Raw genomic sequence first — 57,317 nt, forward strand, 5'->3', positions numbered from 1 at the left:
AGCGTGGGGGATTCCTCACTGGCTTGCTGCAGGGTGACGGCGTAGTGGCGGCGGTTCATGGTGTGGCGTCTTCGGGCGTGGAGTATGGGCAGTGCATTTGATTATCACGGACGCCAGACTGGCGCGCAGTCGGGCCATTCATTTGTCTGGCACGCGCCTGGTTCTGGTGAGCCTCGCTGTGTCACTGTGCCTGATGGTGGTTGCTGCGGGGCTGTACCACTGGGTATTTCTAAAAGGGGCGCGTGAAGGGTGGCCCGTCGTGGGCTCGCTGGTGCGCCTGGTGGTCAAGGACGAGTTTGCGGAGCGCGACCGTTTCATGCGTGCCAACCTCGACGCCATGGCCCGGCGAGTGGGCGAAATGCAGGCGCGCATGGTGCAGTTGGAGTCGCTGGGAGACCGTGTGCTGGGACTTGCGGGCATGGCACCCGCCGACATCCAGAAGCCGGATGCACGCGGTGGTGCCCTGGTGAGTGCCCGCAACCTGTCCATGGAAGAGTTGCAAACCACGCTGGATGAGCTGGAGCGACTGACCAACCAGCGTGTGGATCTGATGACGGTGCTGGAGTCCCGTCTGTTCGACCAGCACATCCGCAAGAAAATGATCCCTACCCATGCACCCGTCACAGGGCGTGTCGCGGGTTCGGGCTTTGGCTGGCGGGTCGATCCCATCACGGGGCAGTCGGCGTTGCACACGGGGCTGGATTTCCAGGCCGATACGGGCACTTCGATCCTGGCCGCCGCCGGGGGCGTGGTTGTGACCCAGGAATACCATCCCGCCTACGGCAACATGATTGAGGTAGACCACGGCAATCAGCTGGTGACGCGCTATGCCCATGCTTCGCGCGTCCTAGTCAAGCAGGGCGACATCGTGCGCCGCGGACAAAAGATTGCGGAGATTGGCACAACAGGGCGTTCAACGGGGCCGCATCTGCACTTTGAGGTATTGGTGCAGGGCGTTTTCCAGGACCCGCGGAAGTTCCTGAACGCGGGAGCCATGGCCACCGGCGCGCAGGTGGCAGCCGTTCAGCCCTCCGCATTGGCAGGACAGCGGTCCGCACCGGCACCAGGCAGGTAAAATCGTGGGTCCGGCGTTCTGTGCCTGGGTTGCAATGCTTGCAATCGCGGTCGCAGCACCCACCTGAACTCAATTCATCTTAGGGATTTCGGTCGCTTGGCGCGCTGATTGCAGCGGGACAGGCGGTCCTGTTCGCATGGCCACCAACTTCCTCACCAAAATATTCGGCAGCCGCAATGACCGGCTTCTCAAGCAGTACCGCAAGACGGTGACCCGCATCAATGCGATGGAGCCCGAGTACGAGAAGCTGTCGGACGAGCAGCTCCGGGCCAAGACGCAGGAGTTCAAGGACCGCGTGGCCAAGGGCGAGACGCTGGACAACATCCTGCCCGAAGCCTTTGCCGTGGTGCGCGAGGGCTCCAAACGCATCATGAAGATGCGGCACTTTGATGTGCAGCTGCTGGGTGGTATGGCGCTGCACTTTGGCAAGATCGCTGAAATGCGCACCGGCGAGGGCAAGACCCTGACCGCAACGCTGCCGGTGTACCTCAACGCTCTGTCGAGCAAGGGCGTGCACGTGGTGACGGTGAATGACTACCTCGCCAACCGCGACGCGCAGTGGATGGGGCGCCTGTACAACTTCCTGGGCCTCACGGTGGGCATCAACCTGCCCAACATGCCCCGTGAAGAAAAGCAGGCGGCGTACCGGGCCGACATCACCTACGGCACCAACAACGAATACGGCTTTGACTACCTGCGTGACAACATGGTCTACGAGGCGCAGGACCGCGTGCAACAGGGCCTGAACTTCGCCATCGTGGACGAGGTGGACTCCATCCTGATCGACGAGGCCCGCACACCGCTCATCATCAGCGGCCAGGCCGAAGACCACACGGCGATGTACATCGCTATGAACAAGGTGGTGCCCCTGCTGGTGCGCCAAGAGGGTGAAGCTGACCCCCGCACGGGTGAGGGCGTGACCAAGCCCGGCGATTTCACGCTGGACGAAAAAACCCATCAGGTGTTTCTGACGGAGCAGGGCCATGAAACTGCTGAACGCATTCTGGCCTCGCATGGCCTGATCGCCGAAGGCGCTTCTGTGTATGACCCGGCCAACATCACGCTGATGCACCACCTGTATGCGGCGCTGCGGGCCAACCACCTGTACCACCGCGATCAGCACTACGTGGTGCAAAACGGCGAGATCGTCATCGTGGACGAGTTCACCGGCCGCCTGATGTCGGGTCGCCGCTGGAGCGAAGGCCTGCACCAAGCCGTGGAAGCCAAGGAAGGCGTGAACATCCAGGCCGAGAACCAGACGCTGGCCTCCATCACCTTCCAGAACTACTTCCGCCTGTACAACAAGCTGGCAGGCATGACGGGTACGGCCGACACCGAGGCCTATGAGTTCCAGGAAATCTATGGCCTGGAAACCACGGTCATTCCGCCCAACCGCCCGAGCAAGCGCGACGACCAGCTGGACCGCGTGTACAAGACCACGCGCGAAAAATACGAGGCCGCGATCAAGGACATCCGCGAATGCCACGAGCGCGGCCAGCCCGTGCTGGTGGGCACGACGTCGATTGAGAACTCCGAAATCATCGACCAGTTGCTGAACAAGGAAGGCCTGCCGCACCAGGTGCTCAATGCCAAGCAGCACGCCCGCGAGGCTGATATCGTGGCCCAGGCGGGTCGCGAGGGCATGATCACCATCGCCACCAACATGGCTGGCCGTGGTACCGACATCGTGCTGGGCGGTAACATCGAGAAGGATGTGGCGGCCATCGAGGCCGACGAGTCCCTGTCCGAGTCCGACCGTGCTGCCAATGTGGCCGCGCTGCGCGAGCAGTGGAAGGTGGACCACGAGAAGGTCAAGGCGCTGGGCGGCCTGCGCATCATCGCCACCGAGCGCCATGAGTCGCGCCGCATCGACAACCAGTTGCGTGGCCGTTCGGGCCGCCAGGGCGACCCCGGTTCTTCACGCTTCTACCTGAGCCTGGATGACTCGCTGATGCGCATCTTCGCGGGCGACCGCGTCAAGGCGATCATGGACCGCCTGAAGATGCCCGATGGCGAAGCCATTGAAGCGGGCATCGTGACCCGCAGCATCGAGTCGGCCCAACGCAAGGTCGAGGCCCGCAACTTCGACATCCGCAAGCAATTGCTGGAGTACGACGATGTGGCCAACGACCAGCGCAAGGTGATCTACCAGCAGCGCAACGACATCCTGGATGCTTCGGACCTGTCGGACGTGATCGCCGCCATGCGCGAAGACTGCATGACCGATCTGGTTCGCCAATACGTGCCTGCCGAATCGGTGGAAGAGCAGTGGGATCTGGCTGCGCTGGAAAAGGCGCTTGCAGAAGAATGGCAGGTATCGATTGCGCTGCAGCAGGAAGTGCAAGGCGCCAATGCGATCACCGACGACGAAATCCTGGACAAGGTCCTGCAGGCTGCGCATGCCGCCTTCGACGCCAAGGTCGAGCAGGTCGGCCGCGACAACTTCACGCAGTTTGAGCGCGTGGTGCTGCTGCAGAACTTTGACTCCAACTGGCGCGATCACCTGAGCGCACTTGACTATCTGCGCCAGGGCATCCACCTGCGCGGCTATGCGCAAAAGCAGCCCAAGCAGGAGTACAAGCGCGAAGCCTTCGAGCTGTTCCGTCAGCTCATCGACCAGGTCAAGAACGAGGTCACCAAGATCCTCATGACCGTGCAGGTGCAGTCGCAGGCGCAACTCGACCAGGCTGCGCAGGACATGGAGCAGCGCGCCGAAAGCATTGCCAACGTGACCTACACCGCACCCACCGAAACCGGCGAGGTGGAGACCACAGTGGATGCACAGACCGTGGCCCAGCAAACTCTGCCTGACGGTATGCGCGTGGGCCGCAATGACCCCTGCCCCTGTGGCAGTGGCAAGAAGTACAAGCAGTGCCACGGCAAGCTGGCTTGATTTCCTGATCCATACAACACGGGCTTCGGCCCGTGTTTTCATTGGCGCGCCACGGTTTTCCGGATAATCGGCCGCAGTTTTTTGAGAAAGACCTCCATGCCCGTCAATCTAGTCGCCCCCGTTGCTGCCGATCTGCACCCCATCGCTGGCGTGCGCATCGGTGTTGCTGAAGCCGGTGTCCGCAAGGCCCACCGCAAGGACCTCACCGTGTTCCTGCTGGACGAGGGTGCCAGCGTGGCGGGCGTGTTCACGCAGAACCGCTTTTGCGCAGCGCCGGTGCAGATCAGCCGTGAGCACCTGGGCAGCGGTCAACCCATCCGCGCCATGGTCATCAACACCGGCAACGCCAATGCGGGCACAGGGGCTGACGGTTTGGCGCGTGCACGCTCCACCTGCATTGCGCTCGCACGCCAGCTGAGCGTGGCGCCCGAGCAGATTCTGCCGTTCTCGACCGGCGTGATCATGGAGCCTCTGCCCAACGACCGCATCGAAGCGGGACTGCCCGCCGCCATCGCCGACGCACAGCCGGGCCACTGGGCGCGGGCCGCCGAGGGCATCATGACCACCGACACACTGCCCAAGGCATTCTCTGCGCAGGTGCAGATCGGGGGTGCCATGGTGTCCATCACGGGCATCAGCAAGGGCGCGGGCATGATCCGCCCCAACATGGCCACCATGCTCGGCTTCCTGGCCACGGACGCTTGCGTGGCCCCCGCCGTCATGCAGCAACTGGCGCGTGAACTGGCGGACGGCTCCTTCAACCGCGTCACCATCGACGGCGACACATCGACGAATGACTCCTTCGTGGTCGTTGCCACCAACAAGGCAGCGCATGCGCCCGTGACCTCGCTGGACAGCGCGGACGGCCAGGCCCTCAAGGCGGCGATGCTTTCGGTGTCGCAAAAGCTGGCGCAGGCCATCGTGCGCGACGGCGAGGGGGCGACCAAGTTCATCACGGTGCGGGTTGAGGGCGGCAAGACCGGTGAGGAGTGCCGCAAGGTGGCCTACGCCATTGCCCATTCGCCGCTGGTCAAGACGGCCTTTTTTGCCAGCGACCCGAACCTAGGCCGCATCCTGGCGGCCGTGGGCTACGCCGGCATTGACGACCTGGACCAGACCGGCATCGACCTGTATCTGGACGATGTGCATGTGGCGCTGCAAGGGGGGCGAAACCCAGCCTATCGTGAAGAAGACGGCCAGCGCGTGATGAAGCAGAGCGAGATCACCGTCAGGGTACTGCTGGGACGTGGCACTGCCGCAGACACGGTGTGGACCTGCGACTTCAGCCACGAGTACGTGACCATCAACGCCGACTACCGCTCGTGAGTTGGTTTTTGCTATCTTTGTGATAGCTGTTGAGGCATATTCCACTAGCGCATGTCGCCACAATGAACGAAAAATTTGAACGCTTGGTCGAGCGTGCCGAGCAGCTCATCGCACGTATCGAATCTGTATTGCCCCAGCCGCTGGGGGCCCCCGACTGGTCCGCCTCCATTGCCTGGCGCTACCGCAAGCGCAGCAGTGGGCATGGCGCGCTGGAGCCCGTGCGCCACGTGGGCGCGATGCGGCTGGCGGACCTCAAGGAAATCGATCCGCAAAAAGAAAAGATTGAGCGCAACACCCAGCAGTTTGTGCAGGGCAAGCCCGCCAACAATGTGCTGCTGACCGGTGCGCGTGGCACCGGCAAGTCGTCGCTCATCAAGGCCTGCCTGAACGCCTATGCGGCCGAAGGCCTGCGCCTGATCGAGGTGGACAAGGCCGACCTGACCGATCTGCCGGACATCGTGGATGTGGTGTCTGACCGGCCCGAGAAATTCATCGTCTTCTGCGACGACCTGAGCTTTGAGGACGGCGAGCCAGGCTACAAGGCGCTCAAGTCGATTCTGGACGGCTCGGTGGCGGCGGCCACACCCAACGTGCTGATCTACGCCACGAGCAACCGGCGCCACTTGCTGCCGGAGTACATGGCCGACAACCTTACGTACACCCATACCGAAGACGGCGAGGTGCACCCGGGCGAGGTGGTGGAGGAGAAGATCTCTCTGTCGGAACGGTTTGGCCTGTGGGTCAGCTTCTACCCGTTCAGCCAGCAAGAGTATCTGACCATCGTGGGGCAGTGGCTGTCGTCGTTCGGTGTGCCCGCGCAGGCCATTGAGGAGGCGCGGCCTGAAGCGCTGGTCTGGGCGCTGGAGCGTGGCTCGCGCAGCGGCCGTGTGGCGTACCAGTTTGCGCGCGACTATGCGGGGCGCCATGGTGGCTGAAAATCTCGCCCCCAATGGCACGCCAGCCGGTACCGAACGCAAACACACCGAAGTGGCTGTGGGCATCCTGCTGCGCGCTGACGGCGCGATGCTGTTGTCCACCCGCCCGCCGGGCAAGCCCTACGCCGGGTACTGGGAGTTTCCGGGCGGCAAGCTCGAAGCGGGTGAGACGGTGGAGCAGGCCCTGCGCCGCGAACTGATCGAGGAGCTGGGCGTGACCATCGGCCCGGCCAGCATCTGGAAAGTGACCGAACACGATTATCCCCACGCGCTGGTTCGCCTGCACTGGTGCAAGGTCTGGGCATGGACCGGTGAGTTCGAGATGCGTGAAGGTCAGGCCATGGCCTGGCAGCAAATGCCGATCACGGTGTCTCCCGTGCTGCCGGGTGCCTATCCGGTGCTGCAATGGCTGGCCGAGGAACGGGGTTTGCAGTCTGCGGTGGAGTGAGATTCCCGTCTGTGTGGGACTGATTTGCTATTGAATTAGTAGCTTCTCAGGCATGTGCTACTAGCGCTACCGCTGGTTTTGGATGAAATGGCTCCTGAATGGAGCCTGTGACCTCTGTCAATGCTGCTGGCGCGGGTCGCCATGGGGGGCGTCGTCTGGCGGTGCTTCGGTAGGCATGCGAAAGCTTTCGCTGGCCCATGCACCCAGGTCGATCTGCTTGCAGCGCTCACTGCAGAAAGGGCGGTACTCATTCGCGGGGCTGTACACGCTATCGCCGCCGCAGCTGGGGCAGGTGACGATGCGCGCCTGCGAGGAGGGGGTTGGGGAGTGGGGCATCCTGGGGTGAACCTCTTGCTCAAATCGGCCGGCCTGATCTTCTGCGGGCCTCGGCGCTATGCAGTCTCTGGGCTAGGGCTAGGGCTTGCTAAGGCCTATGCGCACAGGGTCAGTTCAAACGCTGCGTCTTCGTTGCAGGCGTGCAAACGCCCATCAGCTTCCAACCGCATGAGCCGCACCGAGACTATCAGACGGTTGCCACTGATTTCCGGGATCAGGTTCAGCGCCGGGTCGATGCGAAGCCGCAGCAGCTGGAAGGTACGGCCTTGGGGAAGGTTTTGCTGAAATTGCCCTCGTTCGGCAGCCACCTTTTGGGGAACGCCTGAATCGCGCAGCAGCTTGAGCAATACATAGATCGACTCGGCAAGGGGAGCCAGAGTAGAAGCCCATTCTTCCAGCGCCTGCTGACGCACTGCGGGAGTATGGTGCTGCCACGCGTAGTAGGCGGGCAGATCAAAGCCACAGGTCCCACCCGGAATACCGATACGGCTGCGAATGCTCATCAGCCAGTCGTTCTCGGTGAGCGCGTGGCCCGACTTGCCGCTTTGGGTGTTGAGTGCCACGAAGCAGCGATCCAACTGGCTGATGACCGCGTCGAGCGCTGCTTCAGAGATGGAGGGGTTGCCCCGGTATGCGTCGAGCTGGTGCTTGTGCCTTTCGATGTCCTTGAGCACATCCGACTTCAGATCGGCCCGGGCGGCCACGTCCATGATCTCGAAAATCGTGACCAGGGCGAAATGGTGATCCAGCGCGTGGGGCCGGGGGATCAATTCCCCCAAGCGGCGGAACAGCTGCTCCAGCCGCAGGTAGGTTCTGAGACGCTCGTTAAAGGGGTATTCGTAAAGGATCACGCTGGCGGGTTCCTGGAGGCTCAGGCAGTATTCTGACGCCGGTGGCGCACGGCATGGGGTGAAAGCACAAACGGTTTCGTACGCATCATAGCCCGAACAGTGTGGCCACTTGCCGTACCTCGGCCTGCAACTGCTCCAGTGTGCAGTGTGCTTCGTTGGCAATCACCACATCGGCCACCGCCCTGCGCGCTGAGCGCGTGGCTTGTGAGGCAATGATTCCCTGTACGGCTTCAGCGGACAGACCGCTGCGCTGCATAACCCGCGTGATCTGGGTCTGTTCTGTGCAGTCCACCACAATCACGGCGTCAAGCTGGCGAGCCCAGCGCCCGGACTCGGCGAGCAGAGGAATGTCGTGCACGATCAGTCGGGCGCCAGCCTGCAAGGCCTGCTGAATCCGTTGCTGGCTGTGCAAGGCTACCAGGGGGTGCACGATGGCCTCCAGCTGGCTGCGGGCCTCGGGTTGGCTGAAGGCCAATTGCCGCATGCGCGCGCGGTCCAGGGCACCCGATGCATCGACATAGGCATCACCAAAGGTACTTTGGATGGCTGGCACGGCCGCGCCCCCAGATCCGGTCATTTCCCGGGAAATCTGGTCAGCGTCGATCAGGGCTGCGCCGAGGAACGCCAGCATCTGACCTACCGTGCTCTTGCCGCTGCCAATGCCCCCGGTCAGGCCTAGGCGCAAGGGCTGTCGGTCAGTTGTCATGAGCGCACGTCAGAGTCCCAGGAGCCCGAGCACCGTGCCCAGAATGGCATTGGGGCCAAACACCATCGCAGTGAACCCGGCACCTACCAGGAAGGGTCCGAACGGGATGTAGCCACCTTCGCGCAAGCTGCTGAAAATCTTCATGGCGATCCCGATGATGGCGCCAATCACGGAAGACATCAAAATGATGGGCACCAGCGCTTGCCAGCCAAACCATGCGCCTAACGCGGCAAACAGCTTGAAGTCACCGTACCCCATGCCTTCCTTGCCAGTCGCCAGCTTGAACCCCCAGTACACCAACCAGAGCGAAAGGTACCCAGCCGCGGCGCCCATGACAGAGGCATACAACGGCACGTTAGTCCACTGCATGGCCGATGCCAGCAACCCTGCCCACAGCAGAGGCAAGGTGATGTCATCGGGTAAAAGCGTGGTGTCCCAGTCGATGAATGCAAGGGCCACCAGCGCTGCCGAAAAGCCGCACCATGCCAACCCCGCAGGGGTTAAGCCCCAGCGATGGAGGCAGAAAAAAAACAGTGCACCCGTTGCCAGCTCGACCAACGGGTAACGGGGGCTGATGCGTGTTTTGCAGGACGAACAACGCCCACGCAAAAACAGGTAACTCAAAACCGGGATGTTCTCATGCCACCGCACCAGGTGCCCGCAAGCAGGGCAGCGGGACCGAGGCGTCATGAGATTGAAAGTCAGCTGCGTGTCCTCGGGCGGCTCTTTGCCTTGGTTGGATGCCTCGACTTGCGCCAACTCTGCAGCCCACTGCCTTTCCATCATTTTGGGAAGGCGGTAGATCACCACATTCAGAAAACTGCCGACAAGCAACCCAATCACGCCGCCGATAGCGGCATCCAACCATGCTTCCAGCACCATTACACAACCTGACCGAGCTTGAAGATGGGGAGGTACATCGAGACCACGATACCGCCGATGAGCGTGCCAAGAAACACGATGATGATGGGTTCCATCAGGCTGGATAGGCCTGCGACCATGTCGTCTACTTCAGCCTCATAGAAGTCCGCGGCCTTGCCGAGCATGTGGTCGATGGAGCCAGACTCTTCGCCAATCGCGCACATCTGGAGCACCATGGAGGGAAAGATATTGGCGTTGCCCATAGCAGCCGTCAGGCTGGTGCCTGTAGAGACTTCCTGTTGGATCTTGTCGGTGGCCAGGGAGTACACCGAATTGCCAGCGGCCCCGCCCACCGAGTCGAGCGCCTCCACGAGAGGCACGCCAGCAGCGAACATCGTGGAAAGCGTTCGGGTCCAGCGAGCGACACATGATTTGTCAATCAACGCGCCAAAAACCGGAAGCCGCAACAGGAGCCGGTCCATGAACATCTGGACCTTTTCACTGCGGCGCCATGCCTGCATGAAAAAGTAGAAGCCACCGCCAATGACACCAAAAATTAGCCACCACCATTTGACGAACACCTCGCTGATCGCCATTACCAGCAAAGTTGGAGCTGGCAGGTCGGCACCGAATGAAGTGAAAACCTCCTTGAACGCTGGAATCACGAAAATCATGATGACAGTGACCACCACAAAAGCCACGATCACTACGGAAATGGGGTACATCAAGGCTGATTTGATCTTCGATTTGATCGCCTCGGTTTTTTCCATGTAGGTGGCTAGTCGATCCAGCAAGGCTTCCAAAATACCGGCCGCCTCACCTGCTTCCACCAGGTTGCAGTAGAGACTGTCGAAATACATCGGGTACTTTCTGAATGCCCCGTTGAGCGATGTCCCGGTCTCGATATCGGCCCGAACATCGTTGAGCAATTTGGTAACGCTGGCATTCGTGTTGCCACGACCCACAATGTCGAAAGCCTGCAGCAGAGGCACGCCGGCTTTCATCATGGTTGCCAACTGGCGTGTGAACAACGCAATATCCTTGGGCTTGATTTTCTTGCCCGAGCGCATGCGGCGCTTCTTGATTTTGGTGGGAAACACTCCCTGGCGACGCAGGGTCGCCTGTACCTGGTTTTCTCCACCCGCACGCACTTCACCCCGGACGATCTTGCCGTTGCGGTCCTTGCCCTCCCACTCGAAGACAAAATCCTTAATATCTTTGGTTGATGCTGCGGTCGCCATGGTGCCCTCGTCCGTGGATGCTATTCGTTGGTAACGGCCAGCACTTCCTCAAGGGAAGTGAGGCCCAATTTGGCTTTGTAGAGTCCGGATTCGCGCAGCGAACGAACACCCTCGGCGCGCGCCTGCTCTGCAATCTCCAGCGCGCTCCCATCGCGCAGGATGATGCGCTGGATTTCCTCGGAAATGGCCATCACCTGATAGATACCAAGCCGACCTTTGTAGCCGTTGTTGCAGGCCGAGCACCCTACGGGCCGGTAAGTCACCCAAGAGCCGTCAATTTCGTGCTCCTCGTATCCCGCGTCCACCAAGGCCTCATGGGGAATATCGGCCGGCACCTTGCACACGGGGCACAGCCGACGTGCCAATCGCTGCGCCGTGATCAAGATCACACTGGATGCGATATTGAACGGCGCGATCCCCATATTGCGCATCCGCGTGAGGGTGGTCGGAGCATCGTTGGTATGCAGAGTCGACAGCACCAAGTGACCTGTCTGTGCCGCTTTGATGGAAATGTCCGCAGTCTCCAGATCCCGGATTTCACCCACCATGATGATGTCCGGATCCTGCCGCAGAAACGACTTCAGTGCCACTGCAAAGGTCAAACCAGCTTTTTCATTGACGTTCACCTGATTGACGCCGGGCAAGTTGATTTCAGACGGGTCTTCGGCCGTAGCAATATTGACCCCAGGCTTGTTCAGCAGATTCAAGCAGGTATACAAAGATACCGTCTTGCCGGAGCCCGTGGGGCCCGTCACCAGAATCATTCCGTAGGGACGGCCAATTGCCTGGAGCAATCGCTCCTTCTCCACAGGCTCGTAGCCGAGCGCGTCGATTCCAAGCTTGGCGCTGCTCGGATCGAGAATACGAATCACGATTTTCTCGCCGAACAGCGTGGGCAGGGTGCTCACCCGAAAATCGATGACGCGCTCAGGCCCGACTTTCAATTTCATCCGACCGTCTTGAGGCACGCGCTTTTCCGAAATATCTAGGCGTGAAATCACCTTGATGCGTGAAGCAAGCTTGTCCTTGATGGCGATCGGCGGGGAGGCAATTTCGCGAAGCTCTCCGTCAATCCGGAACCGAACACGATATTGGTGTTCGTAGGGCTCAAAATGCAAATCCGATGCGCGCATGTTGAATGCATCGAGCAGCATTTTGTGCAAAAACTTGACGATGGGAGCATCTTCAACTTCCGTCGTCCCGGTATCTGCCTCTTCAGGCGCATCCTCGATGGCTACGTCATCAAAGGCGAAGTCTCCCCCCCCGCTCACCAGCGTTTCCATGGATTCGCTGGCTGACTTGGTAGTGGCTTCTACCAAACGGCTGAGTTTGTCATATTCCGCAATAATCCAATCCACCCCCATTTGGGTTGTGAATTTGATTTTCTCAGCAGCTTCCTGGTCGGTAGGATCGGCCGTTGCCACAATCAGCCGGTTGTTGCGTTTGCTCAGGACCACCACGCGATACGCCTGGCATATCTTGTTGTCGAGCAGCTCCTTGGGCAGGCGCAAAGGGTCGATGGCGTCCAGGTCGAGCAGGGGCGCCCCAAAAACCGCTGACACTGTGTGCGCCAAATCGGCCGCAGAAACAGCCCCCGAACCTGTCAATTCGGCAATGAAACTGGTCCGGCTGATTTGTGATTTTTTGTAAATGTCTTCGGCTGACTTCTGCGTGAGCTTGCCAGCGGACATCAGGGCACGGCCAAGCCCGGGCAGGGCAACTGCAGAGGCTTCTTTGAGGGCAGTATCAACAGCGGCCATGTAACCGAGAATGTGTTAGGTGTGGAAAAGAAACCATCCTATCATCCCCGATCAACCATGGACTGTACAGCGGCGCATATTGGCAACGGCGCTACAAAACGGATTGCATGAAGGGGCAACCACCCGGTGATGTGATACATGGTCGGGGTGAGAGGATTCGAACCTCCGGCCTCTACGTCCCGAACGTAGCGCTCTACCAGGCTAAGCTACACCCCGCAGCTTGCAATAGTAATCAAGTATGAATCTAATGCGATTGTCAATTCCGCCGCGCTAACAACTGTGCGGCTAATTCTAGCAAACCCTCAGAGTACGCATTTGCAGGCAATAGTTCTGCAGCAGCCATGGCGCGGCGGGCTTCAGCAAAAGCTGCGGCGCGGGTAATGTCCAAGGCGCCGGTCGCGCGGACGATATTGACAATTTCTGTGAGCTGCTCGGTCGAACCCTGCTCGATGGCTTGGCGAACGATGTGCGCTTGACTGGGACTTCCTCGCTCCATGGCGGCGATCAGAGGGAGTGTGGATTTGCCTTCGCGCAAATCATCCCCGAGGTTTTTGCCCATCTCGGCAGCGTCGCCGTCGTAATCCAGCACATCGTCAATGATCTGGAAGGCGGTGCCCAGGGCCTGTCCATAAGTCGCGCATGCCTCTTCCACTTCGGTTGGACTGCCCGCCAGGACGGCTCCCAACCGAGCGCTGGCTTCAAACAGTTTGGCCGTCTTGGAGCGGATAACGCGCAAGTAGCCTGCCTCGTCCAGCGATGCGTCGTGCATGTTCATGAGCTGGAGCACTTCACCTTCCGCGATCACATTCGTGGCCTCGGAGAGGATTTCCATGATGCGCATGCTTCCGGCCTCCACCATCATCTGGAATGACCGCGTGTGAAGGAAATCCCCCACCAAGACGCTGGCGGGGTTGCCAAAGGTTTCATTGGCCGTGGGGCGTCCGCGACGCAAGGTGGATGCGTCCACTACGTCATCATGCAGCAGTGTCGCGGTGTGGATGAGCTCAACCACCGCGGCCAAGCTGTGTCGGTGCGTGCCGCGGTAACCCAGAGCCCCACACACCATCAGCAGCAACGCAGGGCGCAGGCGTTTGCCTCCGGCTGCAATGATGTATTGCGAGATTTGGGCCACCAGGGGAACGCTGGATGTCAGGCGCTGACCGATGACCTTGTCAACCTCGTGCATGTCTTGTGCGACGAGCGCGAGGGGGGAAGCTGCGGGGGCGGTATGGTCAGTCAAGATGGTGGTCACAGAAAGTGCACGAATTATAGGAAGGCTGACCGCAGGACCGATGAGGACGGTGGCGTGCTGGTTACGTCGGATCGACGGATGATGGAGGGGCTGGCGGAGCAGCAAAAGATGCGCTATACTCGCGGGCTCTGCGGAAATTCGTCTGCAGAACTCATATCAAGAGGTCAACATGTACGCGGTCATAAAAACCGGCGGCAAGCAGTATCGCGTTGCTTCCGGCGAAAAAATTAAAGTAGAACAGATTGCTGCGGACGTAGGCCAGGAAATTGTGATCGACCAAGTTCTGGCTGTCGGCAACGGCGCTGAACTGAAGGTTGGTACGCCCCTGGTGTCCGGCGCAACCGTGAAAGCCACTGTCGTGGCCCACGGCAAGCACGACAAAGTGCACATCTTCAAGATGCGCCGTCGCAAGCACTATCAAAAACGCCAAGGCCATCGCCAGCAGTTCACTGAACTGCAAATCGGTGCGATTGCTGCTTAATCGAAGGAGCTAGTCATGGCACAGAAAAAAGGCGGCGGCTCTACGCGAAACGGGCGTGATTCCAAGCCAAAGATGCTGGGTGTCAAGGCCTTCGGTGGTGAACTGATCAGCGCTGGCTCGATCATCGTGCGTCAACGTGGTACACGTTTTCATCCCGGCACCAATGTCGGCGTGGGCAAGGACCACACCTTGTTCGCCTTGGTGGACGGCCACGTGTCGTTCGGCACCAAGGGCGCATTGTCCAAGTCCACGGTCAATGTGACTCCCGCCTGAGGATCTCTCCTCTGGCAACCATCGAAGCCCCGCTTTGCCGGGGCTTTGTTGTTTGGTCTGTACGCGTCGCTGATGCGCTGCGGGTCTTTGGCGCTTGGAATGCGTTCTGCTATTCCGCCACAATCGATCACCAGCCACGGTACGGCCCCTTTTGTAAACTGGATACCCCATGAAGTTCGTCGATGAAGCCTTTATTGACATTGCCGCTGGTGATGGTGGCAATGGCTGCGTGTCGTTCCGGCACGAAAAATACAAGGAGTTCGGCGGCCCTAATGGGGGAGACGGGGGGCGTGGGGGGCATGTGTTCGCCGTGGCCGACCCCAACCTCAACACGCTGGTGGACTATCGCTACTCGCGCCGCCACGAGGCCAAACGGGGTGAGCACGGCATGGGCTCGGACATGTTTGGCGCTGCGGGCACGGACATCACACTCAAGATGCCGGTCGGGACCATCATTACCGACGCGGAGACGGGCGAGGTTCTGTACGAGCTGCTCAATCCGGGTGAGGTCATCACCATCGCCAAAGGCGGTGACGGTGGCTTTGGCAATATGCGTTTCAAAAGCGCGATCAACCGTGCTCCACGCCAGAAAACCCCAGGCTGGCCCGGTGAGAAGAAGAACCTGAAGCTGGAGCTGAAGGTGCTGGCCGATGTAGGCCTGCTGGGCATGCCCAATGCAGGCAAGTCCACCTTTATCACCGCAGTGTCCAATGCGCGTCCAAAGATTGCGGACTACCCGTTTACCACACTGCACCCCAATCTGGGTGTTGTGCGGGTGGGGCCTGAGCAGAGCTTCGTGGTGGCCGACATTCCCGGCTTGATCGAGGGGGCCTCTGAAGGCGCGGGATTGGGTCATCAGTTTCTGCGCCATCTGCAGCGCACGCGCCTGCTGTTGCACATCGTGGATCTGGCGCCGTTTGACGACGCCGTGGACCCGGTGGCGCAGGCCAAGGCCATCGTGAACGAGCTCAAGAAATACGATCAGCAGCTGTACAACAAGCCGCGCTGGCTGGTGTTGAACAAGCTGGACATGGTGCCCGCCGACGAGCGTGAGGCGCGTGTGAAGGATTTTGTGAAGCGTTTCAAGTGGAAGGGGCCGGTGTTTGAGATCTCTGCCCTCACTCGGGAGGGCTGCGAGCCACTGATCCATGCCATCTTCCGCCATGTGCAGTCCGAGCAGCGCACGGAGAACGAGCCGGTGGAGGTGGACCCTCGCTTTGCTGGCGGCGCGCCGGTTTGACGCGCCAGTGGTCGGAGTTCAAGAATTGCTATTTTTTTGGTAGCTACTCGGGCATAAAGCAGTAGCGCTACCGGCATCAAAGATATCAAAAATGGTTTCCAGCGTATTGAGAGATGCCCGCCGCATCGTGGTGAAGGTGGGCTCCAGCCTTGTGACCAACGAAGGGCGGGGACTGGATGAAACTGCCATCGGCGAGTGGAGTCGTCAGCTGGCCGCCCTGGTGCGCGGCGATGGGGGTGCGCCGCGCGAGGTGGTGATGGTGTCCAGTGGCGCCATTGCAGAAGGCATGAAGCGACTGGGCTGGACCATGCGGCCCCAGGAAATCCACGAGCTGCAAGCGGCCGCTGCAGTAGGGCAGATGGGGCTGGCGCAGATGTACGAAACCAAGCTGCGTGAGCAGGGCATGGGCAGCGCGCAGGTGCTGCTGACTCATGCCGATCTGGCGGACCGTGAGCGCTATCTCAATGCGCGCTCCACTTTGCTCACGCTCCTGCGTCTGGGCGTGGTGCCGGTGATCAACGAAAACGACACCGTGGTCAATGACGAGATCAAGTTTGGCGACAACGACACGCTGGGCGCGCTGGTGGCCAACCTCGTGGAGGCCGATGCCCTGATCATCCTCACGGACCAGAAGGGGCTCTACACCGCCGACCCGCGCCGTGATCCATCGGCTCAATTTGTGCACGAAGCCAAGGCGGGTGATCTGGCGCTGGAGGCGATGGCGGGTGGTGCGGGCTCCAGCATTGGCAAGGGCGGCATGATCACCAAGATCCTGGCTGCCAAGCGTGCGGCGGGCTCCGGCGCATCGACCGTGATCGCCTGGGGGCGCGAACCCGATGTGCTGGTTCGCTTGGTGGGCGGCGAGTCGTTGGGTACCTTGCTGGTGGCCCAGACGCAGAAAAAGCAGGCCCGCAAGCAGTGGATGGCTGATCACCTGCAGCTGCGCGGCTCCGTGGTGGTCGATGCCGGGGCTGCTGCCAAGGTGCGCGACGAAGGCAAGAGTCTGTTGCCCATCGGCATGACTTCGGTTGAAGGGGACTTTTCGCGTGGTGACGTGATTGCCGTGCGCGACGGGTCGGGAGTCGAAATTGCACGTGGCTTGGCCAACTATGCCGCCGCCGAAGCGCGCCTGCTGTGTCGCAAGCCCTCTACGGAGTTTGAGAAACTGCTGGGCTATATGGCGGAGCCGGAGATGGTCCACCGCGATAATCTCGTGCTGGCGCAGGGCGCGTAGAGATTGACGGAGCGCATCGATAAGACCGCGTCTTTGCCGCCCATGTGCTGAGCGGTCCGTCCATGAAAACAAAACGCCTGCAGATGCAGGCGTTTTTCATGGTGGGGTCTCCAAGTCAGCGCGGTGTGTCTGATACCGATGGCATACCGTCGAGCTCTCCCGGCACGCTGTTTTGCGGGTCGGGATCAAAACTGGCGCCAGGAGGGAGCTCCATGCCGGGGTTGACGAGCATGGAGCCTGTGCGAAACATATTGGCAGCGCCCGTATGTTCGCCCTCGCGGGTACGCAAGCCGCTGCGCAAATAGCGGTTGCGCTGCTCGTTGCGTGGCAGAAAACGCGCCAGCTCGGTCAGCGCCATTTCATACACACCGCGTTTGAACTCCACCACCACATCGAGCGGAACCCAGTAATCGTTCCACCGCCAAGCGTCGAATTCCGGGTGGTTGGTCGCACGCAGGTTCAAATCCCAGTCGTGCCCCATCAATTGCAGCAGATACCAGATCTGCTTCTGGCCCTTGTAATGGCCGCGAGCGTCGCGGCGGATGTACCGGTCAGGCACCTCATAGCGCAACCAGTCCCGGGTGCGGGCCACCACGCGCACGTGGTTGGGCAATAATCCCACCTCCTCATGCAGTTCCCGGAACATGGCCTGCTCAGGGGTTTCGCCCCGGTCAATGCCACCCTGTGGAAACTGCCAGCTGTGGGTGCGTATGCGCTTGCCCCAGAACACCTGGTTTTTCTGGTTGAGCAGGATGATGCCGACGTTCGGCCGAAAGCCGTCCCGGTCAAGCATAATCAAACCCCAAATTTTTAAACTGTGTCCATTATGCACGGCGCCTAGCGCGCAGCAAGTGGACCGCCCCGTTCTGCCTGCAATCGATTTCCGATGAAAGCCTCCCAATTCTTTATTTCCACCCTCAAGGAAGCTCCGGCGGACGCCGAAGTGGTCAGCCACAAACTCATGACGCGGGCGGGGCTGATCAAGAAGCTGGGCGCTGGCATCTATAACTACATGCCGCTGGGGCTGCGGGTGATCCGCAAGGTGGAAGCCATTGTGCGCGAGGAGATGAACCGCGCAGGCGCAGTGGAGCTGACCATGCCGGTGGTCCAGCCTGCAGAGCTGTGGCAGGAAACCGGGCGCTTTGACAAAATGGGCCCCGAGCTGTTGCGTATCCAGGATCGCCATGGGCGCGACTTCGTGGTGCAGCCCACCAGCGAAGAAGTGATCACTGACATCGCGCGTCAGGAGCTCAAGAGCTACAAGCAGCTGCCGAAGAACTTCTATCAGATCCAGACCAAGTTCCGCGACGAGCGCCGCCCCCGTTTTGGCCTCATGCGGGGACGCGAGTTCATCATGAAGGATGCCTACAGCTTTGACCGCGACCAGGCGGCCGCCAAGGCCAGCTACCAGGTGATGGCGGCAGCCTACCGCCGCATCTTTGACCGCTTTGGTCTTACCTATCGCGCCGTGGCGGCCGACAGCGGCGCCATCGGGGGCGACCTTTCGGAAGAATTCCAGGTGATTGCCGCCACGGGAGAGGACGCCATCGTCTATTGCCCGCAAAGCGACTACGCCGCCAACATGGAAAAGGCCGAAGCGCTGGCGCCCGCCGGCCCTCGCGGCGGCGCCACCCAGCCACTGGCGAAAACGGCCACGCCGGGCAAGAGCACCTGTGCCGATGTGGCAGAACTCCTGGGCGTGCCCCTGAACACCACTGTGAAGTCGCTGGTGCTGGCCACGGACGAAACCAACGAAGAGGGTGAGATCGTCAAGACCCGGGTCTGGCTGCTGCTGCTGCGCGGCGACCATGACATGAACGAGATCAAGGTGGGCAAGGTGCCCGGGCTGGCGGGCTTCCGCTTTGCGACGCTCGGCGAAATCGAAGACCACTTTGGCTGCAAGCCCGGTTACCTGGGCCCCATCGGCCTGAAGAAGCCGCTGAAGCTTGTGGTGGACCGCGAAGTCGCGCTGATGGCTGACTGGATCTGCGGCGCCAACGAAGTGGACTTTCACATCACCGGTGTCAACTGGGGCCGCGACCTGCCCGAGCCCGACATGGTGGCCGACCTGCGCAACGTCGTGGCGGGCGACCGATCCCCGGACGGCAAGGGTGAGCTGGCGATTGAGCGTGGCATCGAAGTGGGCCATGTGTTCTACCTGGGCACCAAGTACAGCAAGGGCATGAACGCGACCTTCCTCGGCGACGATGGCAAGCCGGCGTTCTTCGAGATGGGTTGCTACGGCATCGGCGTGACGCGCCTGCCCGCCGCCGCCATTGAACAAAACCACGATGAGCGTGGCATCATCTGGCCGGATGCGATTGCGCCGTTCACGGTGGTGGTTTGCCCCGTGGGCATGGACCGCAGCGAAGCCGTCAAGGCCACGGCCGAGCAGCTGTATGCTGACCTGCTGGCCGCAGGCGTGGACGTGATCCTGGATGACCGTGGCGAGCGCCCTGGTGCGATGTTTGCCGACTGGGAGCTGATCGGTGTGCCCCACCGCGTGACCATTGGCGACAAGAGCCTGAAGGAAGGTGTGGTCGAGTACCAGCACCGCCGTGACCCTGCCGCCACCAAGGTGGGCGTTGCCGACATCCTGGCCCATGTAAAAGGCCGCATGGTTGTATGAGTACGCGCGGCACCTCCTCCATCGCTCCGTCGGCTGTGACTGCGGGTGCCCCTGCGGGGCTGTCGCGGCGTGGCTGCCTGGTGTCGCTGGCTTCGCTGACCGCGCCCGCCGCCTGGCTGGGCGCTCCGCAGGTGGCGCATGCCGGCGGGCAGCTGGAGGAGCCCCTGATGGACTCAGTGCGCACCGCGCTCAGCTCTGCGATTGCCAACCAGGCACCGCCCGAGCCCGAGTTTTTCACCACCGAGGCGCGCCTGCATTACCTGCGCTGGCTGGGCACGCAAAGCGATCGCCTGCGCCCACGCAAGCCGGACCTGGAGGTGCGCCGCGACTTCCTTCAGACCGTCTGGTACGAGTCCAAGCGCGCCGGGCTGGATGTGTCCCTCGTCCTCGGGCTGGTCCAGGTGGAGAGCGGATTCCGCAAGTTTGCGGTGTCCAGCGTGGGGGCGCGGGGCTACATGCAGGTCATGCCTTTCTGGACCCGCGTGATTGGCGATGGCGACCCGGGCAAGCTGTTTCACATGCAGACCAACCTGCGTTTTGGCTGCGTCATCCTGCGCCACTACATTGATCGTGAGCAGGGCGATCTGTTCATGGCACTGGGCCGGTACAACGGCAGCCGGGGCCGGCCACAGTACCCGGACGCCGTGTTTGGCGCCCAGCGCAAGTGGCTGTTTGCCGACCGGCCGCTGTCTCCGGCCGCATAGAGCGATCTGCGCCTGTGCCGCGGGGCGCTAGGCCCGGTCACTGCACCGTGGTTCCGGCTGGTGCTGGCGCGTTCACAGCGGTGCTCCCAGAGGCTCCTCCCAGCCGGGAAACCATGACCTGGTCGATGCGGTAGCTGTCCACATCGAGCACCTCGAACTTGTAGCCGCCCCAGCTCACACTGTCCGTGCGACGGGGCACGCGGCGCAGCATCACCATCAGGAACCCGGCCAGGGTTTCGTATTCACCGGTGTGGGGCAGTTCGTCCAGCGACAGCGCGTGCAGCACATCCTCGATGGGCGTCACACCGTCGATGAGCCACGAGTTCTCATCGCGCCGCACGATCTGCTCTTCGTCCGCTGGGCCGACCAGATCGCCCATCACGGTGCTCATCACGTCGTTCAGTGTGACCACGCCCACCACCAGGCTGTATTCGTTCACGATGACCGCAAAGTCCTCGTGCACCTGGCGGAACTGCTCCAGCACCTCCGACAGGGTCAGCCGGTCGGGCACGATCAGCACCTTGCGCACCAGGCTGTCGTCGGCCAGCGAAATGGGCTGGTTGTTCAGCACTCGCTGGAACAGGTCCTTGGCATCCACATAGCCCACCACGTGGTCGATGTCGCCCTCGCACACCGGGTAGGTTGAAAACGGCTCGGCCGCAATGCGCAGGCGGATGACCGAGTCGGGCTCGTCGCGCAGGAAGAATGCAATCCGGTCGCGCGGCGACATGGCGCTGGACACCGTGCGGGTATCCAGTTCAAACACATTGGTGATGACCTGCTGCTCGCGCGCCGCCAGCACCCCGGCGCGGGCGCCTGCTTCCATCATGGCCAGGATGTCGTCCGACGTGATGCGGTCATCGCGCAGCGATGACAAGCCCAGCAAGCGGAACAGCGCATCGGCCCCCCGGCTGTAAAACCACACCAGCGGCCGCAGCAGTGTCATGCACCAGGCCATGGGCTGAGCCAGCCGCACCACCAGTCGCTCGGGCTCTGCCATGCCCAGGCGTTTGGGGAACAGGTCGGCGAACAGGATGAACAGCGAGGTGATGATGAGGAAGGACGCCAGGAACCCCGCCCGCTCGGCCGTGGGCCCCGACACCCACAGCGCGAACAGTTCGCTGAAATGCGGGCTCAACGCCCCCTCGCCCACGATACCGCCCAGGATGGCCACGGCGTTTTGCCCCACCTGCACCACCGTGAAATAGTCTCCTGGCTGCTCCTGCATGCGCAGCACCCGGTCCGCACGCGCGTCGCCTTCGTCGGCCATCTGGCGCAGGCGCAGGCGGCGGGCGGCTGCGAGCGAAATCTCGGCCATGGAGAAAAAGGCGCTGGCTGCAATCAGCAGCCCGATCACGAAGAGGCTTTGGGACAGGGTCATGGGACGAGGGTGGGCCCGGGTGCACGGTGTGTGTGCCACGGGCCACCAAGTGTATCTGCGCACCTTGTGCGCTGGCCTGCTGTTGCCGCCTGGGCGGGAGGTGCCGACCCCGCAACTGGCCCTTGCCTGCTGCGGCGGGCGGGTGGCAGCCAGTGGGCGACCGCGCTACTTACTGCACAAAGCCGATGCGGCTGCGCCCGGTCGCGGCCTTGGGCAGGTCGGCAATCTCCACGGTAGACCGACGGTCCAGCCGCGCGTTGCCAAAGCCCGTCATCAGGGCCCGCCGCATCTCGCGCGGGGGCATCTGGGCGAGGTGGTCCAGCACGTCATCCAGCGGTTCCGGGTCCAGCAGACGGCCCCAGTCGTGCCCAGCACGGATGCCCTGGTACAGGTTGCGGGCGATGGTGCGGGCCTGATCCAGCGTGGGCGCCTCCACCTCGAATACGTTCATGCGGTTCAGGATGGGGTCGGGAATGCCGCGCGTGTCGTTGGCCGTGGTGATCCAGATCACCTGGCTTGCGTCGATGGCCACTTCGGCAAACTCGTCGGTAAAGCTCTGGGCGGTGTCGTACTCCAGCAAGCTGTACAGCGCGCCCAGCGGGTCGTATTGCGCATCGCTGCTGGCCTTGTCGATCTCGTCCACCACGATCACAGGGTTGGCGTATTCACCCTCCACCAGCGCCTCGAACACCTTGCCGGGGCGCGCGCCCTTCCACTGGGCCGACGAGCCCGACAGCAGCCAGCCCGCGGTCATGGAACTCATCGGCAGCAGGTTCATGCCCGTGCCCAGCAGCTCGGCCAAGTGGCGGGCAAAGTGGGTCTTGCCGATGCCGGGCGGGCCCAGCAGCAGCATGGGCGTGACTTCCAGCCCATCGCTGCTGTCCTGCGCCAGCGCCACGTGGCGTTTCACATCGTCCAGCACCTCGGTGAAGTTGGGCAGTTGCTCGTACAGGCTGGCCATGTCGGGGATGCCCGAGGGCTTGACCTGAAAGCGCTCCGGGCCGCGCTCCAGCATGCGTTCGTAGACGGTGCGCAAGGTTTCGTATTCGCGCTGGTTGCCGGACTCCTGCAGCCGTGCGAGCTTGCGCTCGACATCGCCGGGGTGGAACACGTTGCGCATCTGGGCCACCGGAAGGTGCAGGGCCGGCGGCTGGGGAACAAGGCTATGGCTGGTCATTGCATGCTCCTGTGAGGGTTACGTCACGCAATCATTCAAGCACACAACATGCCCGCTGCTCCATCGGAAAAGCCCCTGATTGGTGCCTCTGTTGCGGACAAACAAAAAGGCCGCCCGAAGGCGGCCTGATGGGAGGCGGGGAGGACTCTGCCGATCAGCCTTCGGTGCCCAGCACCTGCTTGAGTTCGCCCGACTCGTACATCTCCATCATGATGTCCGAGCCGCCAATGAATTCGCCCTTCACGTACAGCTGCGGAATGGTGGGCCACTGGCTGTAGTCCTTGATGCCTTGGCGGATTTCGTCGTCTTCCAGCACGTTGACGGTGACCACGCTCTTGGGGTCCACGCCGCAGGCCTTGAGGATCTGGATCGCGCGGCCGGAGAAGCCGCACATGGGGAAGCTGGCGCTGCCCTTCATGAACAGCAGGATGTCGCTGGATTTGACGAGGGCGTCGATGCGTTGCTGGGTGTCGCTCATGGGAAAACTCCTGGTAAGGGGCAGCGGGCAGAGGGTGGGTAGGAGCCCGCGATAGGGGGGATTATTTCACTGTCTGTGCCAGAGGCCACTGTCCGCCCGTGCAACGCGCAATGCCAGCGAGGTCATTGCGACTTTGCACCTGGACAAAGCCCCGGGTGGTGAGCAGCGCTTGCACGGCGTCTGCCTGGTCGTGGCCATGCTCCAGCAGCAGCCACCCGCCCGGCTGCAGGTGCGCTGGCGCCTGGGCGATGATGGTACGAATGTCTTCGAGGCCATCTGCCCCGCTGGTCAGGGCTTGCAGGGGCTCATGCGTGAGCGCGGCAAGGTGCGGATCGGCGCTGGGGATGTAGGGGGGGTTGGAGACGATGGCATCAAACCGACCGTCAACCCCTGCCAGCCAGTTGGCTTGCTGGAACTGAACAGCCAGCCCCAGCCGTTCTGCGTTGGCCTGGGCCACGGCCAGTGCGTCGGCACTGGCATCCACCGCCAATACCTGGGCGTCGGCGCGCTGGCTGCACAGGGCCAGCGCAATGGCGCCGCTCCCAGTGCCCAGGTCCACCACGCGAGGGGCGTGGGCATTCAGGTACGGTGGGGCGATCACCTCCAGCGCCCAGTCCACCAGCGTTTCGGTGTCGGGGCGCGGGTCCAGCACGCGTGCGTCCACCTGCAGCGGCAGGCCGTAGAACTCCTTGCGTCCGGTGAGGTAAGCCACGGGCTCGCCCGCCAAGCGGCGCTGGCACAGGGCGATGAACCGGGCGTGCGCTGCATCGTCCATCGCGTCTGTGTCGTGCGCCAGCAGCCAGGCACGGCCTGCATCGGGGCGGCCTACGGTGTGCAGCAGCAGCAGTTGCGCGTCGATGCGTGCCAGGCCCAAGGTATGGGCCTGCGCCAAGGCCTGGGCCAGGGTGGGGGAGGCAGAGTTATTCACTATTTTTTTGATAGCTGCAAGGGTATATGAATCAGGTGCTAGAAGCCAATCGAGTTCATATTCTGGTCTTGCTCAACCGGTGGTGCCCATCTCCAGCTCTTCGAGCTGCTCGGCCTCGCGGGCGTGGGCCAGGGCCTGCAGCACATCGCCCAGGTCGCCTTCCATCACGTACAGCAGTTTGTACAGCGTGAGGTTGATGCGGTGGTCCGTCAGCCGTCCCTGTGGGAAGTTGTAGGTGCGGATGCGGTCGCTGCGGTCGCCGCTGCCGATCAGGCCCTTGCGCAGCGCGGCTTCCTTGGCGGCGCGCTCGCTGCGCTCTTTCTCCTGGATGCGTGCCTGCAGCACCTGCAACGCCTTGGCCTTGTTGGCGTGCTGGCTTCGGCCGTCCTGGCATTCGGCCACGATGCCGGTGGGCAAGTGCACCACGCGCACGGCCGAGTCGGTCTTGTTGATGTGCTGGCCGCCCGCGCCGCTGGCGCGGAAGGTGTCGATGCGCAGGTCTGCCGGGTTCAGCGTGATGGCCTGGTGCTCGTCGGGCTCGGGCATCACGGCCACGGTGCAGGCGCTGGTGTGGATGCGGCCCTGCGTCTCGGTGGCGGGCACGCGCTGCACGCGGTGGCCGCCGGACTCGAACTTGAGGGCACCGTACACACCGCTCCCGGAGGGCCCCGTGCCGGGCTGACCCTCAATGCGCAGCACGATTTCCTTGTAGCCACCCAGCTCGGCGGCGTTCTCGCTCACCACCTCGACCTTCCAGCCCACGTTGGCGGCATAGCGGGTGTACATGCGAGTGAGGTCGCCCGCGAACAGGGCCGACTCGTCGCCGCCCGTGCCCGCGCGGATTTCGACGAACGCATTGCGTGCGTCGTCGGGGTCCTTGGGCAGCAGCAGGCGTTGCAGTTCATCTTCGAGCTGCAGCAGTTCGGCCTCGGCACTGGTGATTTCTTCCTGCGCCATCTCGGCCATGTCGGGGTCGGCCAGCATCTCGCGAGCCCCGGCCAGGTCGGCCTCGCGCTGCTGGTAGCGGGCGTAGCGGCCTGCGACCTGCGTGACTTCGGCATGCTCTACGGAGATGCGCCGGTACTGCGCCATGTCGCTCATGATGTCTTCGCGCGACAGCAGAAAGTCGAGTTCGCCCAGGCGCTGTGCGTAGCGCTCCAGCTGGCTTCGGAGGAAGGGTTTCATGAATATCTGGAAAATGGTTTGCTACGAATTTGGTAGCTATTGGCGCATATAAATCAAGCGCCTGGGGCCGATTTGGTATCAAATCGGGGAGGGGCGGAGCGGGCGAGCGCCGCTACAGCCCGTTGTTGTTCGCAGTCTTGCTTTGTGAGCGCAGGAACAGGCGCGAGACGGTCTGGGCCGTCTGGGCGCGCATCTCGGCGTCGCCCGCGCGCAGCTCGGCCAGGGTGCCGTGCAGCATCTTTTGTGTGAGGCCGCGCGACAGCGCTTCGAGCACCGCGTCCACGTCCTCGCCCTTGGCCAGCAGCTTCTTGGCGCGGGCGATTTCCAGCGCGCGCCACTCGTCGGTCTGGGCATTGAGCTGCTGGATCAGCGGCACCACGCCGCCGGCCTCGCCCAGTGGGCTGCGCAACTCCATCCAGTGCATGAAGCTCTGCACGCCCGCGTCGATGATGGCCTCGGCCTGGGCCACGGCGGCCTGGCGATTGGCCTGGGCCGTCTGCACCACGGTGGCCAGGTCGTCCACGGTGTACAGGTACACGTCGCCCAGGGCTTTCACCTCGGGCTCGATGTCGCGCGGCACGGCCAAATCCACCATGAAGATGGGGCGGTGGCGGCGCTTCTTGAGCGCCCGCTCCACAGCACCCAGGCCGATGATGGGCAGGCTGCTCGCAGTGCAGCTGATCACGGCGTCGAACTCGTGCAGGCGCTCGGGCAGGTCGGCCAGACGCATCACCTCACCACCAAAACGGGCGGCGAGTTTTTCGCCGCGCTCCAGCGTGCGGTTGGCAATGGCGATCTGCTTGGGGTTCTTGGCAGCAAAGTGCGTGGCGCACAGCTCGATCATCTCGCCCGCGCCGACGAACAGCACGCGGATCTTGGTGAGGTCTTCAAACAGCTGGCTGGCTAGGCGCACGGCCGCGGCGGCCATGCTGATGCTGTGCGCACCGATCTCGGTGCTGGTGCGCACTTCCTTGGCCACGGCAAAGCTGCGCTGGAAAAGCTGGTTGAGCGTGGTACCCAGGGCGCCGGCGGTTTCGGCCGCGCGCACAGCGTCCTTCATCTGGCCCAGGATCTGGGCTTCGCCCAGCACCATCGAATCGAGCCCGCTGGCCACGCGGAACGCATGGCGCGCCACCAGGCTGTCTTCGAGGGTATAGGAATGCGAGCGCAGCAGCGCGGGGCTTACGCCACCGCTTTGGGCCAGCCAGCCCAGCGTGTGGTCCACGGCGGGCTGGTCGCCAGCGCAGTAAATTTCGGTGCGGTTGCAGGTGGAGATAATGGCCGTTTCCACGCCCGGGTGGCGGCTGTTGGTGCCCAGCGACTGGCGCAAACCCTGCAACGTAGGGGCGATCTGGTCGAGCGCGAACGCAAACCTGCCGCGCAGATCGAGCGGCGCGGTGGTGTGGTTGATGCCGAGGGCCCAGACTGCCATAGTCACGGATTATAAAATTGTTGGCCCGAACAGGCGGCGTTGCTTGTTCATGCCTTGATTTGGGTCAATTCCATGGGTCCGCTGGACGTCATCAACCACCTCCTCAACTTTGTTGCGCCCGCTGCCGCCATGGCTCTGGTGCTGGTGCTTTCAGGCCGCCTCGTGGGCTCCCGAAGCGCCTCGCCGATGGCGGGTTGGCTGCGCTGGATGGTGTTGTTTGCCGTGGGTGTCGCGGTACTGGCCGGGGGGCTGGTGCTCTGGGGGCGTGACGGCAAGATGCTGACCTACGCCGCGCTGGTTGTGGCCTGCGCCACCTGCCAGTGGGTGCTGGTGCGGGGCTGGAAGGCTTGAGGATGTCCTGCATGACTCCCTGCGGCCTGTGATAGCGCGGCCTCGGGCAGTCCGCTGCGTTGCTTTTTTTGCCAATAGCCGGGCTATTGGCAAAAAAAGGCGCCTTGCGGTCTCTCCCGATCCGCGCTACCACCGACACGCGAGGGTTATGCAGGACATCCTTGAAGCTTTCAGCAAGCCGTCACGTGTTTTGAGGGTTTGCGAGAGGTGATGTTGAGGGCTGTCGCGCCCTGGTGTCTGATAGCCTCTTTGCATCTTCCAACGCGGCCGCCACAGCCCACGCCGACGGAAGCGGCATACCCCCACACACCGACAACCATTGCTGGAGACAACCCCATGAAGCTGCTGCGTACCTGCGTCACCCTGGCCGCGGGCCTGGCCTTGTCTGCTGCCGTGCTGGCGCAGGCGTTTCCGTCCAAGCCTGTTCGTATCGTGGTGGGCTTCCCGGCCGGTGGGCCTTTGGACCAGCATGCGCGTTTGCTGTCCGACAAGCTGCAGACCGTGCTGGGCCAGCCCGTGGTGATGGACTACAAGGCGGGTGCGGGCGGCACAGTGGGTGCTCAGGACGTGATGAAAGCGCCCCCGGACGGCCACACCATCATGCTGGCCAATACCGGGGTGATGGTGATCAACCCGGCGCTGTACAGCCGGCTGCCCTATGCCACCCTCAAGGACTTTGTGCCGGTGGCGCGCACGGCCATGCAGCCGCTGGCCCTGCTGGTCAACACCAGCGTGCCCGCCAAGAACCTGCAGGAGTTCATGGCCTATGCCAAGTCGCGGCCGGGGCAGGTCAACTTTGGCTCGGCGGGCAATGGCGGCATCAGCCATCTGGTGCCCGAGATGTTCAAGGCGGCCACGGGCCTGTTCATGGTGCACATCCCCTACCGGGGCAGCGCGCCCGCGTTCACCGACCTCATGGGCGGGCAGGTGCAGTTCATGGCCGAGAGCATTCCGCAGGCTGCTTCGTACCACAAGCAAGGCAAGGTGCGCGCCCTGGCCGTGACCAGCAAGGAGCGCAACCCCGCGCTGCCCGAGGTGCCCACGGTGATCGAGAGCGGCATCAAGGGCTTTGAGGTGGTGGGTTTCTACGGCTTTCTGGCGCCCGCTGGTACGCCCAAGGACGTGGTCAACAAGCTCAGTGACGCCTTTGGCCAGGTGCTGCAGATGCCCGATGTGCGCAATCGCATGGTGAGCCAGGGGGCCGATCCGGCGTTTCTGGGCGCGGACGACTTTGCGAAGTTCCTGGCCTCAGAGATGCCCCGCTGGGCCGACGCCGTCAAGAAGTCCGGCGCGAAGCTGGATTGACCCCCTGAGGCGCTGCGCGCCTTCCTCTGGAAGGGACTTCAACCGCAGCCCGTACTGGACTGTGGTTGAGCGGTCAGAGTGTGGCTGGCGAAAACAGGTCCACCCGGTCGGTGATGATGCCGTCCGTGCCCAGCGCGATGAGGCGCTGCGCCGCCCAGTCGTCATTCACCGTGTAGCTGAGCGTGCGCATGCCCAGGCCGTGGACTTGGGCCACCAGGGCCTGGTCCCACAGCGCGTGGTTGCACACGATGGCTACGCAGTCGAGCGCCTGGGCCTTGTCAAAACATCCGTCCCACAGCGCGTCGATCAGCAGCGCGCGGGGTATGTGGGGGGCGGTGGCCATGGCACCGGCCAGTGCCTCGGGCTTGAACGACGAAAACAGGGGCGGCACAGCTTGGCCTTGCCACAGCCGCGCGGCGTATTCACCCACCACGCGGCCGGTCACTTCTTCCTGCCCCGGCGTGGGCTTGATCTCGATGTTCAGGAAAAAACCGTTGGCGATGCAGTAGCGCGCCAGGTTCTCCATGGTGGGCAGGGGCTCGCCCGCGTAGCTGCGCGAGTGCCAGCCACCAGCATCCAGCTGAGCGAGCTGGGTCCAGGGCAGGTCGCCGCCTGTGCCGCGGCCGTTGGTCGTGCGCTCCAGCGTAGCGTCGTGCATCAGAAACGGCACGCCGTCGGCACTCAGTTTGACGTCGCACTCGAACATGCGGTAGCCGTACTGGGCGCCCAGCCGGAACGCGGCCAGCGTGTTCTCGGGGGCCAGCTTGCCTGCGCCACGGTGGGCGACCCAGCGGGGGTAGGGCCAGGGGGCGAGCAGGGCGGCACTCATGGGGCGATGCGTTGACCGGTGGTGGCGTCGAACGCGTGCAGGCGGTCGGGGCGGGGGAGCACGTGGATCACCGCGTCGGGCAGCGGCGCGTGGGTGCCTTCTTCCACCCGCACGATGATCTGCTCGCCGTTGATGCGGCCGTAGATGAGGCGCTCAGCCCCCAGCAGCTCGACCGTTTCGACCGTGACAGCCCAGCCTTCGCTGCCCACGTCAAGATGCTCGGGGCGGATGCCCAGGATGGTGCCCGACTTGGCGCCAGGTGCGTTCTTGAGCAGGTTCATCGGCGGCGAGCCGATGAAGCTGGCCACGAAGGTGGTGGCGGGCGTGTGGTAGACCTCTTCAGGGGTGCCGAACTGCTCCATGTTGCCCGCGTTCATCACGATCATGCGTTGGGCCAGCGTCATGGCCTCGACCTGGTCGTGGGTGACGAACAGGCTGGTGATGCCCAGTTCGCGGTGCAGCTTCTGGATCTCCAGGCGGGTTTGCGCGCGCAGCTTGGCGTCGAGGTTGGACAAGGGCTCGTCGAACAGGAACACCTGCGGTTGGCGCACGATGGCGCGGCCCATGGCCACGCGCTGGCGCTGCCCGCCGGACAGCTCGCGTGGCTTGCGCTCCAGCAGGTGCGAGAGTTCGAGGATCTTGGCGGCCTTGTCCACGCGGCGCTGGATTTCTTCCTTGGGTACCTTGGCGATCTTCAGGCCATAGGCCATGTTCTCGAAGTTCGTCATGTGCGGGTAGAGCGCGTAGTTCTGGAACACCATCGCGATATCGCGCTGGGCGGGCTCCAGGTTGTTGACCACTCGGTCGCCAATGCGCAGCTCACCGCCGGAGATTTCCTCCAGGCCCGCCACCATGCGCAGCAGGGTGGACTTGCCGCAGCCGGAGGGGCCCACGATGACGACGAATTCGCCGTCCTTGACCTCGGCATTCACGCCATGGATGACCTGGTTGGCCTTGGGGCCGACGCCGTAGCGCTTGACGATGTTGCGAAGAGAGAGGGATGCCATATTTGCAATGAATTTGATAGCTACAGAGGCTTATTGAGAAAGCACTTGCAGGGGTTTTTGTCTTATTTTTCGGTATCCACCAGGCCCTTGACGAACCAGCGCTGCATGACCACCACCACGAAGGCTGGGGGCAGCATGGCTAGCAGGGCCGTGGCCATCACGATGTTCCACTCGTTGCCCGCGTCGCCGCCGGCCAGCATGCGCTTGATGCCGATCACCACGGGGTACATGTCTTCGGACGTGGTCACCAGCAGGGGCCAGAGGTACTGGTTCCAGCCGTAGATGAACTGGATCACAAACAGCGCGGCAATCGAGGTGCGCGACAGTGGCACCAGGATGTCCTTGAAGAAGCGCATGGGGCCGGCGCCGTCAACGCGCGCGGCCTCTACCAGCTCATCGGGCACCGTGAGGAAGAACTGCCGGAACAGGAAGGTGGCGGTGGCCGAGGCGATCAGTGGCACTGTCAAGCCCGCGTAGGTGTTGAGCATGCCCAGGTTGGAGACGACCTGATAGGTAGGCCCGATGCGCACTTCCACGGGCAGCATCAGCGTGATGAAGATCAGCCAGAAGCAGATGCCCTTGAAGGGGAAGCGGAAGTACACGATAGCGAACGCCGACAGCAGCGAGATGGCGATCTTGCCCACCGTGATGACCATGGCGGTGACAAAACTCACCCACATCATGCGGGCCACAGGCGCTGTGGAGCCCGCACCCGCGCCGCCGCCAAACAGCGCGTCGTGGTAGGTCTGCCAGAAGTTGCTGCCGGGCACCATGGGCATGGGCACCTGCACGATGTCCTGCGCCGTGTGGGTGGAGGCCACAAAGGCCAGGTACAGCGGAAAGCCGACGATGATCACGCCCAGCACCATGATGAGGTGCGAGAACGCGGTGAGGTAAGGACTACGTTCAACCATTGGAATCTTTCAGGATCGAAGCATGGCCCGCAGCGCCCGCAAAGGGCACGATGCAGGCGAGGGCCGCCGAGCAAGAGCCGCCCCGCAGTGAGGGCGGCGTCCCCCTGGAGGGGGAAGGCGCGAAGCGACTCAGGGGGTGCTTCATATTCAGTACTGCACTTTCTTCTCGACGTAGCGGAATTGGATGACCGTCAGCACAACCACGATGGCCATCAGCACCACCGACTGCGCAGCCGAGCCGCCCATGTCCATGGCCTTGAAACCATCGTGGTAGACCTTGTAGACCAGGATGGAGGTGTCGCGCCCGGGGCCGCCCTGGGTGGTCGAGTCCACGATGGCAAAGGTGTCGAAGAACGCGTACACGACGTTGATCACCAGCAGGAAGAACGTGGTGGGCGACAGCAGCGGAAACTGGATGCTCCAGAACCGGCGCCAGGGGCCGGCGCCGTCGATAGCGGCGGCTTCGATCAGCGACTTGGGGATGGACTGCAACCCTGCCAGGAAGAACAGGAAGTTGTAGGAAATCTGCTTCCACACCGCTGCAATCACGATCAGTGCCATGGCGTGGTCGGAGTTGAGCATGTGGTTCCAGTCAAAGCCCGACTGGCGCAGCATGTAGGCTACCACCCCCAGCGAGGGCGAGAACATGAACATCCACAGCACGCCTGCCACCGCAGGGGCCACGGCGTAGGGCAGCAGCAGGGCAGTCTTGTAAACGATGGCGCCCTTGACGATGCGGTCGGCAAAGATCGCGAGGATGAGCGACAGACCAATGCCCACCACCGCCACCAGGATCGAGAAGAAAGCCGTGGTCTTGAAGGACGCCAGGTAGCCCGGGTCTTCAAACAGGGTCTTGAAGTTGTCCAGCCCCACCCATTCGGTGGACATGCCAAAGCTGTCCTGCATCTGGAACGACTGCACCAGGGCCTGGCCTGCGGGCCAGAAGAAGAACACGCTGATGATGACCAGCTGAGGCGCCAGCAGCACCCAGGGCAGCCATGCGGAGCGGAAAAGTACGCGTTTTTCCATGACGAAACTCTCAAAAAGAAAACCCCACCGCCCCGTGAACCAAGATGGTTGACGGGGCGGCGGGCTTTCGATGCAACCCGCCAGGTGGCGGGCGGCATCGACAGATGGTGGGACCGTACTTACTTGTTGGCGCGTGCGAAGCGGGCCAGCTGTTCGTTGCCACGGGTCACGGCGGTGTCCAGGGCTTCCTTGGGCGACTTCTTGCCCGACCAGATCTGTTCGGTTTCCTCGTCGATGATCGTGCGGATCTGCACGAAGTTGCCCAGGCGGATACCGCGCGACTTGTCGGTGGCCTTGCGGATCATCTGCGTCACGGCCACGTCGGTGCCGGGGTTCTTGTCATAGAAGCCCGATGCTTCGGTCAGCTTGTACGCGCCCATGGTCACTGGCAGATAGCCGGTGCGTTGGTGGCTGGCGGCCTGCACCTTGGTGTCGTTCAGGAAGTTCAGGAAGCTGGCCACGCCCTTGTATTCCTCCGTCTTCTTGCCGGCCATCACCCACAGGCTGGCACCGCCGATGGCGGTGTTCTGTGGGGCGCCCTTCACGTCGGGGTAGTAGGGCAGGGTGGAAATGCCGTAGGCAAACTTGGCTTCCTTGGCCACGCGGGCATACAGACCCGACGAGCCGGTGATCATGGCGCACTCACCCGAGGGGAAGGACGCATCCGCCGTGTTGTTGCGGCCCTTGTAGACGAAGCTGCCTTCCTTGGAGGCCTTGGCCAGGTTCTCGAAGTGGCGCACGTGCAGCGGGGTATTGATCTGCAGCTGGGCGTCGTTGCCGTCAAAGCCGTTGTTCTTGGAAGCGAACAGGGTGTTGTGCCACAGCGAGAAGCTTTCCAGCTGCGTCCAGCTCACCCAGCTGGTGGTGAACGGGCAGCTGTGGCCGCTGGCCTTTAGCTTGGAGGCAGCAGCGAACACTTCGGGCCAGGTCTTGGGCGGCTTGTCGGCGTCCAGGCCGGCCTTCTTGAAGGCGTCCTTGTTGTAATAGAAGATGGTGGTGGAGCTGTTGAGCGGGTAGCTCAGCATCTGGCCGTTGGGGGCGGTGTAGTAACCGGCCACGGCAGAGACGTACTGCGTGGGGTCGAACTTGAAGCCGGCGTCGTTCAGCACCTTGGCCGCAGGCACGATGGCGCCCTTGCTGGCCATCATGGTGGCGGTGCCTACCTCGAACACTTGCAGGATGTGGGGGGCATTGCCGGCGCGGAAAGCGGCGATGGCACCGGTCATCGATTCGTCATACTGGCCCTTGTAGGTGGGCACGATCTTGTACTGGGTCTGGCTGGCGTTGTATTGCTTGGCCAGGTCGTTGACCCAGTCGCCCAGCGCTGCACTCATCGAGTGCCACCATTGGATCTCAATGGGTGCCTGTGCTTGCGCAGGTGCGCAGACCGACATGGCAACAGCAGCGCAGACCGCCAGAAGCTTCGTTTTCATGAATATTTCCTCCGAGGATGACGAAAAGCACAAGGGCCGGATGCTATGCAGCCTCTGTGACATTGATATGTCGTTGTCGCATGAGCCCGCGCCCTGCAACAACCGGGGAAACCCCTTGGGGTACCCGTGAGGGGAGCGATTGTGACCTTTTTGTGACAATGTGTGGTGCATTTGCCGAGGCTTGCAAGGTTTTGTGCAATGCACCATGCTGGGGGCTGTTCGCACACCGGTGCAGCACCGTTTCGTTCGCGCCGTCGCGCGCCGCTGCCTTCTTCCATCCCTTCTTCATCCTCATCGCCATGGCTACCAACTCGCTGGACAAGAACAAAATCAAGTTTCTGCTGCTCGAAGGCATCCATTCTTCTGCGGTGGACGTGATCCTTGCGGCGGGCTATACCCAGATCGAGACGGTGTCCGGCGCACTGCCCGACGAAGAGCTCAAGCGCAAGATCGCTGATGTGCACTTTGTGGGCATCCGCTCGCGCACCCAGCTCACCGAGGAGGTGTTTTCGCACGCACACAAGCTGGTGGCCGTGGGCTGCTTTTGTATTGGCACCAACCAGGTGGACCTGAATGCGGCGCGTGAGCGGGGCATTGCGGTGTTCAATGCGCCGTACTCCAACACCCGCTCGGTGGCTGAGCTGGTTCTGGCCGAAGCCATCCTGCTGCTGCGCGGCGTGCCCGAGAAGAACGCGGTGGCGCACCGGGGAGGCTGGCTCAAGTCGGCCGACAACGCGTACGAGATCCGGGGCAAGACCCTGGGCATCGTCGGCTATGGCTCCATCGGCACCCAGCTGTCGGTGCTGGCTGAGGCCATGGGCATGCACGTGGCGTTCTTTGATGTGGTCAACAAGCTGCCCCTGGGCAACGCCCGCCAGGTGCAGCACCTGCACGACCTGCTGGGCCAGAGCGACATCGTGAGCCTGCACGTGCCCGAGTTGCCGTCCACCGAAGGCATGATCGGTGCCGCCGAAATCGCCGCCATGAAGCCGGGCGGCATCCTCATCAACGCTGCGCGGGGCACGGTGGTGGATATTGAAGCGCTGGGGGGCGCGCTCAAGGCCAAGAAGCTGCTGGGTGCAGCCATCGACGTGTTCCCGGTCGAGCCACGTACCAACAAGGATGAGTTCCAGTCGCCCCTGCGCGGCCTGGACAACGTGATCCTCACCCCCCACATCGGCGGCTCCACTATGGAGGCGCAGGCCAACATCGGCCTGGAAGTGGCTGAAAAGCTGGTGAAGTACAGCGACAACGGCACCAGCACCTCGTCGGTCAACTTCCCCGAGGTGGCGCTGCCGGCCCACCCCGGCAAGCACCGCTTGCTGCACATCCACCGCAACGTGCCAGGGGTGCTGTCCGAGATCAACCGCATCTTCTCGGACAACCAGATCAATATCTCCGCCCAGTACCTGCAAACGAACGAGAAGATCGGCTACGTGGTCATCGACATCGATGCCGCCTCGTCGGACCTGGCGCTGGACAAGCTGGCGCAGGTCAGTGGCACGCTGCGCAGCCGCGTGCTGTTCTGACACTGGCTGTTCTGACACTATTGCAAGGCCGCGCACGGCCTTGCACGTTCTTTTTGCGCCCGGCCACCCGCCCCGATCTGCGGCGAGCGCTTTCCGCCAGATGCGTGCAGGGGGCCCCTGGCCCGGCAAGGCACAGGCCGGTGGCTTAAAATCGCGCCCCCACCCCAGGTAGACCCCCATGAATGTACCGATCGCGTTGGCGGCCTTGCAGACGCAGGCCGCCGAGCCTGCCCGACTGCGAGAAATTCCCTATAACTACACCTCGTTCTCCGACCGGGAGATCGTGATCCGGCTGCTGGGCTCCGCCTCCTGGGAGGTCCTGGACCAGCTGCGCAAGGAGCGCCGCACCGGCCGCTCCGCCCGCATGCTGTATGAGGTGCTGGGCGATATCTGGGTGGTGCAACGCAACCCCTACCTGCAGGACGACCTGCTGGACAACCCGGGCCGCCGCAAGCTGCTGGTCGATGCACTGAACCACCGGCTGGCCGAGATCGAGAAACGCCGCACCCCCGCCGACGACGCCGACCGCGACCGCCTCGTGGGCGAGCTGGTCGTCGCCGCGCGCCGCGCGGTGGCCGAGTTCAACGCCACCTTCGAGCAGGCCGCGCAGCTGCGCCGCCAGATCCAGAAGACCCTGGGCCGTCTCACGGCCAAGGACAACATCAAGTTCGACGGCCTCTCGCGCGTGTCCCACGTGACCGATGCGACCGACTGGCGTGTCGAGTACCCGTTCGTGGTGCTCACCCCCGACACCGAGGTCGAGATGGCGGGGCTGGTCAAGGGCTGTATCGAGCTGGGCCTGACCATCATTCCCCGTGGGGGCGGCACCGGCTACACCGGCGGCGCGATCCCGCTGACATGGAAGAGCGCGGTCATCAACACCGAAAAGCTCGAAGCCATGACCGAGGTGGAGATGCGTCGCCTGCCGGGCCTGGACCGCGAGGTGGGCACGGTGTGGACCGAGGCCGGTGTGGTCACCCAGCGTGTGGCCGACGCGGCAGAGCGCGCAGGCTTTGTGTTTGCCGTGGACCCGACCAGTGCCGAGGCATCGTGCATTGGCGGCAACATCGCCATGAACGCGGGCGGCAAGAAGGCCGTGCTGTGGGGCACCGCGCTCGACAACCTGGCCAGCTGGCGCATGGTCACGCCCGACGCCCAGTGGCTGGAGGTGACCCGCCTGGACCACAACATGGGCAAGATCCATGACGTGGAGGTCGCCACCTTCGAGCTGCAGTATTTCGAGGCCGACGGCAAGACGCCCGTGCGCACCGAGCGCCTGAGCATTCCGGGCAAGACGTTCCGCAAGGAAGGCCTGGGCAAGGACGTGACGGACAAGTTCCTGGCGGGTCTACCCGGCATCCAGAAGGAAGGCTGCGACGGCCTCATCACCAGCGCGCGCTGGGTGGTGCACCGTATGCCCGAGCACACACGTACCGTGTGCCTGGAGTTCTTTGGCAACGCCAAGGACGCCGTGCCTTCGATTGTGGAAATCAAGGACTTCATGTTCGCCGAGCAAAAGCGCAGTGGCGTGCTGCTGGCCGGCCTGGAGCACCTGGACGACCGCTACCTAAAGGCTGTGGGCTACGCCACCAAAAGCAAGAAGGGCAATGGCGGTCTGCCCAAGATGGTGCTGATTGGCGACATTGCCGGCGACAACGCCGACGACGTGGCCCGCGTCACCAGCGAGGTCGTGCGCCTGGCCAACACCCGCAGCGGTGAAGGTTTTGTGGCCATCACGGCCGATGCGCGCAAGAAGTTCTGGGCCGACCGCAAGAAGACGGCGGCCATCAGCCGTCACACCAACGCCTTCAAGATCAACGAAGACGTGGTGATCCCGCTGCCGCGCATGGCCGAGTACACCGACGGCATCGAGCGCATCAACATTGAACTGAGCCTGCGCAACAAGCTCAAGCTGTGCGATGCGCTGACCGAGTTCTTCGAGCGTGGCAACCTGCCCCTGGGCAAGCACGACGCCGACGACGAAGTGCCCTCGCCCGAACTGCTGCAAGAGCGCGTGGCCCAAGCCATCGCCCTGGTGGACGAGGTGCGCGGCCTGTGGCAAGGGTGGCTGCACGATGTGGAGACACTGTTCCCGCAATTGCAGGACCACACGCTGCGTGCCAGCTGGAAGACCCAGCTGCGCGCGCCGCTGCAAGGGATCTTCACCGGTGCTGCGTTCAAGCCCATCCTGGACGAGGCTGTGGCCATTCACAAGCGTGTGCTCAAGGGCCGCGTGTGGGTGGCGCTGCACATGCACGCGGGCGACGGCAATGTGCACACCAACATACCCGTCAACAGCGACGACTACGAGATGCTGCAGACCGCCCACGAGGCCGTGGCGCGAATCATGGTGCTGGCGCGCAGCCTCAATGGCGTGATATCGGGCGAGCACGGCATTGGCATCACCAAGCTGGAGTTTCTGACCGAAGACGAACTGCGCCCGTTTGCCGAGTACAAGCGCAAGGTGGACCCGGAGGGCCGCTTCAATAAGGGCAAATTGCTCCGAAATCAGGAGCAATCTGGGCATGTTTCACCGGCGCTTGGTGCCGATTCGGCCTCAAAACCTGCGCTGCATGCCGACTTGACCAATGCCTACACGCCGAGCTTCGGCCTGATGGGACACGAGTCGCTGATCATGCAGCAGAGCGACATCGGCGCCATTGCCGATTCAGTCAAGGACTGCCTGCGCTGCGGCAAGTGCAAGCCCGTGTGCTCCACGCACGTGCCGCGCGCCAACCTGCTGTACAGCCCGCGCAACAAGATCCTGGCAACGTCGCTGCTGGTCGAGGCGTTTTTGTACGAAGAGCAGACCCGCCGGGGCGTGAGCATCAAGCACTGGCAGGAGTTCGAGGATGTGGCAGACCACTGCACGGTGTGCCACAAGTGCGAGAGCCCTTGCCCGGTGAAGATCGACTTCGGCGATGTCACCATGAACATGCGCAACCTGCTGCGCAAGATGGGCAAGAAGAGCTTCCGGCCCGGCAACGCGCTGGCCATGACCATGCTCAACGCCACCAACCCCGACACCATCAAGCTGCTGCGCACGGCCATGGTGGGCGTGGGCTTCAAGGCCCAGCGCATGGCGGTGGACCTGCTGCGCAAGGTGTCCCGCAAGCAGACGGCCAAGCCGCCTGCCACGGTGGGCACGGCGCCGATCAAGGAACAGGTGATCCACTTCGTCAACAAGAAGCTGCCGGGTGGCCTGCCCAAGAAAACCGCGCGCGCGTTGCTGGACATTGAGGACAAGGACTACGTGCCCATCATCCGCAACCCGCAGGCCACCACGGCCGAGACGGAGGCGGTGTTCTACTTCCCCGGGTGCGGGTCGGAGCGCTTGTTCTCGCAGGTCGGCTTGGCGACCCAGGCCATGCTGTGGCATGCAGGCGTGCAGACGGTGCTGCCGCCGGGCTACCTGTGCTGCGGCTACCCGCAGCGCGGCAGCGGCCAGTTCGACAAGGCCGAGAAGATGATCACGGACAACCGTGTGCTCTTCCACCGCGTCGCCAACACGCTCAACTACCTGGATATCAAGACCGTGGTGGTGAGCTGCGGCACCTGCTACGACCAGCTGCAGGGCTACGAATTCGACAAGATCTTCCCGGGCTGCCGCATCATCGACATCCACGAATACCTGCTCGAAAAAGGCATCACGCTGCCCGCAGGCCAGGGCGGCTACCTGTACCACGAGCCCTGCCACAACCCGATGAAGCAGGGCGACTCGATGAAGACCGTGCGCGCTCTTGTGGGCGACAAGGTGCTCAAGAGCGAACGGTGCTGCGGCGAATCGGGCACGCTGGGCGTGACGCGGCCCGACGTGTCGACCCAGGTGCGCTTCCGCAAGGAAGAGGAAATCCGCAAGGGCGAGGCCCAGCTGCGCGCCAGCGGCGCCGTGGGCGCGCAGGACAACATCAAGATCCTGACCAGCTGCCCCAGCTGCCTGCAGGGCATCACGCGCTACGGCGACGACCTGCAGACCGGCCTGCTCGAAGCCGACTACATCGTCATCGAGATGGCCAAGCAGATCCTGGGCGAGAACTGGCTGCCCGAATATGTGCAGCGTGCCAACCAGGGCGGCATCGAGCGGGTTCTCGTGTGACGGCGTGCCCTTTGTGCGCCGAAGACGGCGGCGCGCTCGTCTGGCGCGATGAGCATCTGCGCGTGATCCGGGCCAACGAAGCGGGCTTTCCGGCGTTCTACCGCGTGGTGTGGAATGCGCATGTGGCCGAGTGGTCGGACCTGGCCGCCGCTGACCGCGTGCATTGCATGGAAGCCGTGACCGTGGTGGAGCAGGCGCTGCGCCAGCACCTGTTGCCCACCAAGGTCAACATTGCGGCGCTGGGCAACATGGTTCCCCATCTGCACTGGCACGTGATTGCCCGGTTTGACTGGGACAGCCACTTCCCGTCGCCTGTGTGGGCGGCTGCGCAGCGGCCCAGCCCTGCGGCGCAAGAGGCGGCCGTGCAGGCGTTGCTGCCGGCGCTGGAGGCGCACCTGCAATCGCAACTGGCGCAGTGGGCCATCCGGTAACCCGCATGCGGAGTGCGCCCACGTGGGTGGGACAATTGCCGCCGTCGTTTCTGACAACAGTTTTCTCACAGGTGATTCCATGGCAGGTTTGAAAGCGGGTGCGCCTACGCCGCAAGCCCTCACGGTGCATGAGCAGTCGCGCGTGCTGGAGGTGGGCTTTTCGGATGGCGCCACGTTCCGCATTCCGTTTGAGCTGATGCGCGTGTACTCGCCTTCGGCCGAGGTGCAGGGCCACGGCCCGGGGCAAGAGGTGCTGCAGACGGGCAAGCGCAACGTGACGCTGGTCAATCTGGAGCCGGTGGGCAACTATGCCGTCAAGCCCACGTTCTCCGACGGGCACGACAGCGGCATCTTCACCTGGGACTACCTCTACGAGCTGGGCCAGAAGCAGGACGCACTGTGGGCCCAGTACACCGAGCGGCTGGCTGCGGCAGGAGCAGATCGCGATGCGCCCATGGCGCCCAAGGGCGGTGCCGGGGGCCATGCCTGCGGTGGCCACTGAGGCTCCGAGCCGGCTCGGTCACGCTGCTGGCGCGTAAAGTCGCCGAAGCCCCTGCATCCCAAGGTGCTATTGAAAACATAGCTGTAGGCGCAATATTTACTTGCACTAGCGGCTGGTTTTGTTTCAATGGCGTTCTCCAAATTGCGACAGATGCCCCAATTCAGTGCGGGGTTGTCGCTGTACCTCTGGCGTTCACGCGCCTAGCATGATTCTTATGAGCACCACGCATTTTGGTTTTCAGTCGGTGGACGAGCAGGACAAGGCACGCCGCGTGCGTGGCGTGTTCGATTCCGTGGCCTCCAAGTACGACGTGATGAACGACCTCATGTCGGCGGGTTTGCACCGCGCCTGGAAGGCTTACACCGTGATGGTGGCCAACCTGCGCGAAGGCAGCCAGGTGCTGGACATCGCGGGTGGCACGGGTGACCTGTCGCTGGCGTTCTCCAAGAAGGTGGGCGCGTCGGGTCGCGTGGTGCACACGGATATCAACGAAGCCATGCTGCGCGTGGGCCGCGACCGGCTCATTAACGAAGGCGTGGTGTTGCCCACCCTGGTCTGCGACGCCGAGAAGCTGCCGTTCCCCGACGCGCATTTCGACGTGGTGAGCGTGGCCTTTGGCCTGCGCAACATGACGCACAAGGACCAGGCCATTGCCGAGATGTGCCGCGTGCTCAAGCCCGGCGGCAAGCTGCTGGTGCTGGAATTTTCCAAGGTGGCGCAGCCGCTGACCAAGGTGTACGACTGGTATTCATTCAAGGTGCTGCCCCAGCTGGGCAAGCTGGTGGCGGGCGACGACGCGAGCTACCGGTATCTGGCGGAGTCGATCCGCATGCACCCGGGACAGGAAGAGCTCAAAAGCCTCATGCAAAAAAATGGTTTTGGGCATGTGGACTATCACAACATGACGGGGGGCATTGTGGCTCTTCATGTTGGAATCAAGTGCTGAGCGGTTTGCTCGGCGGATAACGGAGACGGAGAAGTCATGATGAAACTGTGGTCTGTGGTGTTGGTCGCGATGCTGGCGTTTGCGCACGCCGATGCCGACGCCGCGCGGCGACTGGGTGGCGGCAAATCGGTGGGCAAGCAGTCCAGCAACGTGACGCAGCGCGAGTCGGCCACGCCGCCTGCCACGCCCGGGGCACCGGCGCAGAGCGCGACCAATACGGCCGCCGCTGCCAAGCCTGCCACCGCCACACCGGCGACGGCACCGGCTGCACCGGCCAAGAAGCCCTGGGGCGCCATGTTGGGCGGCCTGGCGGCTGGCCTGGGCCTGGCCTGGCTGGCGCATTCGCTGGGCCTGGGTGCAGGCTTTGGCAACATCCTGATGATTGCGTTGCTGGCCTTTGCCGCGTTTGCCATCTTCAAGATGGTGATGCGGTCCCGCAATGGGGGGGGCAGCAACGGTGCGGGGACCGCTGCCGGTGGCGCTCCGTTCGCGTTCCAGGGCGCAGGGGCCGCAACGCCCGCCGCCGCCCAGGTGCCACGGCAGTACAGCCCCAACAATGTGGGCAACGACGCTTCTGCCCGCCCCTGGGAGCGCAGCAGCATGGCATTTGACGCATCGCGTGCCGGCCAGGCAGGCGTGGGTTCGGGCGTGGTGATCGGGTCGGGCCTGTCGGGCTCGCAGAACTGGGGCGTGCCTGCCGATTTCGACACCGAGGGTTTCCTGTCGGCGGCCAAGCGCAACTTCGTGACCTTGCAGGGCGCGTGGGACCGCTCGGACATCGCCACCCTGCGGTCCATGATGACGGACAACATGCTCGACGAGATCCGCACCCAGCTGACCGAGCGTGAAGACCACCGCGGCACCCAGCCCAACCACACCGACGTGGTCATGATCGAGGCGCAGCTGCTGGGCATCGAAGACCTGGGCGACGGCTACATGGCCAGCGTCGAGTTCTCGGGCATGATCCGCGAAGAACCCTCGGCCGGGCCCAGCCCCTTCCGCGAGGTCTGGAACATGACCAAGCCCAAGGCGGGCAACACCGGCTGGCTGGTGGCAGGCGTGCAGGCACTGCAGTAATCGCAGCCCACGGCGCTCCTGTGCGCCAGGGGCATTCCAGTTCAGGGAATAATCGGGGACTATGGCAACACCACAGTCCCCTTTTCCTTTTCTGGACGGCCTCTTCGAGCGGCTGGCCGCTGGTCCACAGCCCCCGCAATGGCTGGTGCATGAAGTGCAGCAGCGCCTGGTGCTGTTTCTCAACCATGTGCTGATGCAGGAAAAAGAGGCCCCCGACCGGCTGGTGCGCCAAAAGGGCCGCATCGCTCGGGTGCAGTGGCGGGTGTACTCCCTGTCGCTGGTTATCACCCCGGCAGGCCTGTTCAACCTGGCGCCCGAATCTGCCGTGCCGGATCTGCGGCTGGAAGTGACCGACAGCTCTCCCTTCACCCTGGCCCAGGCCGCGCTGCGGGGAGACAAGCCGTCCATCCGCATCGAGGGCGATGTGCAACTGGCCGCAGAGATCAACTGGCTGGTGGACCATGTGCGCTGGGACGTGGAAGAGGACCTGGCCCGCGTGATCGGTGATGCCCCCGCGCACACGCTGGCGCAGTTTGCCAGCCGCGCTGCACAGGCGCTGCGCCAGTTTGTGGGTTCGCGCATGGCCGCAGCCGGCCAGTCGCCCTCATCGGCGGTCGCTACGATGGCTGCGGTGGCGCCCGTGGCCCCTGGCACTCCGACGGCTGCGCCGCTGTCGCCCTCGGGTGGTTCCGACCGGGCTGACGCATGAAGCGCTTCTTGCGGGGGGCTGCCATCCTGTGGGTGGTGTTCCGGTTCGGCCTGGACGGCTTGCTGCTAGACAGCTTTCAAAAGCCCTGGCTGCGCATGATCTCGCGCATCCTGTCCATCGGGCGCAACCTGGATGCGCCGCGTGGGCAGCGCCTGCGCGAGGCGCTGGAGAGCCTGGGGCCCATCTTCGTCAAGTTTGGCCAGGTGCTGTCCACCCGGCGCGACTTGCTGCCGCCCGACATGGCCGACGAACTGGCCCGCCTGCAGGACCGGGTGCCGCCGTTCGACCCCGACATTGCGATTGCCACCATCGAGCGCGCTTTTCGCCGCCCCGTGGATGAGGTGTTCACCACCTTCGACCGTATACCGGTGGCCAGCGCGTCCATTGCCCAGGTCCATTTCGCCACGTTGCGTGATCGCCAGGGCATCGAGCGCGAGGTAGCGGTCAAGGTGCTGCGTCCGGGCATGCTGCCCGTGATCGAAAAGGACCTGAGCCTCATGCGCATGATGGCGGGCTGGGTCGAGAGCCTGTCGGCCGATGGCAAGCGCCTCAAGCCGCGCGAGGTGGTCGCCGAGTTCGACAACTACCTGCACGACGAGCTGGACCTGGTGCGCGAGGCGGCCAATGCCGCGCAGCTGCGGCGCAACATGACCGGGCTGGACCTGGTGCTGATTCCCGAGATCTTCTGGGACTTCTGCCACCCCGAGGTCATGGTGATGCAGCGCATGAAGGGCGTTCCCATCAGCCAGGTCGAGCGCCTGCGTGATGCCGGGGTGGACATCCCCAAGCTGGCGCGCGACGGCGTCACCATCTTCTTCACCCAGGTGTTTCGCGACGGCTTTTTCCACGCTGACATGCACCCGGGCAACATCCAGGTGAGTCTGGAGCCAGCCACGTTCGGCCGCTATATCTCGCTGGACTTCGGCATCGTCGGCACGTTGACCGAAGTGGACAAGGAATACCTGGCGCAGAACTTCGTGGCGTTTTTCCGCCGGGACTACAAGCGGGTGGCGGAGCTGCACATCGAAAGTGGCTGGGTGCCCCCCGGGACGCGGGTCAACGACCTCGAGTCGGCCATTCGTGCCGTGTGCGAGCCGTATTTCGACCGGCCGCTCAAGGAAATCTCGCTCGGCATGGTGCTGATGCGCCTGTTCCAGACCTCACGCCGCTTTCAGGTCGAAATCCAACCCCAGCTGGTGCTGCTGCAAAAAACCCTGCTCAACATCGAAGGCCTGGGCCGCCAGCTCGACCCCGAACTCGATCTCTGGAGCACGGCCAAGCCTTTCCTCGAAAAGTGGATGCTCGAGCAGATGGGCCCCCAGCGCCTGTGGCGCGAACTGCGGGCGGAGGCGCCGCACTATGCCAAGCTGCTGCCCGAGCTGCCACGGCTGGTCTACGACGCGCTGCGCCAGCGCCCGGCGGACCACCAGTCGGCGATCCGCGAGCTGCTGGAAGCCCAAAACCGCACCAACCGGCTGCTGCAAGGCATCATTTTTGCTGGGGTGGGGTTTGTGCTGGGCTTGCTGCTCATCCAACTGCTGATCAGAATCCGGCTTTTCTGACGATCTGCATGTGCGGGGCCCCCGGGCAGGGGGCCGGTGCTGTCGTCGGATTTCTTCACCATCGACCGACCGAGACAAAAAGAGAGAGGAGCGCGCTGTGCTGCTGACCCTGGTTATCGTTTACCTGCTGATCACGATCGGCATCGGCCTGTTGGCAGCCCGGCGCGTCAAGAACGCTGCGGACTTCGCCATCGCCGGGCGCCACCTGCCGCTGTACATGATCATCACCACCACGTTCGCCACGTGGTTCGGGTCAGAGACCGTGCTGGGCATTCCCGCCAAGTTCATCGAGGGTGGCCTGGGCAATGTGGTGGAAGACCCCTTCGGCGCGGGCTTCTGCCTGATCCTGGTCGGCCTTTTCTTTGCTGGCAAGCTGTACCGCATGACGCTGCTCACCATCAGCGACTACTACCGCGAGCGCTACGGCCGTGCGGTGGAAGTCGTCTGCTCGCTGATCATCATGCTGAGCTATCTGGGCTGGGTTTCGGCCCAGGTCACGGCGCTGGGGCTGGTGTTCAACCTGTTGTCTGGCGGCGCCATCAGCATTCCGGTGGGCATGACGATTGGCGTGGTCTCCATCCTGGCCTACACGCTGTTCGGCGGCATGTGGTCGGTGGCGGTCACCGACTTCATCCAGATGATCATCCTGGTGGTGGGCCTGGCCATCATTGCCGTGTTTGCGGGCAACATGGCCGGCGGGGCCGACAAGGTGATCGAGTTCGCGTCCAGCCGTGAGCTGTTCCGGTTCCTGCCTGAACCGAAGTTCCATGACGTGATGTTCTTCATCGCGGCGGGCGTGACCATGATGTTCGGCTCCATCCCCCAACAGGACGTCTTTCAGCGCGTGATGTCGGCCAACAACATTCAGGCGGCCACGCGAGGCCCTGTGATCGGCGGCATCTGCTACATCCTGTTCGCCTTTGTCCCCATGTTCCTGGTGGCCAGCGCACTCATCATCATGCCGACCGAAACGGCTGCGCTGCTCAAGGACGACCCGCAAAAGGTGCTGCCCACGCTGGTGCTGGAGAAGATGCCTTTCGTGATGCAGGTGCTGTTCTTCGGGGCCCTGCTGTCGGCGCTCAAATCCACGGCCTCGGCCACCCTGCTGGCGCCGAGCGTCACTTTCACCGAGAACATCTGGCGCCAGTTCCGCCCGCACAGCTCGGACAAGCAGCACCTGCGCACGATGCGCATCACCACGCTGGTGTTCAGCGCCTGTGTGCTGGCTTATGCCATCTACATGCAGGGCACGTCGATCTATGAGCTGGTGTCGGGCGCCTACCAGGTGCCGCTGGTGGGTGCGTTTGTTCCGCTGGTGTTCGGCCTGTACTGGAAGCGCGCCACCACGCAGGGCGCGATCTTTGCCATCGTGCTGGGCCTCGTGACCTGGCTGTTGTTCCTGGCCACACCGGCAGGGGCAACCTTCCCGGCGCAGTTGGCAGGTTTGCTCGCTGCGCTGGCGGGCATGCTGATCGGCTCTCTCGGGCCACAGGCCATCCGCAACAGCCACGCCACTCACCACAAGATGGTCGGTGTGGAATAGACCAGTGGTTATGGGCATGCCGCCTATAATTGAGGGTTTTGGTGCGACACGTAACGTGTTGCTCTGAGAGAGGTAGCTAGCCTCACTAAATAATTAGCAATTAAATCAAGCACTTACGGTGCTTTTATTTAGAGATTGAGAGCCGGTAAAACGGTCCTCTACAGACCGCAACCTAGTTGCGGTTTTGATAATTGCAGCGGGTAAAACCGACTGCAATGCAGGGTTAAACCTGCTTTCATCGCGGCAGTGATGCCGTCTGTGGCGCTCGCGCAACTTGCCGACGAGTCCGCCACAAGCGGAACTCGCCAATGGGATGACCAAATCCGTCCACGGATTGGTCACCTTGTAAATTGCGCTGCGCATCTCTGACTCTCAGAGTGCTCTGCTCTGTTTTGCCTTGTCACACCTTCGTCCGAAGTGCTGTGACCTCTTGTACGACCATGAGTAGCCTAGAGTGGCATGCGGGGACGGTAACGTCTCCGTGTGAAGCCCGCTCGACAATGCGTCCCCGTAACACGGCTGGGGTCCCCTGCGAGGGGGGCGTCAGGACCATCGCCAGCAGAGGTGATATAGGACGCTAGGCTAGTTCCGCATGGGCAACATAAGTGAATCATCGTTTGAACCAGGGTAACAATTGAGCGGCCAAATCTGCTGATAGGCCGTAACCAAACGGTCCGCTGCTGGCATCACCTGTCAAAACTAGGTGTTCGTCGTCACACATGCAGCCCCTGGAGAGATGAGCCCTAAACGGATAGACGTAAACAACGCAAGTTGTCATTCGTCGGCAAGGCAGGGAACGTGGTAAGCCCCACTGTCCGCCCAAGCGCTCTGCGCAAGGGCAGGGAAGTCGCGAGACGACCTGTTGGATGAGGGGGTATGGGATAGCGGAGAAAGCGAATGGTTACCTGTAATGGGTGGCATAGGGGCCCGTGCCCTGACGCGAAAGCGTGCTGACTTCCGCGTGGTGCAATCGTCGTTACACGACTGACTAAGTTCAAACTGACCCCGAAGGGATGCAATTCCCCTTCGGGGGAGGTGTGCGTCTCCAGGGGTTCAACCTGGAGGAAAGCATGAGAAAACACGTCGCTTCGCGCGACGAGTCTGCGTCCTCACGCGAACCGCAAGACTGGCACTCCATCGATTGGGGTCTAGTGGCGCGGAACGTGCGGACGACGCAGACCCGTCTAGCGAAGGCTACGCAAGAAAAAGACTGGCGCCGCGTGAAAGCGCTGCAAAGGTCTCTAACTCACTCGTTCTCGGCCAGAGCGCTGGCCGTGAGACGAGTGACCGAAAACCAAGGCAAACGAACGAGTGGCGTCGATCGCGAACTTTGGGATTCGCCTGCCTCCAAATGGGCGGCGATCGGTCGGTTGAAGAATCTTCGAGGGTACAAACCGCAGCCCTTGCGGCGGGTCTACATTCCCAAAGCAAACGGGAAGGAAAGGCCGCTTGGCATTCCGACCATGTTTGACAGGGCCATGCAGGCGTTGTTCCTACTGGCATTGGAACCAGTGTCAGAGAGCACCAGCGACCCGAACAGCTACGGCTTTCGGACTGGGCGCTCAACGCACGATGCCATGAGCCAGTTGTTCGTTTCCTTGTCCCAGAAGGCCTCGGCCGAATGGGTACTGGAAGCCGACATTCAGGGGTTCTTCGACCATATCAACCATGACTGGATGCTCGACCGTGTTCTCATGAACAGGGAAGTGCTACGGAAATGGTTGAAAGCCGGAGTGGTCCATCAGGGTCGCATCTCGCCGACAGATGAGGGAACACCGCAAGGTGGTGTCATTTCGCCAACCCTGGCGAATTGCGTTCTGAATGGGTTGGAAACGGGACTCGCCGCGCACTTAAACGCGCGGCTGGGTGTTGTGAAAGCCCGTAGAGCCAAAGTAAATGTGGTCCGCTACGCGGACGACTTCGTCATCACTGGGAGCTCACGAGAGCTGTTAGAGATTGAAGTCCGACCATGGGTAGAAGCATTCCTTGCAAAACGAGGACTGCGGCTATCGCTGGAAAAGACCTGCGTCACGCACATTGACCGAGGCTTCGATTTCCTTGGATGGAATTTCCGCAAATACCGTGGAAAGCTGCTAATCAAGCCGAGCAAGAAAAACGTGAAAGCGTTCTATCGCAAGGTATCGGAAATCGTAAGGACGCATCTATCGACAAAACAGGAGGATCTCATCGCGCAACTTAACCCAATCCTTCGGGGATGGGCTAGGTATCACCAACCGGTGGTCGCGAAAGAGACGTTCAGTCGGATGGACTACCTCATCTACTGGCGGCTTGTCCGCTGGGCGAGGAGGCGACATCCGAAGAAATCCCCAAGCTGGTGCACCCAACGTTACTGGAAGGTCATTGGTGAAAGGACAGAGTTCGCAGCCAAAGTAGGTACAGAAGACGAACCGATCATGAAACGGTTGGCGCGATTAAGCGACACAGTGATTGAAAGGCATGAAAAGATCAAAGGAGACTACAACCCCTTTGATCCTGTCTGGGAGGAGTATGGAGAGATGTTGCGGACGAAACGCACGGCAAAGAGCCTGCGCCATCGTTACGAAGCGTCAATGCTGTATATCTCCCAGGACGGGCGCTGTGCACTCTGCACAGAACCGCTCGATCATGAAGGCGGTTGGCACGATCATCACATTGTTTACAAGGTGAATGGCGGGTCGGACGCTATGTCTAACCGGGTGCTCCTGCACCCGGTGTGCCATCAGAGGTTGCATGCCCTTGGGTTGCCGGTCGCGAAGCCGGCCTCAACAAGGCTTAGGGTTCAGGATAAGAAAGGCGCGTAGAGTAAAATCGCGTGTTTTGCTTATTGCTGGACTAAGTTGTGCTTGAGCCGTGTGCGGTGAAAGTCGCACGCACGGTTCTTAGGGGGGGATGGTCCAGTAATGGGCTGTCCCTACCCTCCCACTTTCCCTCAACACACTGACATGCCTATTTACGCCTACAAATGCGGCTCCTGTGGCCATGCCAAGGATGTGCTGCAAAAAATCTCCGACGCACCGCTGACGGTGTGCCCCGCTTGCGGCGCCGAGGCCTTCTCCAAGCAGGTCACGGCCGCAGGTTTCCAGCTCAAGGGCTCGGGCTGGTATGTGACCGATTTCCGCGGAGGCAACGGGGGTAACTCGGCCCCGGCCACCGAGGCCAAGTCGGAGTCCAAGACCGAGTCGGCAGCACCGGCCAGTGGCGGTGATGCTCCTAAAAAAGAAGCGGCCAGCACAAGCAGCACTAGCGCCACCGGCGCCAGCGGCACTTCTTCGTCTTCGAGCTGAGGATCTGCATGGCTGCCTTGCGCAAATGGCTGTTGACAGGCCTCCTGGTCATCGTGCCCGGTGTCATCACCGCCTGGGTGCTCAACTGGATTGTGAGCACGCTCGACCAGACCCTGCAGATCCTGCCTGGCGCGTGGCAACCCGACAAGCTGCTCGGGGTGCATGTCCCGGGCTTTGGCGTGGTGCTGACACTGGCCATCTTGCTGGTGGTGGGCGCCATTGCCAGCAACTTCGCGGGCCGCAAGCTCGTGCAGTGGGGTGATGCACTGGTGCACCGCATCCCGGTGGTGCGCTCGATCTACTCCAGCGTCAAGCAGGTGTCGGACACGCTGTTTTCCGAAAGCGGCAATGCCTTTCGCAAGGCCGTGCTCGTGCAGTGGCCCCGCGAAGGGGTATGGACCGTGGCGTTCGTCACGGGTGCCCCCAATGGTGAAGTGGCTGCGTACCTGCGCGACGAGTTCGTCAGCGTGTACGTGCCCACCACCCCCAACCCTACCGGTGGGTATTTTGTGATGGTGCGCAAGAGCGACTGTGTCGAGCTCGACATGAGCGTGGACAGTGCCCTCAAGTACATCGTCTCGATGGGCGTTGTGGCTCCTGCGGACCCCACGCTGCCCCCACCCAAGTAAGCAATCTCTTTCAACGTCAACGCGCCCCCCGGCGCCGGAAGTTTTGTCATGGCCATGCGTTCCCACTATTGCGGTCTTGTGACCGAAGCCCTGATGGGCCAAACCGTTACCCTGTCGGGCTGGGTGAACCGCCGCCGTGACCATGGTGGCGTGATCTTCATCGACCTGCGTGACCGCGAAGGCTACGTGCAGGTGGTGTGCGACCCCGACCGCGCCGAGATGTTCAAGGTCGCCGAAGACGTGCGCAACGAGTTCTGCGTGCAGGTCAAGGGTGTGGTGCGTGCCCGCCCCGTTGGCACCACCAACGACAAGCTCAAGACCGGCCAGATCGAAGTGCTGTGCCACGAGCTGAACGTGCTCAACCCCTCGGTCACGCCCCCGTTCCAGATCGACGAGGAAAACCTGTCCGAAACCACGCGCCTCACGCACCGCGTGCTGGACCTGCGCCGCCCCTACATGCAGAACAACCTGATGCTGCGCTACAAGGTGGCCATGGAAGTGCGCAAGTTCCTCGATGCCAACGGCTTCATCGACATCGAAACCCCCATGCTCACCAAGAGCACGCCCGAAGGCGCGCGCGACTACCTCGTGCCCAGCCGTGTGCACGATGGCCATTTCTTCGCGCTGCCCCAGTCGCCCCAGCTGTTCAAGCAGCTGCTGATGGTGGCGGGCTTCGACCGTTACTACCAGATCACCAAGTGCTTCCGCGACGAAGACCTGCGCGCCGACCGCCAGCCTGAGTTCACCCAGATCGATATCGAAACATCGTTCATGGAAGAGCAGGACATCCGCGACATGTTCCAGGGCATGATCAAAACGGTGTTCCAGAACACGCTGGGCGTGGACCTGGGCGAGTTCCCCGTCATGACCTACCAGGACGCTGCGCGCCTGTATGGCTCCGACAAGCCCGACCTGCGCGTGAAGCTCGAATTCACCGAGCTGACCGACGTGATGAAGGACGTGGACTTCAAGGTGTTCTCCGGCGCCGCCAACATGAAGAACGGCCGCGTGGTGGCCTTGCGCGTGCCTGGTGGCTCGGTCGAAGGCGGTGGCATCAGCCGCGGCGAGATTGACGCCTACACCGAATTCGTCAAGATCTACGGCGCCAAGGGCCTGGCCTATATCCGCGTCAACGAACTGGCCAAGGGCCGTGACGGCCTGCAGTCGCCCATCGTGAAGAACATCCACGACGCCGCCCTGCAAGCCGTGCTGGAGCGCACTGGCGCACAAGACGGCGACCTGATCTTCTTTGGCGCCGACAAGGAAAAGATCGTCAACGACGCGATCGGCGCGCTGCGCATCAAGATCGGCCACAGCGAGTTTGGCAAGAAGAACGGCCTGTTCGAGAACCGCTGGGCCCCGCTGTGGGTGGTGGACTTCCCGATGTTCGAGTACGACGAGGAAAACCAGCGCTGGAACTCGGTGCACCACCCCTTCACCAGCCCCAAGGACGGCCACGAAGACTGGATGGTCACCGCGCCCGAGAAGTGCATCTCCAAGGGCTACGACATGGTGCTCAACGGCTGGGAAATGGGTGGCGGCTCCGTCCGTATCCACCGCGCCGACGTGCAGCAGAAGGTGTTCGACGCCCTCAACATCACGCCCGAAGAAGCCCAGCTGAAGTTCGGCTTCCTGCTGGACGCGCTGCAGTACGGCGCGCCCCCGCACGGCGGCCTGGCCTTTGGCCTGGACCGCATCGTGACGCTGATGACCGGTGCCGAATCGATCCGCGACGTGATCGCCTTCCCCAAGACCCAGCGCGCCCAGTGTCTGTTGACGCAAGCGCCATCCGTGGTCGATGAAAAGCAACTGCGCGAGCTGCACATCCGCCTGCGCAACCCCGACGCGGTCAAGACTGCGGCGTGATTCCGGGCGCATCACCCACGTCCCTCGCGCATGCAGCCATGCATCGCACACCAAGCGGCTCGGGCCTTGTGCCCGGGCCGCTTTTTTCATGCTCCACCCGCCAGGCATTGATGGCCGGGCGCGGGCCCAAAGAGGCTTTCCCCATGCGTTTGTTGACAACTTCCCCCGTGTTGCTGCTGGTGACGGCCGCCTGCCTGGCACTGGCCGGCTGTGGCGAGAAGAAGACTGAACTGGGCCAGGGGGGCTCTGTGGTCACGGGTTCGGCCGGGCCGCAGGGCGCGCAGAACGCGGCCCGCGAGCTGGTGCGTTGTGATGCGCCGGTAGCCACCCTGGCGCTGGCCGAGAACCCCAATGGCTACATCATGGGCTCGGGCTACCAGCTGCCGGCGTCGCCGGTGCCGTTGGTCAAGCTGCTGGCACAGCAAAGTGGGTGCTTCCGGGTGGTAGACCGGGCGGCTGGCCTGAAGGGGACCATTCAGGAGCAGGAGCTGAAGGACGCGGGCGTCCTGCGCAAGAACAACTCCACCGTGGCCAAGGGCAAGGGTTATGAGGCGCAATACACGCTCACGCCCAGCCTCACGTTCAGCGAGCAGGATGCGGGCCGGGGCCTGGCCGGGGTGATCGCCATGATCCCGGTGCTGCGCGACATTGCAGGCCTGGCCGGGCTGGTGGAGCAGGTCAAGTTCAAGGAAGCGCAGACGGCCTTGCTGCTGTCCGACAACGAAACCACCGAACAGGTGGCAGCGGCCACGGGCTCTGCGCGCACCACCGACCTGGGCCTGGGTGGCCTGGTGTTTGGCAAGCTGGGCGGCGCTGCGGGTGCGGGCTGGAGCAATACCAATGAGGGCAAAGTCATTGCCGCGGCGTTTCTGGATGCACACAACCAGCTGGTTGTGCAGGCACGCGCGCTGCAGGCCAAGGAGCTGCCCCCGCCCGTGCCCACTACCCCGGCAGTCCAGCGCCCCAAGGGCGGTTGAAGGCCAGTGAGCGCAAGCGCCGCCCAGCCATGACACCCGCGCCCCAGCGACCGTACAAGCTCCCGGAGTCGGTGCTGGTGGTCATCCACACCCCGGCTCTGGAGGTGCTGCTGATCCGCCGCACCGGGGGTGAGGGGCATTGGCAATCGGTCACCGGCAGCAAAGATGCGCTGGACGAACCTTTTGCAGAAACAGCGCGGCGCGAGGTCGCCGAAGAAACCGGCATCGACACCCAGGCACTGGGTTGCTGGCTGGCCGACTGGGCGCTGGAGAACGTGTACGACATCTGGCCTCAGTGGCTGCACCGTTATGCACCCGGTGTGGTGCGCAACCGCGAGCGCGTGTTTGGCCTGTGCGTGCCCCCGGGGACGCCCGTGGTGCTGAGCCCGCGCGAGCACGATGCCTATGAATGGCTGCCCTGGCAGCAGGCGGCCGACCGGTGCTTCTCTGCGTCCAATGCCGAAGCGTGTCTGCTGCTTCCCCGGTTTGTGTGCCGTACGTGAGGTGGCCCGGTGTGGGCGGGCTCAAAGGGCCGAGAAGGGTGGAGAAGGTGTGTCCGCCCTCCAAGCCCGCTTGTCTCGCGCCGACGAACCCCCTCGGCGTTGCAAATGCCCGCCATGTCCCTCGCTATGGCTGCGCTTTGCGTCTTGACGGGGCACGGAGGTGCGACCCCCTCGGTCACGCCGGGTTCATTCACACTTTCTGAGCGAACGGAGGGCGGAGCGCCCGCCCATCACGGCGTATGGGGCGGCCGCATGCGCAGGGCGGCAGCAGGGTCGTCGTCGCCGACCTCGTCATCGTCTGCGGGCGCTGGGTCATCGGCCTGGCTGTCCTGCGGCGGCGGGAGGCGCGCGGGTGCGCTGTTGTCGGCACCGCCCCGTACCCGCAGCGCCACGCCACCCGGATGCCGCTCGCTGTCTTGCCCCAGGATGGCCCGTGCCGGGGTGTTGCCGATGCGGGTACGCAAGGCGTCGATGGCCTCCTGCAACGGCTCGGGTGTGGCCATGCGCGCGCCATGGCGCAGCAGCACTTGCTGGGCCATATCGAGCAGCTTGGAGTTGAGAGTGCGTTCGGCCTCGGCCAGCAGGTTCTGCACGGCACCGCCGGGGTCGCCCCCCAGGCTTTGCGCCATGGCCACCTCGGCCGTCTTGTTGACGCGTTGCAGGCAGTCGCGCACCAGGTCACTGTAGGGCGCATGCAGGTTGCAGGCGTTGGCCAGCAGCTCAGTCAGGCCGCGCGTGTTAGCGTAGCGCATGCCCAGGGCAAGCACCCAGCTGTCGCCCTCGGGCAACTCGATGGACGTGACGGCCAAGACGGCCAAGAGGCTGCCCAGGTTGCAGGCGGCCTCGAAGTCGAAGGTGCTGGAGGCGATCTCGCGGGCCATGCCACGCACCGATTCGACCGCCTGCGAGAACTGCCGCTGCTGGATGAGCTGCAGCGCGCGCGCCACCTCGGCAAAGCGCCGAATGCGTGCACTGCTCGGGTGGCGCTCCAGGATGCGGGCAAAGTCTGCCATGCACCGCTCGATGCCCTTGCGGTCGTTCTCGGCGTAATAGGCAAACGTCAGCAGCACCAGCGACTGGTAGTCGAACAGCTTGGAGTCAATGCCCAGCATCGTGGCGCGCGCCAGCACCTTGGTGGCGGTGGCGCGGTCGCCCATGTAGTACGACATCATCCCCAGCTTCTGCAGCCGCACCACCGAGTCGGGCGTGAGGGTGCTGGCCGTGCGGTAGGTCTCGATCGCCTGCGCAAAGTTGCCCATTTCCACCTGCGCGCGGCCCAGCACGTCGTAGGCGTCGGCAAACGAGGCGTCCTCGCCAATCAGCTCCTGCAAGGTGGTGATGGCGCGCGCGGCCTGGCCCGATTCGATCTGTGCACGCGCCACGCCCAGCTTCGCCCAGGGCAGGGCGCGCGCGGCGATCACGGCCTCGAACAGGGTGCGTGCCTCGTCGTGCCGCCCCAGGCGCAGCAGCAGCTCCGAGCCGATGCGCGCGGCATACAGCCAGTAGGGCTTGCGGGCCTCGAAACGCTGCACGCACAGCGCGGCAGCCTGCTCGAAGTCCTCGGCCTCAATGGCATCGAAGATGGGCTTGAGGTGGATCTTGCGCAGGCGCGCCAGGCTCAGGCGCTCAAACAGCGCGCTGGGCGTGAAGGGTTTGAGCAGGTAGCCGTCCAGGGCTGACTCGGCGGCCTCGGCCACCGCTGCGTACGAGGCCTCGGCCGTGACCATGAAGAACACGGTGGAAAACGGCAGCAGCTGTGCGCGCCGCAGGTCGTCCAGCAGGGTCTGGCCCGAGTAGTTGGACTCGCCAAAAAACTGGTCGCACAACACGTAGTCAAACACCGTGTGTTCCAGCCGGCTGCGTGCGTCTTGCACACGCGAGCACTGCACGATGCGGGTCACGCCGTATTCGCGCAACTGTCCCACCAGGATGCTGCGCGACGTGGCATTGCTGTCCACGATCAGCGCCTGGGTTGGTGGGGCGGGATTGGGGCCGCTTTCGGTAGCCATTGGGTGTGGGCCGTCCCTGCGTGCTCAAGAAGTTAGAGGTGCCAGTGTAAGGCGCAGCGCTATCCTGCGGTCGTCGGGCAAACCCCTTGCCCGGGCGGCTTGCGACACAATTCAACCATGCAACACGACGACATCCTGCGGGTAGCCACCTACAACATCCACAAAGGGGTGCAAGGCATCGGGCCCGCGCGGCGGCTGGAGATCCACAACCTGGGCTTGGCGGTGGAGCAGCTCGATGCCGACATCGTCTGCCTGCAGGAGGTGCGCAAGCTGCACCGGCGCGAGGCGGCGTATTTTCAGCGCTGGCCCGAGCTGCCGCAGGCCGAGTTCCTGGCGCCCGAAGGCTACGAGGCGGTGTACCGCACCAACGCGGTCACCAAACACGGCGAACATGGCAACGCGTTGCTGACCCGCTGGCCCGTGATCGGGCACCAGCACGAAGACATCTCGGACCACCGTTTCGAGCAGCGCGGCCTGCTGCATGTCGAGGTGGACGTGCAGGGCCGCAAGGTGCACGTGATCGTGGTGCACCTGGGCCTGATCCCCGGCAGCCGCATCCGCCAGATCGAGCGCCTGCAGAGCTTCATCGAGCGCGAGGTGCCGCCCGGCACGCCGCTGGTGGTGGCGGGCGACTTCAATGACTGGGGGCAGTTGCTCAAGCGCATGCTTGCGGGCTTTGGCTTGTATGAGTGGGATGCGCCGCGCACCTTCACCTACCCCGCGCGCCTGCCCCTGGCGCAGCTGGACCATGTGTATGCGCGTGGGCTCACGCCGCTGTCGCTGCACGTGCCGCGCGGCCGCATCTGGTGGCGCATGTCAGACCATTTGCCCCTGATCGCGGAGTTCGGGCTGTGAGGCTTTGCCGTGGTGCGCGCGGTGTCGAGGTGGCGGGATGAGGCGCAAGCCGTCTGCGCAGGCTCTGAGCGCCGGGCCCGCCGACGACCACCAGGTGCGCCTGCTGCAAGGCGCCGAAGAGCTGTTTCCGGCACTCATCGAGGCCATGGATGCCGCGATGGCGGACATCCAGTTCGAGACCTACATCTTCGACTTCACCGGCGCCGGTGCCTCGGTGGCCCAGGCGCTGATGCGCGCGGCAGCGCGCGGCGTGCGCACCCATCTGGTGGTCGATGGCGTGGGCACGGGCGCGTTGCCCAAGGCCTGGGCCGAGCAGCTCCAGGCCGCAGGGGTGTTGTGCAGCGTGTATTCGCCGCTGGGGCCGCTGGGGCTGCTGCTGCCGCACCGCTGGCGGCGCCTGCACCGCAAGCTGTGCGTGGTGGATGGGCGCGTGCTGTTTTGCGGCGGCATCAATGTGCTGGACGACTATCACGACCCCAACTACGGCGCGCTGGAGGCGCCCCGTTTTGACTTTGCGGTGCGGACGACGGGCAGTCTGGTGGCATCGGCCAGCGACACCATGGACCAGCTCTGGTGGCGCATGCAGGCCGTGCGCGACGCGCGCCAGCGCCGCCTGCCCGAGGCGCTGCAGGCCCTGCGCGCCGCCAGCGCAGCACGGCATGCCGCGCAGGGCGACAAAGCCGACGCCCGGCCACCCGTACGCGCCACCCTGGTGCTGCGTGACAACGTGCGCAACCGCAGCCGCATCGAGAAGGCGTACCGCAAGGCCATCGGCGCGGCGCGGCACGAGGTCATCATCGCCAACGCCTACTTCATGCCTGGCGGCAAGCTGCGCCGCGCGCTGGTGATGGCCGCACGCCGGGGCGTGCGGGTGCGGCTGCTGCTGCAAGGGCGGTATGAATACTTCATGCAGTACCACGCGGCCCGGCCCGTGTATGGCGCGCTGTTGGAGGCGGGGGTGGAGATCTATGAGTACGCCCCGAGCTTTCTGCACGCCAAGGTGGCCGTGATCGATGCACAGGGCGACCGGCCCTGGGCCACAGTGGGCTCGTCCAACCTCGACCCGCTCTCCCTGCTGCTGGCGCGCGAGGCCAACGTGGTGGTG

Annotated in this window: 51 protein-coding genes and 1 tRNA gene (2 of these 52 cut by a window edge); 30 read left to right on the forward strand and 22 right to left on the reverse strand. The window is 63.2% G+C overall.

The genetic code is table 11. The features are described from left to right. Positions 1-59, reverse strand: partial view of a hypothetical protein gene (locus tag ASD94_RS08115; RefSeq protein WP_056641091.1) — the start only. 241 nt of this gene lie to the left of the window's left edge; 59 of the gene's 300 nt are visible here — the first part of the coding sequence; it begins with the start codon at positions 57-59; the stop codon falls past the left edge of the window. 32 nt (positions 60-91) lie between these two features. Here ASD94_RS08115 and ASD94_RS08120 point away from each other — a divergent pair, with 32 nt between their 5' ends. The 5 genes from ASD94_RS08120 (at position 92) to ASD94_RS08140 (ending at position 6,677) form a co-directional block, all read left to right on the forward strand. Next, positions 92-1,075, forward strand: coding sequence for a M23 family metallopeptidase (locus tag ASD94_RS08120; RefSeq protein WP_056641094.1), 984 nt, complete (start codon positions 92-94; stop codon positions 1,073-1,075). A 136-nt stretch (positions 1,076-1,211) separates the two neighbouring features. Then, entirely contained in the window at positions 1,212-3,968 is a 2,757-nt protein-coding gene (gene secA, locus ASD94_RS08125) for a preprotein translocase subunit SecA (RefSeq protein ID WP_056641097.1), read from the forward strand. 96 nt (positions 3,969-4,064) lie between these two features. Then, a complete protein-coding gene (gene argJ, locus ASD94_RS08130) occupies positions 4,065-5,294 on the forward strand; it encodes a bifunctional glutamate N-acetyltransferase/amino-acid acetyltransferase ArgJ (RefSeq protein ID WP_056641100.1) in 1,230 nt (409 codons plus the stop codon). Between the two features lie 62 nt (positions 5,295-5,356). Next, entirely contained in the window at positions 5,357-6,229 is an 873-nt protein-coding gene (locus tag ASD94_RS08135; protein ID WP_056641103.1) for an ATP-binding protein, read from the forward strand. Next, positions 6,207-6,677, forward strand: a complete 471-nt coding sequence (locus tag ASD94_RS08140; protein ID WP_200954208.1) for an NUDIX domain-containing protein — start codon at positions 6,207-6,209, stop codon at positions 6,675-6,677. Before ASD94_RS08135 ends, ASD94_RS08140 begins: the two co-directional genes overlap by 23 nt. Before the next feature lie 117 nt (positions 6,678-6,794). On the opposite strand, the gene ASD94_RS08145 is transcribed toward ASD94_RS08140, so the two are convergent. The 8 genes from ASD94_RS08145 to ASD94_RS08180 form a co-directional block, all read right to left on the reverse strand. Continuing rightward, complete coding sequence (locus ASD94_RS08145; RefSeq protein WP_056641105.1) at positions 6,795-7,013, reverse strand: DNA gyrase inhibitor YacG; 219 nt, start codon at positions 7,011-7,013, stop codon at positions 6,795-6,797. 95 nt (positions 7,014-7,108) lie between these two features. Then, the gene (zapD, locus tag ASD94_RS08150; protein ID WP_056641109.1) at positions 7,109-7,864 is read right to left on the reverse strand and encodes a cell division protein ZapD; all 756 of its coding nucleotides are present in this window, start codon (positions 7,862-7,864) and stop codon (positions 7,109-7,111) included. A gap of 85 nt (positions 7,865-7,949) precedes the next feature. After that, the gene (coaE, locus tag ASD94_RS08155) at positions 7,950-8,570 is read right to left on the reverse strand and encodes a dephospho-CoA kinase (RefSeq protein WP_056641110.1); all 621 of its coding nucleotides are present in this window, start codon (positions 8,568-8,570) and stop codon (positions 7,950-7,952) included. Between the two features lie 9 nt (positions 8,571-8,579). Further along, on the reverse strand, positions 8,580-9,452 hold the full coding sequence (locus ASD94_RS08160; RefSeq protein ID WP_056641113.1) for an A24 family peptidase: 873 nt from the start codon (positions 9,450-9,452) through the stop codon (positions 8,580-8,582). Further along, positions 9,452-10,672, reverse strand: a complete 1,221-nt coding sequence (locus ASD94_RS08165) for a type II secretion system F family protein (protein WP_056641116.1) — start codon at positions 10,670-10,672, stop codon at positions 9,452-9,454. Before ASD94_RS08165 ends, ASD94_RS08160 begins: the two co-directional genes overlap by 1 nt. 20 nt (positions 10,673-10,692) lie before the next feature. Next, a complete protein-coding gene (pilB, locus tag ASD94_RS08170; protein WP_056641119.1) occupies positions 10,693-12,432 on the reverse strand; it encodes a type IV-A pilus assembly ATPase PilB in 1,740 nt (579 codons plus the stop codon). 139 nt (positions 12,433-12,571) lie between these two features. Continuing rightward, a tRNA-Pro gene (locus ASD94_RS08175) sits at positions 12,572-12,648 on the reverse strand. Positions 12,649-12,688: 40 nt separating this feature from the next. Further along, positions 12,689-13,618, reverse strand: a complete 930-nt coding sequence (locus ASD94_RS08180; RefSeq protein WP_056641769.1) for a polyprenyl synthetase family protein — start codon at positions 13,616-13,618, stop codon at positions 12,689-12,691. Between the two features lie 235 nt (positions 13,619-13,853). Here ASD94_RS08180 and rplU point away from each other — a divergent pair, with 235 nt between their 5' ends. From rplU to proB, 4 genes are all read left to right on the forward strand, one after another. Then, positions 13,854-14,165 carry a 50S ribosomal protein L21 gene (gene rplU, locus ASD94_RS08185; protein WP_005794184.1) on the forward strand — a complete coding sequence of 104 codons (312 nt, stop codon included), beginning with the start codon at positions 13,854-13,856 and terminating at the stop codon, positions 14,163-14,165. Between the two features lie 15 nt (positions 14,166-14,180). Next, positions 14,181-14,438 carry a 50S ribosomal protein L27 gene (gene rpmA, locus ASD94_RS08190; RefSeq protein ID WP_005794180.1) on the forward strand — a complete coding sequence of 86 codons (258 nt, stop codon included), beginning with the start codon at positions 14,181-14,183 and terminating at the stop codon, positions 14,436-14,438. Positions 14,439-14,607: 169 nt separating this feature from the next. Next, positions 14,608-15,678, forward strand: coding sequence for an Obg family GTPase CgtA (gene cgtA, locus ASD94_RS08195; RefSeq protein ID WP_056641121.1), 1,071 nt, complete (start codon positions 14,608-14,610; stop codon positions 15,676-15,678). A gap of 91 nt (positions 15,679-15,769) precedes the next feature. Continuing rightward, positions 15,770-16,912, forward strand: coding sequence for a glutamate 5-kinase (gene proB, locus ASD94_RS08200; RefSeq protein WP_056641123.1), 1,143 nt, complete (start codon positions 15,770-15,772; stop codon positions 16,910-16,912). Positions 16,913-17,027: 115 nt separating this feature from the next. Here the strand turns inward: proB and ASD94_RS08205 are convergent, their stop codons facing one another. Then, entirely contained in the window at positions 17,028-17,705 is a 678-nt protein-coding gene (locus ASD94_RS08205; RefSeq protein ID WP_056641126.1) for an RNA pyrophosphohydrolase, read from the reverse strand. A gap of 93 nt (positions 17,706-17,798) precedes the next feature. Here ASD94_RS08205 and ASD94_RS08210 point away from each other — a divergent pair, with 93 nt between their 5' ends. Further along, positions 17,799-19,541 carry a proline--tRNA ligase gene (locus ASD94_RS08210; protein ID WP_056641129.1) on the forward strand — a complete coding sequence of 581 codons (1,743 nt, stop codon included), beginning with the start codon at positions 17,799-17,801 and terminating at the stop codon, positions 19,539-19,541. Next, positions 19,538-20,245, forward strand: a complete 708-nt coding sequence (locus ASD94_RS08215) for a lytic transglycosylase domain-containing protein (RefSeq protein WP_056641132.1) — start codon at positions 19,538-19,540, stop codon at positions 20,243-20,245. The genes ASD94_RS08210 and ASD94_RS08215 overlap by 4 nt, the downstream gene beginning before the upstream one ends. Before the next feature lie 37 nt (positions 20,246-20,282). On the opposite strand, the gene ASD94_RS08220 is transcribed toward ASD94_RS08215, so the two are convergent. From ASD94_RS08220 to hemA, 6 genes are all read right to left on the reverse strand, one after another. Next, positions 20,283-21,626 (reverse strand): hemolysin family protein, encoded by a 1,344-nt coding sequence (locus ASD94_RS08220; protein WP_056641135.1) that lies wholly within the window; start codon positions 21,624-21,626, stop codon positions 20,283-20,285. 169 nt (positions 21,627-21,795) lie between these two features. Continuing rightward, positions 21,796-22,803, reverse strand: a complete 1,008-nt coding sequence (locus ASD94_RS08225; protein WP_056641138.1) for an AAA family ATPase — start codon at positions 22,801-22,803, stop codon at positions 21,796-21,798. Positions 22,804-22,957: 154 nt separating this feature from the next. After that, a complete protein-coding gene (gene grxD / locus ASD94_RS08230) occupies positions 22,958-23,281 on the reverse strand; it encodes a Grx4 family monothiol glutaredoxin (RefSeq protein ID WP_056641141.1) in 324 nt (107 codons plus the stop codon). 61 nt (positions 23,282-23,342) lie between these two features. Then, positions 23,343-24,209, reverse strand: a complete 867-nt coding sequence (gene prmC / locus ASD94_RS08235; protein WP_056641145.1) for a peptide chain release factor N(5)-glutamine methyltransferase — start codon at positions 24,207-24,209, stop codon at positions 23,343-23,345. Positions 24,210-24,281: 72 nt separating this feature from the next. Further along, positions 24,282-25,394: a peptide chain release factor 1 gene (prfA, locus tag ASD94_RS08240; RefSeq protein WP_056641148.1), complete on the reverse strand. Its 1,113-nt coding sequence runs from the start codon at positions 25,392-25,394 to the stop codon at positions 24,282-24,284. 112 nt (positions 25,395-25,506) lie between these two features. Continuing rightward, positions 25,507-26,826: a glutamyl-tRNA reductase gene (gene hemA, locus ASD94_RS08245; RefSeq protein ID WP_056641152.1), complete on the reverse strand. Its 1,320-nt coding sequence runs from the start codon at positions 26,824-26,826 to the stop codon at positions 25,507-25,509. A 72-nt stretch (positions 26,827-26,898) separates the two neighbouring features. On the opposite strand from hemA, the gene ASD94_RS08250 reads away from it, so the two are divergent. Continuing rightward, complete coding sequence (locus ASD94_RS08250) at positions 26,899-27,177, forward strand: hypothetical protein (protein ID WP_056641155.1); 279 nt, start codon at positions 26,899-26,901, stop codon at positions 27,175-27,177. Between the two features lie 336 nt (positions 27,178-27,513). Beyond that, positions 27,514-28,482: a tripartite tricarboxylate transporter substrate binding protein gene (locus ASD94_RS08255; protein WP_056641158.1), complete on the forward strand. Its 969-nt coding sequence runs from the start codon at positions 27,514-27,516 to the stop codon at positions 28,480-28,482. 73 nt (positions 28,483-28,555) lie between these two features. On the opposite strand, the gene ugpQ is transcribed toward ASD94_RS08255, so the two are convergent. The 5 genes from ugpQ to ugpB all read right to left on the reverse strand — a co-directional run bounded on the left by ugpQ (position 28,556) and on the right by ugpB (position 33,694). Next, positions 28,556-29,311: a glycerophosphodiester phosphodiesterase gene (gene ugpQ / locus ASD94_RS08260; RefSeq protein ID WP_056641162.1), complete on the reverse strand. Its 756-nt coding sequence runs from the start codon at positions 29,309-29,311 to the stop codon at positions 28,556-28,558. Further along, the gene (gene ugpC, locus ASD94_RS08265; protein WP_056641164.1) at positions 29,308-30,318 is read right to left on the reverse strand and encodes a sn-glycerol-3-phosphate ABC transporter ATP-binding protein UgpC; all 1,011 of its coding nucleotides are present in this window, start codon (positions 30,316-30,318) and stop codon (positions 29,308-29,310) included. Before ugpC ends, ugpQ begins: the two co-directional genes overlap by 4 nt. Positions 30,319-30,380: 62 nt before the next feature. Further along, complete coding sequence (gene ugpE, locus ASD94_RS08270) at positions 30,381-31,232, reverse strand: sn-glycerol-3-phosphate ABC transporter permease UgpE (RefSeq protein WP_056641167.1); 852 nt, start codon at positions 31,230-31,232, stop codon at positions 30,381-30,383. A 147-nt stretch (positions 31,233-31,379) separates the two neighbouring features. Next, positions 31,380-32,261 carry a sn-glycerol-3-phosphate ABC transporter permease UgpA gene (gene ugpA, locus ASD94_RS08275; RefSeq protein WP_056641170.1) on the reverse strand — a complete coding sequence of 294 codons (882 nt, stop codon included), beginning with the start codon at positions 32,259-32,261 and terminating at the stop codon, positions 31,380-31,382. 119 nt (positions 32,262-32,380) lie between these two features. After that, the gene (gene ugpB, locus ASD94_RS08280; protein ID WP_056641173.1) at positions 32,381-33,694 is read right to left on the reverse strand and encodes a sn-glycerol-3-phosphate ABC transporter substrate-binding protein UgpB; all 1,314 of its coding nucleotides are present in this window, start codon (positions 33,692-33,694) and stop codon (positions 32,381-32,383) included. Between the two features lie 299 nt (positions 33,695-33,993). Between ugpB and serA the strand changes: the two genes are divergently transcribed. The 15 genes from serA (at position 33,994) to nudB (ending at position 53,348) form a co-directional block, all read left to right on the forward strand. After that, positions 33,994-35,223, forward strand: coding sequence for a phosphoglycerate dehydrogenase (gene serA / locus ASD94_RS08285; RefSeq protein WP_056641770.1), 1,230 nt, complete (start codon positions 33,994-33,996; stop codon positions 35,221-35,223). Between the two features lie 178 nt (positions 35,224-35,401). After that, entirely contained in the window at positions 35,402-39,319 is a 3,918-nt protein-coding gene (locus ASD94_RS08290; protein ID WP_056641174.1) for an FAD/FMN-binding oxidoreductase, read from the forward strand. Between the two features lie 11 nt (positions 39,320-39,330). Continuing rightward, positions 39,331-39,750: an HIT family protein gene (locus tag ASD94_RS08295; protein WP_235510603.1), complete on the forward strand. Its 420-nt coding sequence runs from the start codon at positions 39,331-39,333 to the stop codon at positions 39,748-39,750. A 79-nt stretch (positions 39,751-39,829) separates the two neighbouring features. Next, positions 39,830-40,252 (forward strand): gamma-butyrobetaine hydroxylase-like domain-containing protein, encoded by a 423-nt coding sequence (locus tag ASD94_RS08300; protein WP_056641180.1) that lies wholly within the window; start codon positions 39,830-39,832, stop codon positions 40,250-40,252. A gap of 214 nt (positions 40,253-40,466) precedes the next feature. Continuing rightward, complete coding sequence (gene ubiE, locus ASD94_RS08305; protein ID WP_056641183.1) at positions 40,467-41,198, forward strand: bifunctional demethylmenaquinone methyltransferase/2-methoxy-6-polyprenyl-1,4-benzoquinol methylase UbiE; 732 nt, start codon at positions 40,467-40,469, stop codon at positions 41,196-41,198. A gap of 36 nt (positions 41,199-41,234) precedes the next feature. Continuing rightward, the gene (locus ASD94_RS08310) at positions 41,235-42,275 is read left to right on the forward strand and encodes a Tim44 domain-containing protein (protein ID WP_056641186.1); all 1,041 of its coding nucleotides are present in this window, start codon (positions 41,235-41,237) and stop codon (positions 42,273-42,275) included. 61 nt (positions 42,276-42,336) lie between these two features. After that, the gene (locus ASD94_RS08315) at positions 42,337-42,984 is read left to right on the forward strand and encodes an SCP2 domain-containing protein (RefSeq protein ID WP_056641189.1); all 648 of its coding nucleotides are present in this window, start codon (positions 42,337-42,339) and stop codon (positions 42,982-42,984) included. Next, complete coding sequence (gene ubiB / locus ASD94_RS08320) at positions 42,981-44,546, forward strand: ubiquinone biosynthesis regulatory protein kinase UbiB (protein WP_056641192.1); 1,566 nt, start codon at positions 42,981-42,983, stop codon at positions 44,544-44,546. Before ASD94_RS08315 ends, ubiB begins: the two co-directional genes overlap by 4 nt. Positions 44,547-44,643: 97 nt before the next feature. Further along, a complete protein-coding gene (locus ASD94_RS08325; protein ID WP_056641195.1) occupies positions 44,644-46,089 on the forward strand; it encodes a sodium:solute symporter family protein in 1,446 nt (481 codons plus the stop codon). 1,070 nt (positions 46,090-47,159) lie between these two features. Beyond that, complete coding sequence (gene ltrA, locus ASD94_RS08330) at positions 47,160-48,890, forward strand: group II intron reverse transcriptase/maturase (protein ID WP_056641772.1); 1,731 nt, start codon at positions 47,160-47,162, stop codon at positions 48,888-48,890. A 141-nt stretch (positions 48,891-49,031) separates the two neighbouring features. After that, entirely contained in the window at positions 49,032-49,373 is a 342-nt protein-coding gene (locus tag ASD94_RS08335) for an FmdB family zinc ribbon protein (protein ID WP_056641197.1), read from the forward strand. Positions 49,374-49,381: 8 nt separating this feature from the next. Then, a complete protein-coding gene (locus tag ASD94_RS08340) occupies positions 49,382-50,002 on the forward strand; it encodes a DUF502 domain-containing protein (RefSeq protein WP_056641200.1) in 621 nt (206 codons plus the stop codon). Positions 50,003-50,050: 48 nt separating this feature from the next. After that, complete coding sequence (aspS, locus tag ASD94_RS08345; RefSeq protein WP_056641203.1) at positions 50,051-51,868, forward strand: aspartate--tRNA ligase; 1,818 nt, start codon at positions 50,051-50,053, stop codon at positions 51,866-51,868. Between the two features lie 143 nt (positions 51,869-52,011). After that, entirely contained in the window at positions 52,012-52,845 is an 834-nt protein-coding gene (locus tag ASD94_RS08350) for a CsgG/HfaB family protein (RefSeq protein ID WP_056641774.1), read from the forward strand. A gap of 29 nt (positions 52,846-52,874) precedes the next feature. Beyond that, on the forward strand, positions 52,875-53,348 hold the full coding sequence (nudB, locus tag ASD94_RS08355; RefSeq protein WP_056641205.1) for a dihydroneopterin triphosphate diphosphatase: 474 nt from the start codon (positions 52,875-52,877) through the stop codon (positions 53,346-53,348). Between the two features lie 230 nt (positions 53,349-53,578). Here nudB and ASD94_RS08360 read toward each other — a convergent pair whose 3' ends face one another. Then, positions 53,579-55,357, reverse strand: coding sequence for a tetratricopeptide repeat protein (locus ASD94_RS08360; RefSeq protein ID WP_056641209.1), 1,779 nt, complete (start codon positions 55,355-55,357; stop codon positions 53,579-53,581). A 117-nt stretch (positions 55,358-55,474) separates the two neighbouring features. Here ASD94_RS08360 and ASD94_RS08365 point away from each other — a divergent pair, with 117 nt between their 5' ends. Both ASD94_RS08365 and clsB read left to right on the forward strand, forming a co-directional pair. Next, positions 55,475-56,212 (forward strand): endonuclease/exonuclease/phosphatase family protein, encoded by a 738-nt coding sequence (locus tag ASD94_RS08365; protein ID WP_056641212.1) that lies wholly within the window; start codon positions 55,475-55,477, stop codon positions 56,210-56,212. A 37-nt stretch (positions 56,213-56,249) separates the two neighbouring features. Further along, on the forward strand, positions 56,250-57,317 hold the 5' portion of the coding sequence (gene clsB, locus ASD94_RS08370) for a cardiolipin synthase ClsB (RefSeq protein WP_056641215.1). Its footprint extends 177 nt past the window's final position; 1,068 of the gene's 1,245 nt are visible here — the first part of the coding sequence; it begins with the start codon at positions 56,250-56,252; the stop codon falls past the right edge of the window.

The organism is Acidovorax sp. Root70, assembly GCF_001428225.1.
In the GTDB taxonomy this organism is placed as follows: Bacteria; Pseudomonadota; Gammaproteobacteria; order Burkholderiales; family Burkholderiaceae_C; genus Acidovorax.

Coding starts and splice junctions, on each gene's coding strand:
- ugpE (WP_056641167.1), bottom strand. CDS start 31,232: ATGGTTGAACGTAGTCCTTACCTCACCGCGTTCTCGCACCTCATCATG.
- ASD94_RS08135 (WP_056641103.1), top strand. CDS start 5,357: ATGAACGAAAAATTTGAACGCTTGGTCGAGCGTGCCGAGCAGCTCATC.
- ASD94_RS08290 (WP_056641174.1), top strand. CDS start 35,402: ATGAATGTACCGATCGCGTTGGCGGCCTTGCAGACGCAGGCCGCCGAG.
- ASD94_RS08165 (WP_056641116.1), bottom strand. CDS start 10,672: ATGGCGACCGCAGCATCAACCAAAGATATTAAGGATTTTGTCTTCGAG.
- hemA (WP_056641152.1), bottom strand. CDS start 26,826: ATGGCAGTCTGGGCCCTCGGCATCAACCACACCACCGCGCCGCTCGAT.
- ASD94_RS08160 (WP_056641113.1), bottom strand. CDS start 9,452: ATGGTGCTGGAAGCATGGTTGGATGCCGCTATCGGCGGCGTGATTGGG.
- ASD94_RS08250 (WP_056641155.1), top strand. CDS start 26,899: ATGGGTCCGCTGGACGTCATCAACCACCTCCTCAACTTTGTTGCGCCC.
- ASD94_RS08215 (WP_056641132.1), top strand. CDS start 19,538: ATGAGTACGCGCGGCACCTCCTCCATCGCTCCGTCGGCTGTGACTGCG.
- ugpQ (WP_056641162.1), bottom strand. CDS start 29,311: ATGAGTGCCGCCCTGCTCGCCCCCTGGCCCTACCCCCGCTGGGTCGCC.
- ASD94_RS08220 (WP_056641135.1), bottom strand. CDS start 21,626: ATGACCCTGTCCCAAAGCCTCTTCGTGATCGGGCTGCTGATTGCAGCC.
- prfA (WP_056641148.1), bottom strand. CDS start 25,394: ATGAAACCCTTCCTCCGAAGCCAGCTGGAGCGCTACGCACAGCGCCTG.
- ASD94_RS08180 (WP_056641769.1), bottom strand. CDS start 13,618: ATGCACGAGGTTGACAAGGTCATCGGTCAGCGCCTGACATCCAGCGTT.
- argJ (WP_056641100.1), top strand. CDS start 4,065: ATGCCCGTCAATCTAGTCGCCCCCGTTGCTGCCGATCTGCACCCCATC.
- ASD94_RS08140 (WP_200954208.1), top strand. CDS start 6,207: ATGCGGGGCGCCATGGTGGCTGAAAATCTCGCCCCCAATGGCACGCCA.
- ugpC (WP_056641164.1), bottom strand. CDS start 30,318: ATGGCATCCCTCTCTCTTCGCAACATCGTCAAGCGCTACGGCGTCGGC.
- coaE (WP_056641110.1), bottom strand. CDS start 8,570: ATGACAACTGACCGACAGCCCTTGCGCCTAGGCCTGACCGGGGGCATT.
- ASD94_RS08360 (WP_056641209.1), bottom strand. CDS start 55,357: ATGGCTACCGAAAGCGGCCCCAATCCCGCCCCACCAACCCAGGCGCTG.
- ASD94_RS08205 (WP_056641126.1), bottom strand. CDS start 17,705: ATGCTTGACCGGGACGGCTTTCGGCCGAACGTCGGCATCATCCTGCTC.
- proB (WP_056641123.1), top strand. CDS start 15,770: ATGGTTTCCAGCGTATTGAGAGATGCCCGCCGCATCGTGGTGAAGGTG.
- ASD94_RS08315 (WP_056641189.1), top strand. CDS start 42,337: ATGGCAACACCACAGTCCCCTTTTCCTTTTCTGGACGGCCTCTTCGAG.
- ASD94_RS08145 (WP_056641105.1), bottom strand. CDS start 7,013: ATGCCCCACTCCCCAACCCCCTCCTCGCAGGCGCGCATCGTCACCTGC.
- ASD94_RS08210 (WP_056641129.1), top strand. CDS start 17,799: ATGAAAGCCTCCCAATTCTTTATTTCCACCCTCAAGGAAGCTCCGGCG.
- pilB (WP_056641119.1), bottom strand. CDS start 12,432: ATGGCCGCTGTTGATACTGCCCTCAAAGAAGCCTCTGCAGTTGCCCTG.
- ASD94_RS08335 (WP_056641197.1), top strand. CDS start 49,032: ATGCCTATTTACGCCTACAAATGCGGCTCCTGTGGCCATGCCAAGGAT.
- rplU (WP_005794184.1), top strand. CDS start 13,854: ATGTACGCGGTCATAAAAACCGGCGGCAAGCAGTATCGCGTTGCTTCC.
- rpmA (WP_005794180.1), top strand. CDS start 14,181: ATGGCACAGAAAAAAGGCGGCGGCTCTACGCGAAACGGGCGTGATTCC.
- grxD (WP_056641141.1), bottom strand. CDS start 23,281: ATGAGCGACACCCAGCAACGCATCGACGCCCTCGTCAAATCCAGCGAC.
- ASD94_RS08310 (WP_056641186.1), top strand. CDS start 41,235: ATGATGAAACTGTGGTCTGTGGTGTTGGTCGCGATGCTGGCGTTTGCG.
- ugpA (WP_056641170.1), bottom strand. CDS start 32,261: ATGGAAAAACGCGTACTTTTCCGCTCCGCATGGCTGCCCTGGGTGCTG.
- ASD94_RS08340 (WP_056641200.1), top strand. CDS start 49,382: ATGGCTGCCTTGCGCAAATGGCTGTTGACAGGCCTCCTGGTCATCGTG.
- ASD94_RS08350 (WP_056641774.1), top strand. CDS start 52,012: ATGCGTTTGTTGACAACTTCCCCCGTGTTGCTGCTGGTGACGGCCGCC.
- cgtA (WP_056641121.1), top strand. CDS start 14,608: ATGAAGTTCGTCGATGAAGCCTTTATTGACATTGCCGCTGGTGATGGT.
- ltrA (WP_056641772.1), top strand. CDS start 47,160: ATGAGAAAACACGTCGCTTCGCGCGACGAGTCTGCGTCCTCACGCGAA.
- ASD94_RS08300 (WP_056641180.1), top strand. CDS start 39,830: ATGGCAGGTTTGAAAGCGGGTGCGCCTACGCCGCAAGCCCTCACGGTG.
- secA (WP_056641097.1), top strand. CDS start 1,212: ATGGCCACCAACTTCCTCACCAAAATATTCGGCAGCCGCAATGACCGG.
- ugpB (WP_056641173.1), bottom strand. CDS start 33,694: ATGAAAACGAAGCTTCTGGCGGTCTGCGCTGCTGTTGCCATGTCGGTC.
- ASD94_RS08255 (WP_056641158.1), top strand. CDS start 27,514: ATGAAGCTGCTGCGTACCTGCGTCACCCTGGCCGCGGGCCTGGCCTTG.
- ubiB (WP_056641192.1), top strand. CDS start 42,981: ATGAAGCGCTTCTTGCGGGGGGCTGCCATCCTGTGGGTGGTGTTCCGG.
- ASD94_RS08365 (WP_056641212.1), top strand. CDS start 55,475: ATGCAACACGACGACATCCTGCGGGTAGCCACCTACAACATCCACAAA.
- aspS (WP_056641203.1), top strand. CDS start 50,051: ATGGCCATGCGTTCCCACTATTGCGGTCTTGTGACCGAAGCCCTGATG.
- ubiE (WP_056641183.1), top strand. CDS start 40,467: ATGAGCACCACGCATTTTGGTTTTCAGTCGGTGGACGAGCAGGACAAG.
- nudB (WP_056641205.1), top strand. CDS start 52,875: ATGACACCCGCGCCCCAGCGACCGTACAAGCTCCCGGAGTCGGTGCTG.
- serA (WP_056641770.1), top strand. CDS start 33,994: ATGGCTACCAACTCGCTGGACAAGAACAAAATCAAGTTTCTGCTGCTC.
- ASD94_RS08225 (WP_056641138.1), bottom strand. CDS start 22,803: ATGACCAGCCATAGCCTTGTTCCCCAGCCGCCGGCCCTGCACCTTCCG.